Source organism: Alkalinema pantanalense CENA528 (assembly GCF_050753345.1).
Classification (GTDB): Bacteria; Cyanobacteriota; Cyanobacteriia; order Leptolyngbyales; family Leptolyngbyaceae; genus Alkalinema; species Alkalinema pantanalense.
On the sequence record NZ_JBLZFX010000028.1, the window covers coordinates 1 to 57671 of the forward strand.

The following is a 57671-nucleotide window of genomic DNA, read 5'->3' on the forward strand; positions in this document are numbered from 1 at the left end:
GGCAGATTATCAAGTGCGTATCTTGGATGGCAACCATATTGGGGGCACGGAGCATCGGCTGAAAGTTTTACGAGAGGAGTCATCGGGCGCTTTACCGGGACAGACTTTGAATGTACTCGACCCGCAACGATCGCTGGTGGTGGATGTGTTTCCTTGTGAAGATGGCCATGCCCAAGAACGGTCGTTATTGCCGCAGGTACTGGAACGGGTTCAAGCGCAACAAGTCTGGATTGGGGACCGGAATTTCTGCACGAGTGATTTCTTAAACCAAATTGAACAGCGCCAAGCCTATTTCATCTTTCGAGAACATCAAAAGTTAGCTTGGACTGAAGTCACGTCCTTGCAGCAAGTCGGACAGAATGAGAGTGGTTCTGTCTTTGAACAGCAAATTCAACTCAGTAGCGGGTTACAGATACGTCGAGTGGTGATTCAATTAGAACAACCGACCCGTCATGGAGACATGCAAGTGGTTGTATTAACGAACTTACCGATTGTGGATGCAGATGCGTTAACGGTATCTGATCTATATCTGAAACGTTGGCAAATTGAAAACATGTTTCAAACTATCACCGATACCTTTCATTGTGAACTGAATACCTTAGGATACCCCCGTGCCGCCTTGTTTGTCTTTTGTATTGCCTTAGTTTCCTTCAATATTCTCTCAACCGTCAAAGCCGCACTCAAGCAAGTTCATGGTGCCACAGTGATTGACGAACAGCTATCCGATTATTACGTGGTCGAGGATGTCCAAGCCACTTGGCGCGGCTTAGAGGTTGCCATCCTGCCCACCGATTGGCAACCCTTTGGGACGATGCCACCCAATGACTTTGCCCAATATTTGCAAGCCTGGGCGGCACAAGTTAATCTCAAACGATTTCGCAAATCTAAACGCGGTCCGAAGAAGCCCAAGACGAAAAAGCAGTTTGACCCAAAACATCCCCATGTCGCAACGACTCGCTTACTCAACCCAGAATAGTACAAAAGATCACCTTAACAGGGGTAGTGGATATAACCTAAGTTTTATCTCTTGTTCAAAAGCGACTCTGTCTTCCAAATTTTGAAAAGACTCCCACAGATAATCATTAATCTTTATGCTTGGAATATCTCTCTTGACATGAGGTGGATAAATTATTTCATAGTCATCTAAATCAATACCATCTATCGGTTGAGGTATCCAAACCTGAACTGGCTGCTTGTCGTTTTTTAACCGGAGATAGGGATGAGCAAACTGTTGTTCATCAATTTTCCAGTTATTTCTAGAAGCTACAACTTTAGCAGCCTCAAACAACTCTTCATATTGAAAGAAGTTTGGATGTTCAGGGGTCTTGTCTAGTATTTCTAGAACTGAAAGAACCAACAGTGGCTTATATTCGAATTCGCCGCTTTGGCTACGCCTAGAGCGCAACCTACGAACCCAATCTAAAATTTGCGGCTTATATGTAGGCATATGTTAATCCCACCAGTACGAAATGATTACAGCATCTCGATCGCGCTTAAAATCTTCGCTCCACAAAGCCTTGCGAAGACGGAGCGATACGTAGTCTCGAAATCCCCAATCCTCAGTCTCATTAGCATTCGTGCCATCACACACGTCTACACAATCTGCTCGCCACTTCTTTCCCAAGTCCATTAATTGAGCTACCGTCGTGTCTTGATTTTCTGCTAAGACATATAGCGTATCTGCTGGATAAGAAACAAAGTGAATGAGGCTGGATTCTGGCATAGGTCGATAATTTGCCATTGCTAGTATAGCAATCCGATCTGATATGTGAGAATAAAGGTAGAAGGCAGTTGCGAGAGATTTTTTCACAATGGACGATCTGACTAAGATGATTGAATCCAATCCTGACCCGCGAGAATTGAAGCGTGCAGTTGCGGTACAGATGTTTTTGTCAGGGATGAAACATCGTGAAATCCAAGACATTTTGTCAGTCAGTTCTGGCTTCATCAGTAAATGGACCAGCCTATATGAACTAGGCGGCACGGCCTGTCTCAAGTTGGGGTATCGCGGCTCCTGTGGCTATTTGACGGCAGAGCAACGCAGCGAGGTCATCCGTTGGATCCAGGCGAAGCAATACTGGCACCTACCGGAGTTGCAAGCCCATCTGGAAGATGACTATCAAGTGGTCTTTAAGTCGAAGCAGAGCTACTACGATCTATTCACAGAAGCCGGACTGAGCTGGAAGAAGAGCCAGAAACGGAACCCTAAAGCCGACCCTGAATTAGTCAAAAAAAAACGGACGAACTAACGCAATGGTTGGAGGCTCGACGAGCCAAGATTGAATCCGGTCAACTGATTGTCTTATTTCAAGACGAGTGTCACCTGCTGTGGGGGGATGTCTGTGGTTATGTTTGGGGGTCTCAGAATGCCCGGGTGGAAGTACCAATGACCAATGAGCGTGAGCGTCAGACTTATTATGGTGTCGTCAACTTAGCCACAGGTCAGTGCCTAGTGCAACCCCTCAAAGGTGGCAATAGTGCCATGACCATCAATCATCTGACCTCCTTAATGGAGCAATTCCCGCAAAGCCAGATTGCCCTAATTTGGGATGGTGCATCTTATCATCGCAGCACAGAGGTTAAAGACTTTTTAGCTTCGGTCAATCAAGGCTTAGACTCGGAAGATTGGCGCATTACCTGTCTGCGATTTGCACCGAACGACCCGACCCAGAATCCCATGGAGGATGTTTGGTTGCAGGCTAAACGCTGGTTACGCGAGTGTTATCATCAATGTCGAAACTTTGCCGCAGTCAAGGTTTTATTTGAGTTAGTCACCCATTGCCAGACCTTTGATTTTCCCAAACTCCACCGCTTAGGTCAATTCTCATTAATCATTTAGGATTGCTATAGTGTTTCCAGTACTCCATTAAAACTCAGTCCATCTTTATCTGGTGCATAAATAGGCTTAGTAAAAAGAAAACTTTGCCACAGGTGCTGATGGTTAGTGAGGTCTGTAATGACTGCTTGTCCATCAAATTCGTTAAACCGACGCTGCCAAACTAGAGCCGCAAATAGCTCTTGAGGCGAGTAGGACTGAGCAATCCACTGAACTCTCTCTAGCTCAAGCATTATTCTTCCTCATTTTTTCGCCCTGTTTGCTTGGCTCGAATCGTCGATCGTACCAGCTTCACTTTATAGGGATCAGCATCCTTTCGCCATACTACCCGATGTCCTTTCAACTCAGCACAATGCTCCTCCAAGCACCTTTGCCAGCCACGATCGTCATAAATCAAGCGCAAATCATCCAGCAAGCCCCAGCCTTCCTCCTGTCGCGTCAGCTTTGCGAACTTCTCATAGAGCGGATAATCGGCTGTCACCATTAAATCCTTTTGGTGCAATAGTGGTGGATTATCGTTGGGGGCATAATCCCGGTAATGAACGTGCAGATCCTGCAAGTCTATCTCCATACTGGTGTGCAGGGCAGGATGGGGGTCGGTGTCAAAATGGGGATAGAACAGATAGGAAATCTTGGGCTTACGGAAGTGAAACTTAACCACATTGGCTTCCTGAGGACGACCGATCGTGCGAGAAGCACAACCTTCATAGAGTCGTAGCAGCGGATCCAGCGCCTCGATCGCCGACACATGCACCCACAGCGAATTCGGTCGTTTCTGCCCGATCGAGCTATTCTTGCAGCGCTCCTCAACCACCTCCAGATTGCCCAAACTCATCAGCATCAGATCCGCCGCCGCACAGGCTTGCTGGTAGCCTCCAAAAAGACTCTTGATGTCATTCTGAACCACAGGCGTCAAATCCCGTAGCTTAGGACGCCGCCCAAAATGACTCAACGCCAGATAAACCAACAGGTCTTGTCGCCGACGATCGCTAATCGCATCCCATTCCTGTGGATTCGTCGCTTGCAGAACAATCTGAAATGCCCGTCGTAGATTGCCAAATTCGCTGCTGAGTGCTTCCGTCTCAGGTAGCTCCTCAAGGGTCGGCAGCCGTCCCCGCTCCGTAAAGAACGCCATCAGCGGAGTGAGCAATTCCTTGTAGTCTTCAAACCGCTTATTCGCCAGTTGTACTTTAGGAACCGAGACGCGCGATCGAAACCGAGAGGCCCGAAAACTCTGTGCCTGGGACTCATCTCGAAAAACGAAGTAGATCCCTAACGCCGCTGGAACCGCATCGACCCCCAGCACCTGATCGATGTAGATTTTCAGTTCTTCCTGGTCATAGTATTTTTGGAAGGTATTCCGGCTGGTAATCACTCCATCCCCATAGGCAATCTGGCTATTCCCCTGCGCGATGAGCACCTGAGCCGCCACAATCAGCACTTGCCCGGTCAGATCCCAAGCCTTGATCAACGCCTCCCGCCGCTCTGCCTGAGACTCAATCACATTGATGACATATCCCAAGTTCACGATATCCGCCGCCACCAAGGGAAACTCTGGACGATAATAGGGATCCCAGCCAGCACTTTCGTAGCCTATTTTAGTCATCCGTTCCAGATCACCGCCCTGCCCGCACCCGTAGTCAAAGAAACTTGTGTTTGGCTTCAGTAGCCCTGCCTCTAAGGCCAACCGCACCGGTTTGGACAGGTCGTTACGACTAATGGCTGCTTTGTGACGATCGATCTTGACCTGGGTAGGTTGGACATTGAGGAGCGATCGATGGATCAGCGTATGCCCTTGAAACGCAACTTTGAATTGGGCAAGCCGATCTTCCCAGACTAAACGCTTCCCGATCGTCCGTGGATTGTCCAATAGCCCCAACACTTCTTCTTGACGAGTTAGGGCAGCGAATTGCTGATAGTGGGGATAATTGGTTGCGACAAAGGTTTCCTTGCGGTGAAGAATGAAAGGGTTGTCTGCGTCGCCATAATCTCGATGCTTCACCTCACGGCTTTGTAGGTTCACCTGAATGCTGGACTGAAGCGCAGGGTGAGGGTCGCTATCAAACTCGGGGTAGAAGAGATAGGAGAGGCTCGGCTTTGTCAGATTAAATTTAACCAGCGTCATCCCCTCTGTGTGAGCGGCAAGCTCTCTGGCTTCACTCTCGTATCTCTGGAGAAGTGGGTCGAGTGATTCTAAGGCTGAGACGTGGACATACAAGGCGTCCGGCAAAAGCTTACCCACCTTGCTGCGTTGGCAGGTAACGACGATCGTGTCAAATTCATCCAGGCTACAAACCATCCCCAAAAGACTTCATCTGCCTAAGTCGCAATTTGAACCTATTATCCTACTGCTCTTCAACAGTTGAACACTTTGTACATTTGATTATTCCGCGTGGCCCCTCTTGATTAAGGCCAATTAAGCTCTTACCCCCATATATGAAGTAGCATGATAAATGCACGCTACGGCTGGGGCTTTCCAGTACGCTCTAAATCGTAGAAGATAAATACATTTGTTCTGTAAACTTATGCCAGTAGAGCAAGCGAATCGCAATACAGATACCATTGGCACTGCTAAAGCCATCTGATTATTCCGCGTGGCCCCTCTTGATTAAGGCCAATTAAGCTCTTACCCCCATATATGAAGTAGCATGATAAATGCACGCTACGGCTGGGGCTTTCCAGTACGCTCTAAATCGTAGAAGATAAATACATTTGTTCTGTAAACTTATGCCAGTAGAGCAAGCGAATCGCAATACAGATACCATTGGCACTGCTAAAGCCATCGCCTTTGCTCGTCATGAAACGTTTCATCCCCGCTTTGGCTGGTTAAAGAAGGGATTCGATCGTGTCTCTGCCGACTCAGACATTTTTTTGCGCGAGGATGCTCCGGTTCAACTGGGTGTGGGAAAGAACATGGTGCGATCCATTCGGTACTGGTGTTCTGCCTTCAAATTGCTAAAAGATGACCAGCCGACAGATTTCGGTCAGCAACTGCTGGGTCAGGAAGGATGGGATCCCTATCTAGAGGATCCGGCATCCCTTTGGCTACTGCATTGGAAACTGCTGGCGCGGCCTTGTCAAGCAACGGCTTGGGATTTTACGTTTAACGACTTTCGGTCGCTTGAGTTTACGGTGGAGGATTTGTTCTATCAGCTCTGTGACTATCGCGATCGTGAAGCTCCTCGAATCGCGGAATCATCCCTCCGGAAAGATGTGAGTTGCCTACTGCGAATGTACGTCCAGCAATCGACAAAAGCAACTGCAAGCGAGGATTCCTTAGATTGTCCGTTTACCGAATTAGGGCTTATTCAGACGGCAGGAGATTCTCGCCACTACAGCTTTCGAGTTGGAGAAAAACGCAATCTCCCAGCGGAGGTTACGGTATATGCCTGCTTGCACCATGCGATTCGAGTGGGTGGGTCGGCGAGAACGCTTCCTCTTGCGAATCTGCTCTACGACATGGGTAGCCCAGGCTTGGTGTTCAAACTCAACGAAAGTGCAGTCCGTGAAGCGATCGAGCGAGTTGCCCGACGTTGGAAAACCATAAACCTGACTGATGCAGCCGGAAAACTGCAATTTGTGTTTGAAGATGAGCCAACAGCCCTGGCAGAGGATATTCTGAATGGGTATTACCGAAATCGGTAGGGAGTAGCGACGTGGCTGATCATCAAATGTTGTCAACCTATTTCAGGCTGCACCGTCGCTATTACCGTTCCATTAATCTGGAGCGGGATTTAGACAAACCTGATGCTGTACAGGGATATGTGCCCACCGAACGGTCTGTCGATGCTTTAAGGCGGATTTTGTCAACCTTTGGGCAATCTCGTGCTCATCGAGCCTGGACCATGACTGGGGTATACGGCACCGGGAAATCAGCATTTGCCCATTACTTGGCTTCCCTTTGCGCGCCAGAAGCGAGTGAAGTCCGGCAAAAAGCGATCGCGATCGCCCAGCGGGCTTTTGCGTCCGATAGTCCAGAGCTACAAGTAATTCAGGAAAAGCTGCCAAAACAGGGTGTGCTGCGAGCCGTTGCAACTGGACAGCGGGAGCCATTGAGTTGGACGATCGTCCGTGCCTTAGCTAGAGGGGCTCACGTTTTTTGGCAGGATAACCGACATAAGCCAGAAGTGCTGCGGAGCCTGACGGATTGGGAGGTGGAAGCGGAAAGCGGAAACTGTACCATCTCGAACCAACAAGTCCTGACTGCATTACGAGAAGTTGTTCAAGCTGCAAACGCAAACGTCTTCTTTATCATCGATGAGTTGGGGAAAAGTCTGGAGTTTGCCAGTCATCATCGAGGAACGGAAGATCTCTATTTATTACAGCAGATTGCTGAGCTACACCTCACAGGAACGCATCAGGTCTACTTTCTAGGACTGCTACATCAGTCGTTTGCCGGATACAGTGAACGATTGGCGACGGTTGAGCAGAGTGAATGGGTCAAAATTCAGGGTCGCTTTGAGGATATCCCCTTCACGGAATCCCCGAGCCAGATGACACGGTTGATTGGTCAAGCGATCGATCGAACCCATGCTGATGCCGTCCTATACGTCATTCATGATGGTGCTCAAACTTGGTTTGACACATTGCAACCTGTTCTAACTGAGAACGAAATCACTGTCGATATCCTGGCGAATGCCTATCCTTTACATCCCATTACTGCGTTAGTCTTACCCTTACTGTGCAGTCGGTATGCCCAGAACGATCGCTCGTTATTTACCTTCCTCACCAGCGATGAGCCGTATGCCTTTAACCAGTTTCTGACTTCCCACACAATTCAGGGAGATCAGCTCCCAACGCTGAAGGTGCACCAGATTTACGATTACTTTGTTGAATCGGTCACTGGCTTGGCTTCTCGCATGAACTTGCAGCGGTGGGTTGAGATTCAGGGGCTAATTCAGGATGCGCGCGATCGCAGTGAAGATGTTTTGAAAGTCCTGAAGACGATCGGCATACTGAACCTGGTGACTTCAACTGGAGCCCTACGAGCGACTCCCCAGTTAGTTGCCCTAGCACTTTGTGATCGCGCCAATGATGCCAAAGCACAGAAACACTGGCGCAAGGTGATCGAAGACTTAAAGAAAAAGGGATTAATTACCTATCGCAAGCAACTTGATGAACTGCGGATATGGGAAGGCTCTGATTTTAACGTTGAGGCTGCGATCTATGATCATTTGCAAAAACTGCGATCTCCCTTAGCGGAAACCCTCTCAGCCATTCGTCCACAGAAGCCTTTGGTCGCTCAGCGTCATTATGCGACAACCGGGACACTGCGCTACTTTGAGCAACAGTATGTGGACAGTCTGACCCATTTAACTGACCTACGCTGCTCGGAGGAGAGTAGCGATGGGCTGATTGCCTATTGGATGGAACCCACCACTCCCGTACCTCCTACTTGGACTACCGATGGAAAACCCCTGATCGTCGTCACGACTGAACAGTTAGATCTACTTACAATCCGGGCGCAGGAGTTTCAAGCCCTGAGAGCCATTCAAAAGAACGCCCCCGAGCTGCAATCGGATGGGGTTGCACGACGGGAGGTAAAGCAGCGAATTGTAGAAGCTGAAAGGTTACTGGACGAAACCTTCACCCAAGCCTTCGACTGGGCAGGCGGACAAAATTGCTGTTGGATAGCGGGTGAATCGGTTGAAATTTCCCATGTCAGGGCCTTTCGCGCCATGCTCTCGGATGTCTGCGATCTCACCTATGCTCAAGGACTCGCGCTGGATAATGAGCTAATTAACCGCCGAGAACTCACCTCTCAGGGAGCAAAGGCACGGCGCGAGCTGATCGAAGCCATGCTAGAACGAGGCAATCAAGCACGGCTAGGGTGTGAGGGATACGGTCCGGAAGTCGCGATGTATGGTTCGGTGTTGGAAGCAACCAAGATTCATCGTCAGGAAAATGGAGTATGGGGCTTTTATCCACCATCACCGGATACGGGGGTCACGACGGTGTGGGACGCGATCGCGCAGTTTTGCCTGGATGCCACCGAGAAGCCCCGATCGCTCGATCTACTGTATCAACAGCTAGCCCAGCCCCCCTATGGAGTCAAGGCCGGTGTAGTGCCTGTGCTACTGACCGCCGTATTGTTGCACTATGTCGATGAGGTGTCGGTCTACAAAGATGGCACGTTCATTCCGGTTTTAGGCGGAGAACATTTCGAGCTACTGGTGAAAGATCCGGCGCGGTTTTCGGTGAAGCATATTGCCGTGGTGGGGGTACGATCGCAGGTGTTCCGGGAATTGGAGGCCATCCTCAGAAGCAATCCTGCAAAAGGGCAACGGGGCACTCGTAATCTCACCGTTCTGTCTGTCGTCAAGCCGCTGGTGCAATTTGTGCGGAAGCTCCCCGCTTACACGCTGAAAACAAGGCGGATCAGTGTCCCAGCACAGGCGGTGATCCAGACCCTGCGACAAACCCAGGAGCCAGATGAACTCCTCTTTTCTGCCCTGCCGCAAGCCTGTGGTCTGGAGCCAATCCAGATGACGTCTACTCCTGACTCATCGGCAGAGGTTGAAACAGCCCGACTGTTCCGGGAAAAGTTGGTGCAGATCCTACGGGAGATTCATCACGCTTATGATGCCTTGTTCCAGGAATGTGAAGGGATGCTGTATAACGCCTTTGGGCTGAGAAGCGATCGCGACCAACTGCGACTCGATCTGCAATTTCGCGCTAAGTATTTGTTGGGAAATTGCGCTGAACGAACCCTCGATCGCTTTGTCCGGGCTGCGGTGGATGAAACGAAGGAGCAGCAGGCTTGGCTCGAAGCTCTGTTGATGATTGTGGCGGATAAGCCTGCCGAAGTTTGGAGTGATGCGGATTTCACGACTTTTGAGCATAATTTAGGCGATTTAGCCCGCCGTTTTAAGAATTGGGAAGCCTTGCAAAAGGATGTAGCAGCACGCAGCCACGGGGGCTTTGAAGCACGGCGCTTGACGGTGACTTGTCCCGATGGCAGCGAAATTCATCGCATTGTCTGCATGGATCAAGAACAACAAAAACATCTCGATCCTCTGATTGATCGGCTCTTAGCCAAGTGCCCCGATCTCCAGCTTCAGCAAGCCCTGCTTACGCGATTAGCTGAGCGAGTGTTGGGGGAAGCAACTGAAACCCTGAAACCCCAGGGTGCGAAACAGTCATCCACTTCACCCAGGAAGAGTTGATATCACGACTGTAAGCGAGTTTTAGGCTGGAGCGATGAGTACAGAACAGATAACCTGATAGCCACCATTTCTTGAACCATGCGATCTATGGCCGAACTTTGGGACTTTATGCAACTAATACTATGCTGTAGCCCCGTATTTAGTAGGTGAGGTTAGGATAGACCTGACTCTACGAAGAATTATGAAAAACAATCAAGTGTGCGGACACTTTAAAGCTGCCATTTTCCCAAACTAGAAGCATAATAACCAATATGGGAAAAAATAATACTAACAACCAACCCCGCCATGTTTTAGGATTGTCGGGAGGCAAGGACAGCACAGCTCTGGCGATACTGCTACATCAAGAGGTACCTCAGATGGAGTATTTTTTTTGCGATACCCTGCAGGAGTTACCAGAAACCTATGAGTATCTAGAGCGGATTAAAGCCCGCTTGGGCATCAAAATCCAATATCTAAGTGAAGAACGAGGATTTGATCATTGGCTCGATGTTTATGGGGGAGCATTACCGTCACCACAAATGCGATGGTGTACTAAGCAAATGAAGATCAAGCCCCTCGAAGAATTTATCGGCAATGATGCAGCAATTAGTTATGTCGGCATTCGCGCTGATGAACAGCGAGATGGGTATATTTCTACTAAGCCGAATATCAAGGCGGTGTATCCGTTTAAAGAACGGGGACTGGTAAAAGCCGATATTGTGCGTCTGTTGGAGGAAAGTGGCATTGGCTTGCCGAAGTATTACGAGTGGCGATCGCGATCGGGCTGCTATTTCTGCTTTTTCCAACGCAAATATGAATGGGTAATGCTGCACGAAAACCACCCTGATTTGTTTGCCAAGGCGGTAGCTTACGAAAGCCAACACAAGGACGGCAGAACCTACACCTGGACTCAGGGCGAAACTCTATTGGAGCTGCTAGAACGCAAAGATCAGATTATTGCTGACCATGAAAAGTCGATGGCGAAACAAATCAAGCAAAAGCCTGATCAGCCTCTTTTTGATGTACTAGAAAAAGTTTTAGATGACGAAGAAGGTGGTTTACCCTGTTTAGTCTGTCATCTCTAGGGGAATCCTCAGTTAGTCGAATATTAGTAATTTAATGTCCTCAAATCTAGAAAATGACGTAATGCTATGACTTCTCAAATATCATCATGCATGATATCCGACTGGATTAGTTTTTTAAGGCAATATGGACCAATTCCTCGTAATGACAATATGTATGACGAGGTGATTCAACGAACTTTACGACGTAAGAAGCTACAACCGATCACTTTTGAAACTGAGTATCTCGGTGAATTACTTGATAACTTCCATTCAGCCGCGCCCAAGTCGATCATTTTAACGGGTACGGCTGGGGATGGCAAAACCTACTATTGTCGTCAGATTTGGGAAGAGTTTGGGGGGGCTGTTGATGATTGGCAAAAAGATAGCAAAATTCAACGCTTGGGGTTGGGCGATGCTGCAAGCAGCCCTTCAGTACGCCAGCTAATCGTCATCAAGGATTTGAGCGAACTCACTCTAGAGGAGAAGCAGTCGCTCCTGCCGCAAATTGCAACTGCCATCTTGGGTAAGGAAACTTCCAATGTCTATCTGATCGCAGCGAACGATGGACAGCTAGTGGAAGCATGGGCAGAAGTCGCTCAGATTGAAGCACTTGAGCCAGTACGAAAGGCGATCGAAGATCTTTTAGTGGGAGACTTACGTGAATTAGATGGCTTCCAAGTCAAACTCTACAATCTCAGCCGTCAAAGTGCTGCCGTCTTGTTTCCCCGGATTCTGAAAGCAGTTCTGGAACATCCGGGCTGGGTCGATTGCAATCAATGTGCTTACCAAAGCCAAGGATGCCCGATTTGGCAAAACAAACAGCGTCTAGAAGGAACTGACGCGGATCGAATCATACGAGAACGATTGACTGACCTTCTCGAGTTATGCGAACTAAACCAGATGCATCTTCCAGTTCGCCAATTGCTTCTACTGGTTGCCAATGCACTATTAGGTCATCCAGACGCAAGAGAGCGGTTACTTAAGTGTCAGCAAGTTCCTGGTATTATTGCGGCTGAAACGACATCGCGTGCCAGCCTCTACCGCAATCTCTTCGGTGAGAATCTATCTGAGCGACGACGTGAATCAACCGAAGTTTTTAAAGTTCTACGTGGCTTTGGTATTGGTTCGGAAACCAGTAACCAAATCGACAATATTTTAATCTTTGGAGCAGATGATCCAGCACTACAGCCACTTTACACTGACTTAGTTTTAGCTGACTCATTCTACGGAGCCGACCTAACGTACCAAGCTCAACAGCGTTCTTACTTAGAAGGGGATGCCGCTAAGGGACGCGAAGAGTTTCTTGAGGTTCTTCAAGCCCAACGGCAGCGTTTATTTTTTACTATTCCTAGCGATCGCACAGCAGACATGAAGCTTTGGGATCTCACGACCTTTCAGTATGCTGGAGAATATTTAAACGACCTTTATAGAGTATTGCAAGAGGGTAAAAAGGTTTCTAAGTCTATCACTTCACGTCTGATCAGAGGACTAAATCGTATATTCACAGGGTTACTAGTCAGCAATCAAGACGAACTCCTGCTAGCCACCTCTGGAAGCTACTCCCAGGCCCGAATTAGCAAGGTGTATGAAGAATCTATCTCCGTCGCTCGGAAACGGGGTGAAAGTGTGTCATTGGAGTTAGATAAAAGCCGTAAGCCAAGCTTAGTCGTGAATCTCGCTTCAGACGTTGAGCCAATTCGTTTCAAACTAACCCTGACTCGATATGAATACCTGAGCAGAGTAGCCGAAGGTGCTCTTCCAAGTAGCTTTTCGCAAGAGTGCTACGAAGATGTACTCGCCTTTAAAACCCAAGTATTTAAGCAGCTTGCAGTCCGACAGTCGTTGGAAGGTGAGGATAGCGGAGAGGTAATGAATATTCGATTACTGGAAGTAAATAGTGCTGGTATCGCAAGTGAACGAAGGCTGGAGGTTTACTTCTAATGCTTGAAATTCTCCCACGTCCTCAACAGATCGAGCAGTCTCAACTCAATATGTGGGTTGACGAGTCCATCTGGGGTCATCGGCTGTACGATGAGCAAACCCCATGGCTTTGTATTCTGGAAATGCTCTGCATTGCCCAATCAGAAGCAAGCAACGGACGAGCTTTTGTGGAGAGCAAGCTGAACGATTTACGGTACGAAATTTACCCTCGCCTCTATCTCCGTAATATTTTGTTCAACAACCCTCACATTGAGGTAATCGCTACAGAAGGATTGGATGACAACGAGCGGTGGCAGATGTGGATGGACGCGATCGCTAGTAACGTAGGCGGGCTAGCCTCACCTGACTTTAGCTATCTAAAATCCCGATTTGAATCCTTCAAGGATTTTGCAGAAATCGTCAAGTTCCTTCAATCAAGTGCAATTGAAGGCGATAGCAACAAACGATGGAGTTCTAAATTTGTTTTTCCATACGGTCCCGACTGCCTGTATGAAGACCTAAGGGTAACGGGCGAAAAAGTGACCAACGATCGTCGATTCTTTGGAAGAACGGGCGAACTTCTATATCTCATGCTTTGCCGTAGCGGGCGGGGCGAGGAAATTCTTTCCCGTCTAGAAGGCACCGGAATCATTACCCACAACTACTCCAGTGAGTATCGAGGTTCCAAGTGGAATCAGCTAGTCCTTGCCCTTCAATCTCCTGCGGATCGGAGCGCCCCCAGAACTAGTGGCAGCCCACCCTATCTTCCCTACGAGAAGTTGCCTGAGTATGAACAGCTAGCTGACGACTTGCTCAACATTTTAAGTTGTGACCTACCCGACTACGACTCCCTGCCCCACATTGTCACCATTACTGGGTTGCACCTGATTATCTACCTGTTAAGCCGTGCCAAGGCGACATTAGGTGAGTCTACCCCACCACAGTTTGTGTTAGAGATTGTTGCGCCTAAGAAGACAACAGTACGCGAATTGGCTTCTGACGAATTTCAAAAGAACAATAATCTGCCTCAACGGGCGATCGAATACACCATCCGTAGCATCGCTGATTTACCAGAGTGGCAGGCGTGCCTCAACTCCTATACCCCGATTGAAGATGCGATCGATTTATTACAAGAGCGTTTTGCCTGGTCTGCAAAAGACGAGGATTCAGATGGTTCAGGCTCACCAGCAGATCTTTTAAGTTCGTTACGAGAGAGGGCAGTCAAGCGGCATCAGCAACACCTCGGCAAGTTTCATGGAACTTGGTCACGCGAAATTGGATTGTCGTCCAGTCGGAGTAGCCGTCGCACTCGCTACGCTCCGACTGATTCCTTACTGAGGACGTTAGTACTGGCTTCTGTGCCGATCCGTATGGAGTTTCAGGAGTTTTTGGCAAAACTGTACCAAAAATATGGCTTTATTATTGGTGATCGCCAAGCTACAGATTTAATCAACTCCGGTGATGCGGATCGCGAAGATTTTGTAGCCAATGCCGAACGGCTTGAACGTCGCCTTGCCAGTATTGGGCTGCTCAAGCGCCTTTCCGATGCTTGTGCCTACGTTCAAAATCCCTTTGCCTCGGAGGTGAGATGATGCAGACCATTGAACTGATTGGTCAAGTTGCGGCTGACTTCCTGAAACGCTCAATACAAACCGACGAAACTAACGAGGGAGTAGCCCGGTTTCTGCTAAATCGGCTCACCGCTCAACAGGTTGCTGCCGTATCTCAAACCATTCTGAAGGACTCTGAGCTTGCCCCGCTCATCAAAATTCAGGTTCCACGAGATCTCGTGGCAGGCTTCGGTTTACCTGACGAAGTTTTGACCGATGAACGTACAGTTCACCTGCGTCACTCAGCTTGCGATCGCCCTGCACTACTGCTGGCTAACATTAGCGACGACCAAGCCCAATCTCTGAATGACATCACTTCTGTTGGCGCTCAGGAACTGAAGGGGCAGATTGAGTGCTGGATTAACCTGGCTGCAAAAGACCTGGCAATTCCTGCTGAGCAGATTGAATACTGGCGTAAAGCCCTAAACGGACTCCAGAGAGTTGGCACACCCAGCCTGGAACACTTTGCGGAATACATTGTTCAAACGCGATCGCGCATCCTTGAAGAAAGCCTTCCAGTCATTGATGCACTTGGATGGGCATTGCCTGCTCTACGGCTTCCCCGTGATTCTGGCTACTTTCGTGCCATTCCTGAAACCCAGTTAGGACAAACCCAACGCTGGGAAAAGCTATTTCAGCAAGCCTTTGCGAAACGTGCGTGTTTACTACTGAAGCAAACCCCTAGCCGCAAACCCATTGACGAGCAAGACCTTCAGATTGCCTTTGACAAGGTTAAGGATGATATTCCTGCGATTGCCTACCCAGCTATTCAATCTTTTATCGCCAGTTCCGCAGGTTGGATTTCTGAAGCTGAAGCTCTTTCCAAGTTTGAGTGGGAATCGGATAACATCAACACGCTGTTCTCTGGGCTACAGGCTCAAAAGACAGACATTGCTTCTCTCACCCTAGATTTCTTTAATGATGAGTATCCCGATACCCTAACGGAGTCAGAAACCCAGTACATCAACGCCTTAAAAAAGCGCAATAAGCGTGAGGCGCTAGACGAGGATCGGGAGTTTTATGACGCGCATCGTCAGGAACTTGAGGGCGATCGCAAACTCAAAGCAAAGTGGGATAAATTCGTCTATGGACAGCCGATTGAGTGTACAGATTTTCTGATTGGCTTACTACAAGCCTTCGAGCGGCTTTTTGATCAGGCAGAGACGGTTGCTAGCGTCAAGTCTCTCAAAATTGAAACCCAGAAAAAAGCTGCCAAAAGCAAATGGCTGGAACTAAACGCCGATGTGGGTCGGTATTTCTGCACCCGCTACCGAGGCATTGAACAATTGACTGCCCCTCACATCGAGTGGGAGACCCATTGGCTGTTCAAATATGACACGCTACTGGAAGAGACGCAGAAAAAGCAGAAGGCAAAGTACCGTGAGAACACCTCTACAGCGAAAACCGCGACGGAGATCAAATTTTATGTAGAGATGCGGGACAATAACCAAACTCTAATTGCTAAGACACAATTGGTTTGGCGTTGTAATCCAAATTCAATCGGGATGGAATTGGGTAATGACCTTGAAAGGCTGCTCAAAGACTCACCTTTCCAACTCTCCCAGGTATCACGGGAGTTAGTCAGTAAGAAGGGTCGGTTACAGGGGATTGCTCTGTTAGACGTTGGCACTCTGATGGCAGCCTATCGCCAAGATCGAGGTTCTTTAGTCAGTAAATACGATCGCAAGAGCGACCTAGACAAAACCCTTCCCACAAAAATCAAACAAGCTGTTGCAGATGGTCGTCTCTCGCAGAATGCGGGTGAAGCAATCACTGCCGCCTGGAAAACTTTTGCAGAACGATATAGGACAGCGATCGCCAGTTTTACAAATGAAGGACAAGGTATTGCTAGTCCAGAACTGTTGCACCAGTGTGAAGCCTATGGCAACCTACTCAAGACTATCCTAGAATACGTCAAAGGCGATCTCAATCGTATTGACTTCTATCAACCTATCTTGCGCTTAGGCTGCATCCGCGTTGAACGCGGTAAACCTGCTGCCATCATCGCCCCCTGGCATCCACTACGATTAGCTTCCCTAGCGGTAAAAGCCCGCCAATTAGCAGGACTTCTCCGGTACATTATCTCTACCCCAGAGGTCAACTTTGGTGATTCCCGCCTATTTTTTGCTGATTTACGGAACGAACTCGATCATCCTTACTATCCTGAAGTCTGTGTTGGCTATCAGGGGCAGCAGCCCGAATTGCTCTCTGTGTCTGATACGGTCAACGACTACAGCCTAATGGAGCGTCCCACACGGGACGAGAGCGATCGCACGACTAACGAAAATCCGGCTGAAGCAGCCGATCGCTTATTAGGGATCATCCGCCGCTACGTGGAACTATTACCCCACGAGAAAACGAACTTGAGCGTCGTTCTATACCAAACCGACTCAATCAAACTACCTCAAGCGATCGTCAACAAGCTAAGTGAAGAACTGCAAGACGATCGGGAGGAAGTTCGTTGTCAGGTTGTTTTGCGCCATCGAAATGGACAAAAACTCGCTCAACTCTACGAGCAGATGTTGGAAAGCTCTGACGCTGACCCCGATGCCTTCATTGCCAGTGAGGTTTCTCAAGACTTTATGGCAAGACTGAGGATCTCGGTCATGTCTAACGACGTTCCTTCCACAACCCCTACAGAAGGCAAATTTGCCGACATTGTGTTTCTGCAAGATGCAATCTCCCGGCAGGCGAAAGTGGTTTGGCAGCCTTCACCGTTTGACAGCAACACAGCCGAAATCTTAATTCATTCTCCTGCTCGTTGGGCACGTAAACGCCCGTCTGCTAAAGACGAGCTTAAATCCACCGTTTATCTCACCTGTCCTAAGCAGACGGTGGTGGGTCAAGCCTACCTCGATATGGTGTATAGCCTGATTCAAGGCGAAGATTGCTCTCCTGACCAACACTTTTTACCTGCCCGTCAGATCTCCTTCCAAGAAGAAACTACAAAGACAACTTTTGACGAAAGCCACCGTTTAGGGGAGTGGGTAGTCAATTATGATGATTTGCTGGAACGCCGACAACTCGTTAACCAGGGCGTGAAAGTCATTCGCTATCAACAGAATCGTACCGATGAGCGAAACTTCCTCGTCTCCTCGGACGCATCTCTGAATGTCCTTAAAGTGCTAGCCAGAAAACGCTTGGAAGCCTTGAATTTAGGTTTGGAAAGCAACAGAATCGACAAACTGGTAGAACGCCTAATTAACGAAGCCAACGCCGTTTCTGGTGACATCGTGTTACGAGCCGCAAAATGCGGCAGATTCGCCAGCGAGCTAATGGGCGTTGTTCTCAGTAAAGCTTTGATTACAGCAGAAATGGGAGCGCAAAACCCGATCGGCTGGTACTTTTTGGATGACTACGCTTCGTGGTTAGGGCAAAAAGAAGGGCAAATTGCTGACATCATGGCAATTTCACCCCAGTATGTTGATGGCGAACCCATCCTGAAAGTTATTATTTCTGAGGCAAAATATGTTGATGTAGCGGGCTTGGCTGATGCTCGCAAGACCTCACAGAATCAACTCCGGCAGACAGTCGATCGCATTGCCGATGCCCTCTTCATTAGTCCAGGTCGTCTTGACCGTGACCTTTGGCTATCTCGCCTTAGTGATCTTCTACTTGATGGCATTGAATTTAGTTCCGACAATAAACTGAACATTGAGCAATGGCGCGAACAAATTCGCTCAGGGACGCTTCGGATTGACCTATCTGGCTATTCCCAAGTTTTTGTATCGGGTACAAATGACAGTAGTGTGGAAGGGGAGAGATCGCCGATTCCTAAAGTCGAACGCTGCTTCCAAGAAGTGTTCGATCGAGAATCTGTCCGTAAATTGGTTCTAGCCTATGAATCAGGACAACCACTCTTCCCCGTAAGGGAACGGCTTGGCGACGACAAACCCTGGACATTAGCAGAAGCACTACAGCCTGCGGATCGAGTCACATGGGTTTTAGAAATTGGGAAAGTAGACGCAGCAACGCCTCCTCCAGCAACACCTGCAAAAATTAATCCGCCTGAAAATCCTGATACTCCAATCCAGCTAACCCTGCCTAATCAGCCATCTGAAGCTGATACCACTGCCTCTCCAGGTTCCTCACTGACTGAAAACTTAGATAGTTGGGCGATTCCAGCTTTGGTTACCTGGTTGCACCAGGGGCAAGCACAGATCAGTCAAAGCGATGCAGAAGCAGAGCAATGGTTGGAGGAAGCTGCTGGGAAACTACGTACAGCTTTATTGGGGTATAGTTTGCAAGCCAAGATTGAAGGCACACGTCTAACTCCGAACGCTGCGATCTTCCGCTTCAAAGGTTCCGATAAATTGAAGCTTGATGACATTGAGAAGAAGAGATCGCAACTCCTGACCACTCACTCTCTAAACGTTATTAGCGTTTATGGTCAGCCTGGTGAAATCGTTGTCACCGTTGCCCGTCCTCAACGCCAAACGATTTCCCTACGCGAAGTGTGGGCAAAACGAAAGATCAATCGATCGCCTTCTGGCATTAACCTCAGTTTTGTTATTGGGGTTAAAGAACTCGATGGTGAATTGCTTTATCTCAATCTAGGTAGTAGTTTCGAGAATTTAGAACAACACGCCCCACATACATTGATTGCTGGAGCTACGGGCAGCGGCAAGTCGGTTCTGTTGCAAAACCTCCTTCTCGACATTTGTATGACGAACTCTCCAACGCTGGCAAAAATCTATTTAATTGATCCCAAAATGGGTGTGGATTATTCCACCATTGAAGATCTACCGCACTTGCCTCAAGGCATAATTGTTGAGCAAGACCCCGCAATTGAAATTCTGGAATCTTTGGTCGAAGAAATGGATTCCCGGTATCTGAAGTTCAAACAACAGAAGGTTAAGGAGCTGCAAAGCTACAATAGTAAAGTACCCGAAGGCGAAAGGCTGCCTGTCCTTTGGCTGGTTCACGACGAATTTGCTGAATGGATGCTCATCGATGAATATAAAGCGGCTGTATCAGCAGCAGTACAACGATTGGGAGTAAAAGCAAGAGCCGCAGGGATTTATCTTATCTTTGCTGCCCAGCGTCCTGATGCGAATGTCCTTCCGGTACAGCTTCGAGACAACTTAGGAAATCGTTTAATCCTGAGAGTCGAGAGTGTCGGCACTTCAGAAATTTCACTGGGTCAAAAAGGAGCAGAAAACCTTTTAGGTAAAGGACATCTAGCTGCCCGTCTGACCAACCAATCTGATCTCATTTATGCTCAGGTGCCATTTCTAGCAGATGAAGAGATGACCGCGATCGCCGAAATCATTAAACAGCAGTGAGAGAGCCTACGAGGACTTCCTCACCTATAATCTTGGGCATGAATGAACGAACAAGTACCCTCCCAAAACCGATCTATTTGGACTATCACGCGACTACGCCTACAGATCCGCGAGTTGCTAGCTTAATGCTGCAATACATGACAGAAGAGTTTGGCAATGCTAGCAGTGTGGATCATGAGTGGGGCGATCGCGCTGAAACTGCTATCAAACAAGCTGCCAAACAAGTCGCTGAACTCATAGGGGCTTCACCGAGGGAAATCATTTGGACATCTGGTGCGACCGAGAGCATCAATCTGGCAATTCAAGGAAGTCTGGCCCCTAACCCAACGCAACCCCATCGAATTGGCTTAATGCCGATCGAACACAAAGCTGTCCTCGATACCTGTCGCGCTTTAGAGAAGCGAGGTTGGGCTGAACTGATTTACCTGCAAGTAGATTCCAGAGGCAGACTTGACCTGAACCATTTGGAACAAGCCTGCGCTGAGGGGCTGTCCTTGATCTGTGTCATGGCAGCGAACAACGAGATTGGCAACATCTACCCGATTCAGAAGATTGGGCAGATTGCTCAACGCTACGGTATTCCGTTTCTATGTGATGGCTCTCAGGCAGTCGGCAAGATTCCGATTCACTTTGAAGACTGGGGCATCACCTACCTAGCAATCTCTGCCCACAAGTTTTACGGCCCCAAAGGCGTTGGGGCGCTGGTTATCCGTCGAGGCTATCATTTAGAGTCGCTCATTTTTGGGGGAGGTCATCAACGAGGAATGAGATCGGGCACCCTCAATGTTCCTGGGATTGTAGGATTGGGCGAAGCATGTCGATTGCGATCGCTGGAGATGGAGGAAGATGAGCGGGCGATCGCTACCCAGCGGAACAAACTCCAACAACTACTTCTCGAACAAATCCCAAATCTAGTGATTAACGGAGACGAAGAACACCGTCTAGCAGGCAATCTTCATATTTCAACGCCTGGAATTCCCAATAGTGCTGTCATTGCCAGAATTCGTCATCGATTAGCAATTTCAACGGGTTCGGCTTGTTCATCAGGGGTTGAGTCACCTTCTCATGTTCTTCAAGCACTGCGCTTGTTAGAAGATGTCGTTAATGGTGCGCTCCGTATTGGACTCGGAAAATTTACGACTGATGAGGAAATCAATATTGCAGCCGAGATTCTTGGTGATACGATTACTCAGGTTCAAAAATCTCTCTTCAGAATTTCCTAGGGAGAAAGTTAGCAGGATTATAGGTTTTAGTTCGTAGGCTATAGCTATACATAGATTCATGTCCCATGGCTCAGACTCAACGGTTGGTTCTCATTGGGGGTGGCCATAGCCACGCGATCGCCCTGCGGTTGTGGGGAATGCAACCCTTACCCAATGTGCAAGTCACGCTCATTAGTGATGTCACCGAAGCTCCCTATTCCGGCATGTTACCAGGACATCTTGCTGGATTTTATCACCATCAGGATTGCCATATTGATTTACGATCGCTCACCCAATTTGCCAACGCAACATTGATTGTAGACACCGCAATCAGCATTGATAGCAATCAAAAAAGAGTGATCTGTCAGAATCACGATCCCATTTCCTTTAATATTCTCTCCATTGATATTGGCAGCACTCCTTCCATTCCCCAGAAGCCTAATCTGTTTATTATTCCTGCCAAACCCGTTCCGCAGTTTCTTACTTGGTGGCAAACCCTTTGCGATCGCATTCAACAGACTTCTCACCCAACCATCACCCTCAGCATCATCGGCGGCGGTGTGGGCGGTGTAGAACTCGCCTTCAACCTGCAAGCACGACTCCGCCAACTGATGGATCCTACGCAGATTCAGATCCACCTCTTCCATCGCAGCCCCGACCTCCTGCCCCAGCAATCCCCCTGGGTACAACGCTACCTCCAGCAGTTGCTCCAAGCCCGCCAGATCCAACTCCACCTCAACGAAACCGTCACCACCGCGATCGCGCCCCACGTCATTTGTGCCTCCGGTTTAACCGTGACCTGCGATGCCAGCCTATGGGTCACCCAAGCCACCGCCCCAGCCTGGTTAAAAACGACGGGTCTAGAACTCGACGATCGGGGATTTATTGCCGTCAATGCAGCTCTGCAATCCCTTTCCCATCCCGCCATTTTTGCAGCGGGGGATATTGCCTCTTTGGTGGATCAACCCTGTCCAAAGGCAGGGGTCTTCGCCGTGCGCCAAGGCACCCCGCTATTGCGTAACCTGCGCCACGCCCTACAAGGTCAGCCCCTTCAGGAGTATCACCCCCAGACCCGTTACCTCAGTCTGATTGGCACCGGCGATCGCTCGGCGGTGGCCACCTGGGGACGGTTAGGCTGGGCATCGCCATGGTGCTGGCAGTGGAAGGATTGGATCGATCGGCGCTTCATGCAACAATTTCAGACACTGAAAAATCCCCTCTCCGCAGAAATTCCCACACACAGCAAACATCCCTGAGCTCCTGAGCTAGGGTTGAGGCATCGAATTCACGCTAGCAACCATGCAACTGCAACTTTTAGACGATCGCCTGGAAATCCATCTAACGGGCTGGGAACGCCTCTGGGCCTTCCATTTCTCTACCCCGATCACGATTCCCCTCAGCCATATCACCCAAGCCTCCACCAACACCCCCGCCAGCAGTTGGAAGGAACTACGAGCCCCCGGTAGCTTTCTGCCAGGGGTAATCAAAGCCGGAACCTATTACACGCCACGGGGCCGCGAATTTTGGTATGTAACTCGCTCCACAGACTACCTCACCCTGGCATTGCACGGAGAACCCTTTCAACGAATCGTGCTGAATGTCGATCGGAGTGTTCCTTGGGCTGATAGGATTAACCATCAGAGATCGAGATTGCAATCCTAATCCCAATGGCGCAACCGTCTAATCTCCTATTGAAACTGGCTAGACAACTGTTTCCCGATGGTGTAGAACGTGATCAATTTGTCGATGCGTTAGTACATCCCAAAGCGTTTCATCCCTGCATCCTCTGGTGCCAGCCCAAGGCGGAAAGCTTTACCACCCTTCCTCCCCTGGAATGGCAACCCAATTTTGTCGATCGGCTTCAGTTAGGACAACAACCGGGCAAGCACCCTCTGCACGATCAAGGGGCGTTTTACTGTTTAGATTTTTCCTCCGTTTTCGCCGCATCGGTTTTGACGACCCTTGCAACAACTGCAACTCCATGTAAGCTAGTCTTTGACATGTGTGCCTCTCCCGGTGGTAAAAGTGTGTTTGCTTGGCAAGCATTACACCCCGAACTGATTCTCGCCAACGAAGTCATCGGCAAACGCACAGGCGCACTCATTTCCAACTTCCGACGCTGCCACATTAGTCCCTCTGCGGTGATGAGTGTCGATTCGCAAATTCTGGCAGAGGTGATTCCTGCGACCGCCAATGTGGTGTTAGTCGATGCCCCCTGTAGTGGTCAGTCCCTACTAGCGAAGGGCATTCCCAATCCGGGCTGCTTCCATCCGGTGAATGTTAACAAAAATGCCAATCGCCAAAAGCGAGTTCTCGCGAATTCAGCCCATCTTGTCACAGCCCAAGGCTATTTAGTCTATATGACCTGTACCTATGCACCGGAGGAAAATGAACGGGTGGTTGAATGGCTATTAGACCGCTTTCCAGACTTTCAAGCCGTTGAAGTTGAGCATTTACAAGCCTATCGATCGCACCTCACCGATCTCCCTTGTTATCGCATTTTCCCCCACGATCGTCTGGGTGCAGGAGCTTTCACTGTGCTATTGCAAAATACATCTGGCACCTCCACGCGGCCATTACCCGAGGCATTCTTGAATCAACCTCGTATTACAGTCATTTAAGTTGAGATTTGAACATTGCATTAAACATTCGCTCCAATTCGCTGAAGGAATGATATCGAATCAATCCAGAAGGCTACAAAACCAACCTAATCCCAATCCCCTGCCTGCCGATTCAGTTGCATCCAAGCAATACATTTTTGCATTTCAACATTCATCGTTTTCCGATCGGTGTGATACCGCCGACCATGCCCCGGTAGCACCCATTCAAAGGAATAGGTCGCCAACCGTTCCATCGATCGAATCTGTTCTTCCCAGGAATACCAACAGACTTCCCGAAAACCCACCAATTGATTTTGTTTCGCAGACCACGCTAAATGATCACCACTGAAGAGCATCCGATCGTCATAGAGTAAAACCGTGTGCCCTTCTGTGTGGCCGGGAACAGGAATAATGCACACATCCGGGGCTAACTCATAGGGTTCCGATCCCGTCAGTTGCATTTCAACCGTTGCCGTTTTGGGCGTGATTTCATCCCGGTGAAGAATGCGATCGCACTGGAAATGATCATGAAATTTTTGGTGATCGGCTACGTCATCCCGGTGGGTCAGATAGAGATACCGAATACCCCCCAGCTTTTCTAACTGTTTAACCAAAGGTGGGGCAAAGCGAGGTGAGTCTACTAAAATATTGCCCTCCGATCGCACAATTAAATAACTTGCTGCACCAAAGGAACTCTCGGCATGGTAGCCACAATGGTAAACATTATCGACAACAGGAATCGGAATGCTAGCTTGAACGGATTGAATATCCTTGGGTTTCTCCGCCGTTCCAATAGAAGCGGTGGGGCAGGACAGTAGTGCCTGCATGGCAGTTAGTCGATCGCGATCCGACTCTGGTTGATGATAGACCGCCGATTGGCCATTTTCCCGCTGAAACACTGTCGGAGCCATCCATCGACAGGTATCGCAATCAATGCAAGACCGATCGACATAAAATTCACCCTCAACATTTTCCGATCTACGGTGAGTTAAGTGTGCCATCAGTGTAACACTCCGGGAGACGCTCTGAGGTAGCCTCTTCATTCTAACGATTTCAGTTCCAGATGACGGCAAACCCATCTCCCAAGGGTGGCAATCCTCACCCACAATGCTCTATGGCGATCGTGCAGAACCCCATATCATGCTGTTACAGCCGTTTTGTTACAGAGTATTTCGGAGTTCTCGCCATGCCCCAGATCGTTCCGTCTAGCCCTCGGTGGCGCAAGTTTCTCTTGAAAGCGGCTGCCGTAGTCACTACTGAAGTCGTTTTGAATGCTGTGGGGTTAGATACCCTAGCAAATTACGTCGAGTTTCTCGAAAACCATAGTTCAACCGTCAGCACGATCGTAGAAACTGTTTCCAACTGGATCACTTATGTTTAGTTTTTGACCCATTCAAACCATAAATTAGCAACATCAATTAGGAAGATAAAGTTTCGACATTACAGCCCTTCGCCCGACCGATCGATACAGAAACCCACAACAAATATAGATTTCAGGCATTGTAGTTGTGCCTTTTCGTTACGCAATTCACTGGAATTTGAAATTAGAGAATTCAGTCTATTATCCCATTGGATTCTTGGGCCAAATCAACAGAATATTTTTATTTTTTACCCATTTTGAAGCTCTATATCAATTTGTAATCTGAGTTCAATGAGGATTAGCGCCTGAAACTACGCCTCTCCAAACGCACCCCAAACCAATCATGTATCGATCGCTGAAATCAATGCTCTAATAAGCTATCTCACTAGCCAAGGTTAAAGAGGAAGCAGTGAATTTTGAAGCTTTGTAGTCAACTAATTTTGATTAAAGACTGCTCCAAACAAGTCTTAGCCTGACTACAGTGATGATTTTCTGACCTCTTCCAGTACATATTGTGAAATTGCCTGACTGCTGAAGAAACACGTCCTAAGTTTTAAGGAGTGTTAAGGAGTGTAACAACTCCACAATCAGGTGTATTACAGTATGAATTACCCAAGCCTTGGTTGTAACAGCTTAAGATGGTATGACCTCAGCCAATCTCCAATTAGCCCCCACAGAACGAGTTCACCAGCTAGAACGATCGCTGCGACTGTTGCGAGCCTGTAATCGGGCCTTAATTCGGGCCCAAGAAGAGTATGAACTTTTACAAACTCTCTGCCAGTTAATTGTGGACTTGGGGGAATATCGCCTAGCTTGGGTGGGGTATGCCCATCAGGATGCCGAGAAAACGGTTCAACCCGTTGCCTATGCAGGCTACGAAGCAGACTACCTACAAAACATTTCCATTACTTGGGCCGAGACTGCCTGGGGGCTAGGGCCGACGGGCAAAGCCATTCGATCGGGCCAACCCTGTGCCGTCCAAGATTTACAAAACGAGACAGACTATGGCCCATGGCAACTGGCAGCCCAACAACGGGGATACCGAGCCTCGATCGCCCTACCCCTAATCCAAGATCAACAAGTATTTGGAGCCTTAAATATCTATGCTCCAACTATTAACGTTTTCCAAACTGAGGAAATTGAGTTATTAACTGAGTTGGCAGACGATCTTAGCTATGGGATTAGCGTTTTACGGCAAATCAAAAAACATAATCAGGTACAACAAGCTCTAGAATTCCAAGTTACGCTTGATCAATTGATCGCACAGGTTACCCACTCTTTCATTCAAGCTCAGTCCCAGGACATTAATCCCCTGATTAACGCTGCCCTCCAAGAGATTGGTGACTTTACACAAGTTGAAAGTACTTACGTTTTCCGATATTCCGAGGATCACCAAAGTCACAGCATGACCCATGAATGGGTTGCAGTTGGCATTGCCCCTCAAATCCACAGGACGCAAAACTTACCCGTCGCTCAGTTTCCCTGGTCAACCTTGCAGCTCCAGCAGGGAAATGTTGTCTATATTACGAATCTCAATTCCTTGCCCCCAGAAGCTGACCTCGATCGCCAAAACTTTCAGAACTTTGGGCTGCAATCCCTGCTTGCGATTCCCCTCAAGATCCATGGTCAAATCCTAGGTTTTGTTGGCTTTTCTTCATTCCATCACATTCATTTTTGGTCAGAAAATAACATTCGGCTGCTCCAAATATTTACTGATATTCTGGCCAATGTACTTCAACAACAGCAAGCAGAATTGGCTTGGCAAATTAGCGAACGGCGTTATCAATCCTTGGCAGAAGCCGCACCCGTAGGTATTTTTCGCACGGATGCAGAGGGGCATTGTATCTATGTCAACGATCGCTGGAGCCAAATGACCGGCTTACCCCCAGAAGCCGCTTTGGGAAAGGGATGGGTCGCTTGCCTCCACCCCGACGATCGCGATCGGGTTGTCTCTGCGTGGCAACAAATTATTCAAACAAAGTGCACCTATCAACAGGAATATCGATTCCAACATACTAGTGGTGAATTATATTGGGTCTACGGCCAAGCTATCGCTGAATACAATACCAATGGAGACGTAATCGGCTATATTGGTACCATTGTTGATATTACAAATCAAAAACAAACAGAAATCGCCTTGAAAATTCAGCGGGATTTTAATCAGCTCATTACCGAAATTACCGGTCGATTCATTGAGCTAAATCCTACAGCAGTCGATGCCGAAATTAACCGAACCCTGCAACTCATTGGCGAAATCAGTCAATCCGATACTAGTTATCTCTTTCAGTACGACGAGGGTAGCCGCACATCCAGCATGACCCATGAATGGGTGAAATCAGGCTATCCGCCCCAAATGACCATGGCTCAAAACATTGCTTGTTGGGATTTATTTCCCTGGAGTAGTCCGAAGCTGATGCAGCGAGAGACGGTCTATGTTTCCCACATCGCCGAACTTCCGCCGGAAGCCGCGATCGATCAAGCGAATTGGCAGTCCTTGGGTCTAACGTCAGTGGTGATGATTCCTCTGCTCCAGCGATCGGAGGTGATTGGCGTGATCGGGTTTGCCTCCTTTAGTCGTCCCATACGGTGGGAAACAGAAGCCATCCGTCTTCTACAAGTCATGGGACAGATCATCGTTAATAGCCGCATTCGCATCTCCACCGAGCAACAGTTACAGGAGAGCGAAGAACGGCTGAGGTTGGCTCTATCTGCCGCCAATCAAGGATTGTACGATCTCAATCTCCAGACCGGAGAGGCATTGGTTAACCCGGAATATGCCACGATGTTGGGCTACGATCCAGCGACCTTTGTTGAAAACAATACCCAATGGATTGACCGTTTGCACCTCGACGATCGCGCCTCCGTTACCCAGGTTTTCCAAGACTACATCACAGGAACCATTCCAGAATATAAAGTCGAGTTTCGCCAACGCACCCAAGCTGGAGACTGGAAATGGATTCTTTCCCTCGGCAAAATTGTAGCCTGGGATGAAAACGGCACGCCCCTACGCATGCTAGGAACCCATACCGACATTACCGATCGTAAACGGACCGAAGAAGAACGTCTGCGATCGACCCACCTTCAAAATGAATTAAAGCTCCTAGAAAACCTCCTGGACACCGTCCTAGCAGGCTATTGGGACTGGGATATTGCCAATCATACGGAATACATGAGTCCTGGGTTAAAGAAAATGTTGGGTTATGAAAATGACGAACTAGCCAACGTTCCAGAAACTTGGCAGACGCTCATTTTTCAGGAAGACCTGGCTAAGGTATTTGAAAATTTTGATCAGCATGTCCAGAGCCATGGAGCCATTCCTTACTGCAACGAAGTGCGCTATCACCATAAAGACGGCTCCACCGTTTGGGTGATCTGTGCAGGGCGGGTGATTGAGTGGGATGCGGTGGGCAAGCCCTTACGAATGATCGGTTCCCATGTAGATATTACCGATAGTAAGCGAGCACAAGAAATTCTCCGAACGAATGAAGAGCGATTGCAGCTCGCGCTAGAAGGCTCTGGAGATGGGTTGTGGGATTGGAATATTATCACAGACGCTGTTTATTTGAGTCCTCGATGGTTAGAAATGCTCGGCTACAGCGTTGGTGAACTCCCCGGCCATGTCAATACTTGGCAGCATCTCATTCATCCAGATGATGCCGCCCATGTCTTAGCTACGCTGCAAGCCCATCTCAAAGATAGTTCGATTCCCTATGCCTTTGAGTACCGCATGCAACATCGATCGGGCGAATGGCGCTGGATTGCCAACTATGGCAAAGTCGTGAGTCGCGATGCTGCAGGTACCCCCTCACGGATGGTCGGCATCCACCGTGACATTACCGATCGAAAACAAGCCGAAGCGGCCCTCAAAGAGAGTGAAGCCCGCTTTCGCTATCTCGCAGACCATGCACCAGTTCTCATGCTGATGACCGATGCCAACCAACATTGCATCCATTTCAATCAGCGCTGGCTAAAGTTCACAGGTCGCACCTTAGATCAGGAAGTTAACCATGGGTGGACAGACGGCATTCACCCCTCTGATCGAGCCTTATGCTTACAAACCTACGCCAACGCCTTTAAAACCCATCAGCCCTTTGAACTGGAATACCGTCTAAGACAATTCGATGGTCAATATCGTTGGTTACTGTTCACAGGCGTTCCCCGCTTTGATCCGAACCATGTTTTCTTGGGCTACATTCTCTCAGGAACAGACATCACTGCCCGCAAACAGGCAGAAACTCAAGTGCTACGCCTCAACACCACCTTGGAAAACGCCCTAGAAGGCATCTCTCAGTTAACTTTGGAAGGTCACTATGTCCAAGTCAATCAAGCCTACGCAGAAATCTGTGGATATACACCGGAGCAACTCATCGGCCAACCTTGGCAAAGAACCGTTCATCCCGACGATTTGCCCTCCTTAGAATTGGCCTACCAAACCATGCTGGAACAAGGTAAGGCCACCGTAGAGGCTAGAGGCATTCGGCAAAATGGCTCACAGTTTTATAAGGAAGTTGCCCTCGTCTTAGCCCACAACGAAAAGGGGCAACTGATCGGTCATTATTGCTTTATGAAGGATATTACAGCTCGCAAACAAGCGGAAGAACAGTTACAGCAAGTCAATCGAGAACTCCAGCGATCGAACCAAGAGCTAGAGCAGTTTGCCTACATTGCCTCCCACGATTTGCAGGAGCCCTTGCGAGCCATTATTGGGTATACCCAATTACTGGAGGAAGCCTATACCCGTCCCCCCACCCCTGATCTCGATCCGCGTACGCAGGAATACATGACATTCATCATCCAAGGCGCGAAACGAATGCGATCGTTGATTCAGGATTTGCTCACCTATTCACGAGTAGGCAGCCGTCCCCTCACCCCTGTCCCTACAGACTGCAATGAGATTCTGGTAGAGGTCTGCAATAGCTTACAAGTCGCCATCTCAGAGCATAAAGCTAGCATTATTTGTGATCCCTTACCAACCCTATGGATTGATCGCACCCAAGTGATGCAACTGTTCCAAAATCTGATTGGCAACGCGATTAAGTTTAATCAAGCAAACAATCCTCAGGTGCACATTCGGGTCAGTGAATTTCCTGCCGATCCCACCCGATGCGATCCCCGGTCTCCACCAGAGCACCATTGGCGCTTTTCAGTCCAGGATAATGGGATTGGGATTCAACCTAAGTACCTCGATCGCATCTTTGAAATCTTTCGCCGACTCCACAGCCAACAGAAATTTCCGGGTACAGGAATTGGGTTAGCCATTTGCAGAAAAATTATTGAGCGCCATGGAGGAGAAATTTGGGTGGAATCCGAGCCAGGAAACGGAACCACCTTTTACTTTACGCTGTCAGATTTAGACACCACAGTTTAAATCTGACATTCATTTGCAAGGGTTCAGCCCGGTTACCCATAATCGTCACATTCAGCTCTGCTACACTAATGCCCCTGAGATATTTCTACGAAAGATATGATATTAGCCCCCTCAACCTGCGCCAGATCCCCCACCTGAAACAACTCAAAGGTGCAATCTCCCAGGTATCCTAAAGCCTGCCCCTATTCCCATTAGCAGTTCAGAAATCTGGTGATATTCCAAACATCTTCCTCAAAAATCTTGCGGTAGAAATAATAACCATTGGCTGGGATGTTCCCTAGTTGGCCCAATCTTTCTATATCCCTAATTCTCAGGTTTCCACCATGTCTTCTCCTATGCAGGATAGTTCCTTTGCCCGCCCGATCGAGATTTTGCTGGTGGAAGATTCGCCCAGTGACGCAACCCTAACGATACGTAATCTGGAAAATAGCAAATTAACCAATCGCGTCCATTGGGTCGAAGATGGAGATACCGCGATGGCCTATCTACGTCAAGAGGGTGAGTACAGCAATCAAGGTCGCCCAGATATTATCTTGCTAGATTTAAACTTACCCGGCATGGATGGGCGAGAAGTCCTAGAAGCCGTTAAAACTGATCCTCAACTCCATACCATTCCTGTCGTGATCTTGACCACGTCTGAGAACGAAACCGACATTTGGGCCGCTTATCAAATGAGCGCAAATTGTTACATCACCAAACCCGTTGATATTCATCAATTTATTCAAGTCATCCAGTTAATTAATGATTTCTGGCTCACGATCGTCAAGCTCCCAAACCCATAGTTAATACACCTATCAACCTTCCTATCCCCCCCGGATTCCATAAATGCGATGACTAACAGAAAATTTTAATGATAGGTAAAGGAAATTATGGGGCACAATAGTAAATAGTTGTAATACCTAGTCTGCGCCCAATCATCTAAGTATATATAGCTACTCACTACGGTGTCCTGTGATCCGCACTCTAATCCGCACTCTGATAAGTTATCCTCGCTGACAAGCAAATTAGATACATTACCCCTAGTTTGTGACCTGTCTATCCTTTTGACTCGATTTTGCAGTGGACTACAAAAATCGAAGTTTGTACCCATGAGAAATCTTGATGCATCCAATACACTTAAGGGATTCCTTGTTGCAATCCTGATTGCAATCAGTGATAGGTAATTCTCACACCTACAGTCTGCCATCTACAGGCTGGGGAGTGGGAATAGGGAGAGTAATCTTACTTAACGTAAATACTCTTCATCCCTTAACTAAACGAACTAGGTGATGCAAGGATGCGAAGGTTGAAGGAGTTTTTATCACTCTTTTGAGTGACAAGTTACTCTTTGGAGTGAAAAACCATTGGTTCAGGCCCTGTAATGATACAATCACGCTCTATCAATATTCTGCTCGTTGAAGATAATCCAGCAGATACCAGCCTTTTTCGTCGCGTGTTTTGGAGATTAGAGCAAGACACTTGGAATCTTGTCGAAGTACAAACCCTACAAGACGCCATCTCCACTTACAACGACTACCTCAGTTTATCCCAAGGGCAACAAACCTTTGATGTGGTGTTACTAGATTTAGGACTGCCCGATGCCACTGGGTTGGATACTCTGAAGCAATTTCGAGCGGCGCTGCCCAATGCAGTGGTGATTGTACTAACAGGGCTTGATGATGAAAATCTTGCATTACAAGCCGTGGGAGAAGGCGCACAGGATTACTTAGTCAAAGACCAAGTCACAACACAATGGTTATTGCGAACGATTCGGTTTGCGATCGAACGTCAGAACCTGTTCAATCAATTAAAGTACAGCGAAGAATGTGCCCGCAATTCCCTAGAGCGTGAACAAGAGTTAAATCACCTGAAATCCAGTTTTGTGGCCATGGTGTCCCATGAGTTTCGCAATCCCCTAGGAACCATTCGAAACGGGATGGAAATTATTAGACAACTGTTGCCAGAGACTTTATTAGAAGCCAATACTGAGAAATGGTTCAACCAAATTGAATCCGCTACAGATCAACTCGTTTATTTAGTTAACGATGTTCTGCTATTAAGCCAAATGCAAGCTACCAACTTACGATGTAATCCAATCTCCGTAGACCTAGAAGATTTTTGCAGCGAGATTATCGAAACCATTTCCTACAGCTTAGACGATCGACTCCATTCTATCTGGTTTGACAAGGTGGGGGATTCAGTCACTGTCTTTACCGACACAAATCTACTCTGGCATATCTGTACAAATCTTTTATCTAACGCAATTAAATATTCTCCTCAGGGAGGGGTCATTCAATTTGGCTTGACCTACCAAAGGGATCACGTCATCCTTCAAGTACAAGATCCAGGTATTGGAATTTCTGAAGAAACTCAACGTCATCTATTTGAAAGTTTTTATCGTGGCAACAATGCTAAGGGAATTGCAGGCACAGGACTGGGACTTGTGATTGTTAAACGCTGTGTGGATGTGCTTCAGGGAAACATTCAGATCACTAGTCAACTGAATGTTGGCACAACTGTTACCGTTACTCTGCCCCTAACTTACCAGCCCACCCCAGCCTCTGAACGTAGTGAATTGAATGGGGTTCATGAAGTCTCGTGAGGTGAAAGGATAGCAAGCCATTTTAGACCTCCCCATACACTTACCTCAACAACCACTAACCTCAACGACTTCACCTCCCATCAGCACCTCAGGCATCTAATCAGAAGGTGAATTCGACAGGTACAATTTTCCTTCACAAATCCTCTGTACTGGAACCGAGCATTGACTTTCGGGGGGTATCGAGGGAGTAGAATCCCCTGAAAGAACAAAGATCGAGGAGAAGTTCCCCGATCTTTGCTGCGGAGCAGCCCTGACGATCGATCCGCACCCCGAATTCATCAAACTCACATTAATCAGAACTTTCGCTAGCTTGCATCGGCACCCGCTCGCCGCCGAGTGCTTTGAGTAAGCGATCGCAGTCTAGATGAGCCGCAGCCATTTCGTAAACGCATTCCACCTTGATCGGCTCATGCAACCGTACCTGCCCAAAGGCATGATCGATAATTTCCACAGTCGTTAAGGTATCTAAGTCCACTGAGAGAATGGGAATCTCCATTTCCTCCGCCCGAGCCAAAATTGTCTTACTGGGGGCAATATGTCCCGTTAAGATCAGACATTGGGTTGAGGTTTCCAACGCAGCCAGTTGAAGATCTGTGCGATCGCCGCCAGTGACCACCGCCATATTATGCCCCTGACGAAAATACTTCAACGCAGAATTAACATTCATGGCCCCGATCGTTAAGCTTTCCACCAGTAAATCCAGCCGATCAGTACGGCACAAGACTTCTGCTTTGAGTTGGTGCACTAACTCTGCCACACTGACACTCCGAAGCAAAGTACTGCTCGGCAGCACACCAAAGACTGCGATACCTTGCTCCTCTAAGAAGGAACGCATCTGCTGGGTTGCAGTGGTCCAATGCTTACTGGGCACATCATTGATCACAACGCCTAAGAACCGATCGCCCAGTTGCTGCTTCGCTGCCAATAAACTATCTAAGAGCAAAATCGAGTGATAGCGAGCGACTAAGAGAATCGCCCCTCCCACCGCATCCGCCATTTGCCCTAAGGACAAATCAAACAACCGCCCCTCATGCAGCGTCCCAGGGCCCTCTAAGATCACCAGATCACCTTGCTGATTGGCGGACTGTTGCTGCAATTGAGCTAGGTAGGTAGGCCATTCATTGGAGCACAGACGATTTGCAATCCGCTCCGCACTAAGATTTAGAACCGTGGGTTGCACTCGATCGCCCACTAGTTTAAGCGTTTCCGGGATAAAGGGGACATCCTCATCTTCATCCTCACTATTTCCGATATCTCCGCTCAGAGGCTTGCCATAGGCGATATCTAGCCCTTGGGCTTGTAACTGATGGGATATCCCTAAAATGACAGCCGATTTACCACTGTAGGCTTCCAGAGAACCCACAACTAGATATTTTGCGGACTTTGCCCCGTCCTCGCTTCCCATGCAGATTCCGATCCTATGCGTCTAAGCTATGCATTTTAAGTAGTATAGAGGACGATGATTCCCTTCGGGTTGCTCCAAAACCAGGGAACTAAAAAAGGGCCGTGATCAACACCTGCCCTTGAAATAAACTGTTCTAAAATTAAATCTTCACAGCTTCTTCATCACTAATCTTCGATGCGTAGGAGCTTACGATAGAACCCCTGGGAAAAATCTGCAAGACGACTGCGTTTGAAGTTCATAATGACTTCAATCAAAAAGTCAACAAACTCAAAATTAGCCATCATTACTTCGTAGCTCAGTTCTGCATTGCCATCAAACTGGATGCGACAGCGACAGAGGTCAGCGGGAAGAGAAGAGACATTCCAAGTTGCAATAAACGGAATACTATCAGCACCTTCAATGTTCCGCTGACCTTCCAAACTACCTCGTTGGTACAAGCTAATTGCAAAGGGCAGTACTTGCTTTTTGCTGGTTTGGGGATAGTAGGGAACATACACCCCACATTGAGGAGCTGGCGCTGGTTGAAGTTTCTCGATGGACATGGATCTATTGATTCAGGCGATGAACTCAAGCGTAACGCAGGATAGATGAAGGGAAAATAAATTTTGAAAAAAGATTAAATTCCCCTAATTCCATCTGAATTTAATTCACCTTATTTTGCCCAAGGGATCGCTAGTGATACCTTATTTTTTCAGATTTTTTGCTGATGAGAGGCGAATGTCAGCCTCAGGGAATAGAACACCGTTGTTTTAGCTTGATCACTGGTGAAATTGATGGCAGACGACATCCCATACCCAATTGATTGATCGGTGCTACAGGTTCCTAGCCTCCTTTTTTAAGGGATTTTAAGGGAGAATTCGTCTCAATTTTTTGAAAGTCTCCTTTTTTCTTGGCCTAGCCTCTTCGCAGGAGATAGGGCAATTTAGGGGTATCATCATGGGTTGCAATCACAAATTGCTTGGATAGTTAGGTTGCCAGATGGCATTTTGGCGGTTAGGCGTCTTGTCAAGTAGCTGGTGCATCTTGCCAAGGGGAAAGGGCAGGCGGCAATATCAGAGTTCTTCAAGACATTGATTGAGACATTGATTGAGACGTTTATTGAGACATTGATCGATCGAGAAATTGCACAAAGCGATCGCCTAATTGATCCACCGGAAGCATTCCTGTCCAATATTCCACAACAGTCTGTCCAAAGGCCCAGGCATTGCGATCGGCGGTGCCTGCGGGATTCGTTAGCACCGGCCACAGGGCTAACAGGTCAAACGCGGGTGCTGGGGCACGATCGGCCAATAGGTTGTATAGCTCGTAGGCCATTTGCAATTTACCAATCACCAGCGGTAATTGCTCTACTGGAATTTTTTCAGCGAGCAGAATGGCGAGGGCTGGCGATCCGGTCGTCAGCGTTGAGAGAAAGTTGAGCACGGGACTTTTCAGGAAAGCCGCTAAGCCTTGGGTGGTAGCCATTTGGAAGCTGTATTGGTCAATGATTTTGGCCGCCGCCAGACTTCGACTATCCAGATCATTCAGGAAGCGGGCCAGACGCAGTTGCTTGGCAGGCTCCAGTACATTGACGATCGCCTGGGACAGATCGGCTAGTCCCCAAGGGGCGCGATTGACGCCAGGATCCACACTTTGGGTTACGAGGGGAAAAATATCACGCAGCAGGGGGAAGGTCTCTCGGCGGTAGGCGATCGCCTCTCGAATCGCGATTTCCTTGGGTTGGGTACCCGTGCGCCAGTTGTAGGACGGTTGCCATTCCCGCAGAGGCCGCAGGCGATCGACTTGGGTGACAACTCCGAACAGGGGGAGATCCGGCGCAACACCTTGCAAATCCCGTAGAAATTCCAGATCCATTTGCAAGGCCGGATCCAAAGCTGGCATCACAAGCAGCAGCACATCACAATCCTGAGCATGATCCAAGACCTGATCCCGCAGATCCGATCGATTGACCTGTTCATAGCCGGGAGTATCCCACAAAGTCAAGGCTTCCCCTGTGGGAGCTTGCCAGCGGTAGTCGCGAATCGTATCTGTACTGGGCAGGGCATCTACCTCCGCCTGGGGTGCCACAAACAGGGTGTTAATTAAGCTGCTTTTACCTGCGCCCGTGCGCCCCACCAGCAATAGATTGACGGGCTTTTGGGCAACAACTTCCGGGGGACTCGCCTGGGTCAGAATTTCCTTCAGGGTTCGAGTTTCAGCCTTGGGTAGCGCAGGTGGAAGGGCATCGGGTAGCGCGGGTACAAGTTGTCCACTTTGCTGACTTTGCCCACTTTGCTTATTTTGCCCACTGTAGAGGGCGATCGCCTGCTGGGAGAGGTTGCGGAGGATAGCTTCCCGGAGCAGTTGGCTGAGGTTACCAATTAATTCCTGGGTGGCGCGGTTGTTCGTGCCTTGGGTGAGGGTGCGGGTGGCAGCAGTGGCGGGATTGAGGATCCATTGAGCCCATTGCCACAGTTGCCAGACCTTGCGGGCGGAAGGGGCCAACTTTTGATAAATTTCGTAGGCTTCGTAGGCTTGCCCAATCGTCAGTTGATTGAGAACGGGGGACAGCTTTTGCATCCACTGATCCAGGTCATCTACCGTTCCCCGCAGCAGGGTATAGGCTTGGGGCACATAGATGTTGAGCAACGGCTGCTTGGCTTGGGGTGCGTAGAGGTGGGCGATCGTACTAATCAAGCTCAGGCAGCGCTGCCAAAACAGATTCCAGTCCTGCCAAACGGGGGGATCGCTGCGGGACTCGTCCAAAAGGCGCTGGAGTTCGGCCTCCGCTTGGCTAGCAAGCGTATCGCCCGTCGGCGTAGGGGCGGAATCACTCACCGGGGGCAATTGGCTAGACAGTTCCGCGATCGCTTCTTCTACCTGGATTAGTGCGGGTTTGGTCCATTTCACCAGCAGCCATCGCCAACCAACAAAGAGCAGCCCAATGACCGCCCAAATCCAACTGAGGCCCCAGGCGTGGATTTGGGTACCTGCGGCAATCAGCAGGAAGGTCACAACCAGGGCGATCGGCGCAGCGAGAACCACCCACTGCCAAGTTTGCAAACGAACCATAGACAACGCTCAGAAGAAAAGGTCAATTGGTCGATCGTTGGGCAAGTCCATCAGAAACACCCATGCGATCCAATCAGCCCTGGGGCCTGTCTTTCAGTCTAATCAAGGAATTTGAATCCCGATCAAGAGGTGCTGGATTGCCTGCTCCCACTGGATTGTGGGCACTTTTATCCGTCATTGAGGGCGGAATACCCCTCTAGAAATTTCGGATGTCTTTACAAATCGAAATATCTTTATTAAGATAAGTTAAGAATATGAAGCACTTCGAAAACAAATCTTGAGGAAACCCCATGAGAAGCGGCGAAATTATTGACGATCAAGGCAAAATGAACAACTTCGCGATCGAGCCGAAGATGTCCTACGTTGAGAATGGTCAATCTCAGTTTGGTTTTAATCCCTATGCTGAGAAGTTGAACGGTCGGCTGGCGATGATTGGTTTTGTTTCTGCGATCGTCCTAGAAATCGTTACGGGGCACGGTGTCGTCGGATTTTTGACTGGGCTGTAGTTTGAGTGGTCATCGGAATCGATCGCGCATTGCTACACCGTAAAATAAGCAATAGAGAACTCGAGGCTTGGGTATCACTACGATGAAAGCCTCGGTTTTTTTATACTTTTTTACACAATCAGTTTAGGAACGTAGCCTAAATTGTCTCGTCACCGATTTTTTCCAACCTATTCCTATCTAAAGTCACCAATCACCAATCACAAATCCTAACAAGCTAGCTGATGGGTTTACTTCGTTTCCATCCAGTTTTCTCCTGCATGAATTTCCACGACGAGCGGTACTGTTAACTCAACTGCCTGTTCCATCGTATTTTTAATTACAGGCTGCAATTCTGGCCAAGCCGTGGGATCAACTTCCAGAACCAATTCATCATGCACTTGCAATAATAAATTCGCCTCATACTGCTGCAACTGTTCAGACAATCGAATCATGGCCAATTTGATAATATCTGCACTGGAACCCTGAATCGGTGCATTGGCCGCAGCCCGCAATAGCTGGGCATCGTACTGATCCCGCAATTTAATCTGGCTGAGATCGATCATGTTGGGATCTTCCCCTCGCAGCCGTTTCAACACATCACTGCCAAAGGAAAAATAACGCCGCCGCCCACAAATTGTTTCTACGTAGCCCTGGGCGATCGCATCCCGTTGCATTTGCTGTAGGTAGGCAAACACACGGGGATAACGTTCGTTAAAGCGATCGATAAACCGTTTTGCCTCCGTTGCTTTCACCCCAGCTTCCCGCGCAAACCGCTGGGCCCCCATGCCATAGATCACACCAAAGTTAATAATTTTCGCCAGTCGTCGCTCTTCCGACGAAATTTCTTCCTTTTCAAACAGCAAAGTCGCCGTTAAACGGTGGACATCCTGGTTATTGCGATAGGCATCCAAGAGCGTCGGTTCCTGACTCAGGTGGGCTAAAATCCGCAGTTCAATCTGGGAATAATCCGCCCCCACCAGTAACCAACCTTGTTTAGGCAGAAACGCCTTACGAATTTGCCGACTGAAGGCTGTGCGAATGGGAATATTCTGCAAATTCGGTTCCGAGGACGACAAGCGTCCCGTCGCCGTCACCGCTTGATTAAAATCGGTATGTACCCGCTGGGTATCTGGACGAACTAGGGTCGGTAATTTATCAATGTAAGTCGATTTTAATTTCGATAATGTGCGATGCTCAATAATTGCATCAATCACTGGGTGATCCCCTTGGAGTTTTTCCAGCGTTGACGCATCTGTTGAGTAACCTGTTTTTGTTTTTTTAGATTTCTTCCGATCGAGCCCTAGTTGATCAAAAAATAGCTCACTTAGTTGCTTCGGCGATCCTAAATTAAATTCCCGCCCTGCATCTTGGTGCGCTTGTTCCTCTAGCTTTTGTAAATCCTGTTCCAGGGTTTTGGAGAATTCATTCAGGTAGCCACTATCGATGCGAATCCCGATCGTTTCCATTTCAGCTAATACAGGTTCTAGCGGCAGTTCCACCGTTGTAAACAGCTTCCACAGGCTGGGAGATTGCTGTAACTCCTGCTGTAGCGTTTCCCGCAGCAAAAATGTCGTGTAAACGTCCGCCCCGCAGTAATGAGCCGCCGCCGCGATCGACACATCCGCGATCGTTTTCCCCTTAGGCACCAGTTGCTCGTAACTTTGCTGAGTGATTCTCAAATACGCTTCACTCAGATCCTTTAATCCATGCTTTTGTTCTGGATTAATCACATAACTGGCCAGCATCGTATCAAAAAACACGCCCGATAAGTGCACACCCTGAAATTGCAACACTAAGCGATCGTACTTGGCATTTTGCAGCACTTTGGGATAATCGGCACTTTCCAAAATCGGGCGCAACGCTTCCAGCACCTGTTGTTTCGGTAAATTCTGTCCTGTGGTGTGGTGTAGGGGAATATAGGCCATGCCATCAGCAGTTCCAGCCCAGCAGCAACCGATTCCCACTAATTCGGCATCACGGGGTTCCAACGATGTCGTTTCCGTATCCCACGCCACCGGAGAATTTATATCCTTTTGCTGTTTCAACCGTTCTACTAACTGATTAAGCTGTTCGATCGTATCGACAATCCAGGGCGTAATCTTCATCGTTGGCGGGGGAGTTGCCGCTTCCGTTTCCTCTGGACTGAAGAACCAGGTATCTTCCGCACTATCATCGATCGCACTCGCGCGATTAGCTTCAGCCTTCCCAGGCTCTGTTCCCGTAGACTCAACCACCTCTCCAGATAGGCGCTGCCGCAGCTTTTCCATCTTGGATTTAAACGTGCGGAATTCCAACCGTTCCAGTTCTTGGCCCACCGCTTGACCATCAAAGGCACGCAACTGGCAATCTTCCAAGGGCACAGGCAACGGAGCATCCAAATGAATCTGAGCCATCCATTGGGAATGGAGCGCAGAATCCTTGCCCTCTTCTAGCTTTTTCTTAACGGCTCCCTTGAGTTGATCGATCGCGTCATAAATTCCATGCAAAGACCCATAGGTATTAATCAACTGGGCCGCCGTTTTTTCGCCAATGCCCCGCACCCCAGGAATATTGTCTGATGGATCGCCGCAGAGGGCTTTAAAATCAACAATTTGGGACGGCAGCACACCCATTTTCGTTTTGACTTCCTCCACGCCAAACTCCTTAGGCGGCGGCGTGGCTTTGCCAAAGGTAGTGCTCATGTAGAGAATTTTGATGCGTCCCGCTTCGTCCACCAACTGAAATAAATCCCGATCGCCGCTTAATACCTTGACTTGAAATCCCTCCGCACTGGCTTTGCGGGCCATCGTTCCAATCACATCATCCGCTTCATACCCCGGAGACACCACAATTTGCAAATTCATCGCCTTGAGGATTTCCTGTAAATTATTGAGATCAGGAATAAAATCCTCAGGAGTCTCAGCACGGTTGGCTTTGTAGGTTTCATCCGCCTCGTGGCGATAGGTGGCTCCACCGAGATCAAAGGCGATCGCGATGTAATCTGGATTTTCTGCCTCGATCGTTTCTAGCAACGCTTTAATGAACCCGTAGGAAACGCTAGTGGGAATCCCGGTGGAAGTCCGAAGCCCGCCATCGCGACCTTTGGCAAAGGCATAATAGGATCGGAACGCGAGTGAGTGTCCGTCTACAAGGAGCAGTTTTGGAGAGGCAGTCATCGGCGCGACCCAGAAAAATTACCATCCCCCATTGTATAAGGCTAGGGGAAGATCAGGCTATGCCCTTGCGGGGGAGAATGGATTGCTAGGGACGACGGCACTGTAGCATGGTAGATAGGAAGCCAATGTAGCAGGGCAAACCATGATCACCGGTGAGTTAAAGTCCAAAGTTGATAAATTATGGACCACCTTCTGGAATAACGGTATTAGCAATCCCCTCTCCATCATTGAACAAATTTCCTATTTGTTATTTCTGAAGCGATTAGATGATTTAGAACTTGCCAAAGAACGTAACGTCCACCCTTTGCACCCCACCCTGGGCGATCGGGTCTTTATGCCCGAGCAACAGCATTTACGCTGGTCTCACTTTCAGCACTTAGCCAATGCAGAGGAAATGCTGCGCATTGTCCGAGACGAAGCATTTCCGTGGATGAAAACAATGGGACAGGGAACACATCCCACAACCTATGCCCAGCACATGAAGGATGCTGTCTTTTTGATGACCTCTCCAGCACTCCTAGCAACCGTGGTGGAACAAATTGGGCAAATTCCTCTGCAAGATCGAGATACCAAGGGCGATCTGTATGAATATATGCTCTCCAAACTGAGTACAGCAGGAACGAATGGTCAGTTTCGGACACCGCGTCATATCATCAAGATGATTGTGGAATTGATGGCTCCGGGAACGCAGGAGGTAATTTGTGATCCAGCCTGTGGAACTGGTGGCTTTTTAGTTGCAGCAGCAGAATACGTGCGGAATCTCAAAAACCGTCAGGGGAATGGATTACTCAACCCCCCTGAGAATTGGGTACATTTGAACCGTGAAATGTTCCACGGCTTTGATTTTGATGGAACGATGCTAAGAATTAGTAGCATGAACTTGATGCTACACGGCATTACCAATCCCCTCATCGAGGCGCGGGATTCATTGTCAGAGGAGCATGCAGCGGTGGAGGAAGCCTTTACACTGATTTTAGCCAATCCTCCGTTTAAAGGGTCGATCGAAAAAGCTACGATTGCCAAGAACCTCACCCAAACGGTCCCCACAACGAAGACAGAATTACTATTTCTAGCATTGTTTTTACGGTTACTAAAGCCGGGGGGACGGGCAGCCGTAATTGTGCCCGACGGAGTGCTATTTGGCTCATCTAAGGCCCACCGAACCATTCGTAGGATTTTAGTCGAGGAGCACCGAGTTGATGGCATCATTTCCCTGCCTGCGGGCGTGTTTAAGCCCTATACGGGTGTCTCAACGGCGATCGTGATATTTACCAAACTGGGGATACAGCAGGGAGGCACGGAGCAGGTTTGGTTCTACGATATGCAGGCGGATGGATTTTCGCTGGATGATAGGCGGCAACCTGTGGCGGAGAGTGACATTGCAGATGTCCTACACCGTTGGCAAACCCGTAATCCAGAACAACAGACAGATCGAAGCCACAAAGCATTTTTTGTCTCATCTCGGGAAATTGCAGCCAATGGCTACGACCTATCCCTGAATCGCTACAAGCAGGCAGCCCATGAGGCGGTTCAGTATGAGGCCCCCCAGGTCATTTTGCAAAGATTACGGGCCTTGGAGGAGGAGATTCAGGTGGATCTCGATGCGATCGAAAAAATGTTGGGATAATAGGAGTACCGTAGCCCGTTCTTTTGGAGGTGTGGCTTCTATGACAGTTGCAGTGACTGCGATGGGGTTAGCAGATTTCCTAGCCTACGAGGATGGCACTGACACCCTGTATGAGTTGGAAGATGGAGCGTTAATTGCTATGCCGCCAGAAAGTGAGGTGAATCGACGCATCGCCACGTTTTTGCTGATTTATTTTGCTCAATGCGGTGTTTTGCCTCAGCATTTAACCATGAAAACAGAATTGGTGGTGCTGGGGGCACGGGTTGGGGTACGGGTACCGGATTTGATGGTGTTATCTGAGGCGTTAGCAGAGGCACTAGCTGGAGCAACTCGATCGACCGTCACCATGGAAATGCCGCCACCTCGCTTAGTGGTGGAAATTGTTTCTCCAGGGAAGCAAAATATAGATCGGGATTATCGCTACAAGCGATCGCAGTATGAAGCGCGGGGAATTGCAGAGTATTGGATTGTTGATCCGATCGTGGAGCGAGTCACGATCCTGACGCGGGTGGAGGGGTTGTATGAAACAGAAACATTTGAGGGGGAAATGGCAATTCGATCGGCGTTATTGACAGAGTTAGCTCCTAACCAGAACTTGACAGCAGCCCAGGTTTTAGTATCTGGAACATCAGTAAGCAGTTAGAGGAGAGATGAAATGGGCGTTGAGAATAAACAGCAAGTCATTCGCTTAGTTGCGGATCATCACCAAGTCTTACAGCAATTTGGGGTCAATCGTTTTGGGTTGTGTGGGTCGTTTCGACGCGGTGAGATGAACGAAGCAAGTGATGTGGATGTATTGGTGGTATTTCAGCCAGGAATGAAGACGTTTGCTGACTTTATGGATCTATGTTTCTTCTTAGAGGATCTATTTGGGCGGAAGGTAGATCTTTTGACACCAGAGTCATTGAGCCCCTATTTAAAAGATAAAATTCTTGCCGAGGTAGAATATGTCTCGTTCACTTAGGGTGTATTGACTGCATATTCTAGAGGAAACAACGTATCTACTGGAAACCTGTGAAGGTCTCAGTAAACAGGATGTTCTCAATAACGCAACATTTCAAAGATCTTTTATAAGAAGTTTAGAAGTAATCGGCGAAGCTACGAAAAACTTACCAGAAGATTTTAGGCAAAGGCATCCACACATTCCCTGGAGACGAATGGCCGGTATGCGAGACAAGTTAATTCATGACTATTTTGGGGTGGATTATGATATCGTTTGGGATGTGGTTATCCATCAAATTCCAGAGCTACACGAACAGATCGAAGCACTGATTCAGAGAATTCAGATCAACGAATAAATGAATTGGTATCAGTTGAACCTAGTAGACAAATTCAGCAATGAATTGGCAATCTGTTTCTCTTCGATCGATCGCCAAGGTTATCACCAAAGGAACTACACCAACTTCGATCGGTCATAGTTTTTCCCAAACAGGCATTCCCTTTTTACGAGTTAATAATATTGATAACCATTACATCACCTTGGATGACGTTCTTTTCATTGATGGACAAACCGATGCAGCCCTGGCTCGCTCCCGCATTCACCCCAGAGATATACTAGTTTCGATCGCGGGAACTGTGGGAAGAACCGCCGTCGTGGCCCCCAGTCACCCTGCGATGAACTGTAATCAAGCTGTGGCAATTATTAGGCTGCAGGATTGGGTTGACCCCGATTATTTAGCCTATTGGTTTAGCAGTGAAGAAGCTATTCAACAGATCACAGCGTTACAGGTCACTGGCACGATCGCGAATCTGAGCTTGAACAGCATCAAAAACCTGCAAATTTCCCTACCCTCTCTGGAAGAACAACAGCGCATTGTCACCCTTTTAAATCGAGCCAACGCCGTACGACACAAGCGCAAGCAGACCATTCAGTTAACCGAAGAACTCCTACGATCGATCTTTCTCGATCTCTTTGGCGATCCAGTGACCAATCCTAAAAATTGGGATAGGCTCGCTTTAGGCCAAATTGCCACCATTCAAAAGGGCCTACACGTCACTCCTAAACGGCAGGCGTTCCCCCTAGAATTGCCCTATCTGCGCGTCGCCAATGTATACCGAGATCAACTGCGCTTAGATGCCATCAAAACCATCCGGGTCACCCCCCAAGAACTCCAGAAAATTAGACTTGAACCAGGCGATCTCCTACTGGTAGAAGGCCATGGCAACCCTGAAGAAATTGGCAGATCGGCGGTGTGGGAGGGGGCCATACCCAATTGTGTTTACCAAAATCACCTCATTCGGGTCAGAGTCGATCGCGCCCTCGCCAATCCAACCTACATCAGCGCCTACCTCAACTCCCCAGGCGGACGACGCCAATTTGCACAATTCGGCAAAACCACATCTGGGCTAAAAACCATTACTGCATCTAATGTAAAAGCAATCACGATCGCCTGTCCACCGCTGAAATTTCAACAACATTATTGCGAATACCAACGGCAACTGACCCACACCCTACAGATAGCGCATCGCCATTTCCAGGAAGCTGACAATCTCTTCAACACCCTTCTCCAAACCGCTTTTCGGCGTGAAGCGCATTCTGTTCAGCCCCGTTAAACTTATTCTTGCAATTGCATCTGTCTTACAATTGCATTTATCTTGCTATTGCACTGACTTGATCTACATTCAAGTTTAGCGTGCATTTAATCTATCTGATAATCTGTCTGATCCGCGATCGCGAATTGGCTTTTCCCAGCTTGTTTAGCGCGATACATAGCCGCATCCGCCTGCTGTAACAACGTCTCTATATCTTCCGCATGGTTGGGATATAAGCTAATCCCAATACTGGTTGTCACTCTGACCGTGTGCCCCTCTAGGACAAAGGGCTGCGCTAGGGTATGGAGAATCTTGTCCGCCACTCGAATCACTTCCTGAATCCCAGGCACCGCTGGCAAAATTACCGTAAACTCATCCCCTCCCAACCGAGCCACCGTATCACTCACCCGCAGGCAGCAAGTTAACCGTTTTGAGACAGATTTCAATAACTGATCTCCAATGCCATGGCCCAACGTATCATTCACCTGCTTAAAACCATCCAAGTCTAGAAATAACAACGCCACCTGACGTCGGTTTGCCTGGGCCCATTCGATCGCCTGTTGCAATTTTTCATGGAAATGCTGACGGTTGGGGAGTCCCGTTAATGGATCATGATGGGCCAGATAGCTCAAGCGATTTTGAGATTGCCGCAACTCTTCATTGGATTTCGACAGTTCCGCCGTCGTCCGACGCAGTTCTTCTTCCACACTCTTGCGCTGAGTAATATCCCGAATCACCCCCACTAATAACAAATTGCCCGCCGCATCCTTATGGAGCGATCGCTTCGTGGCAATGTAGTAGGTTGTGCCGTAGATATTCGTCAATTGTTCTTCGTTTTCCTGCTCGGTTTCCCGCCGAAACACTTGAGCATCCTGCTGCCAGAAAACATCCGCCTCATGCTTGGGAAACACGTCGTAAACCGTGCGTCCCACCAAATCCACCACGGGAACCCCCACAAATCGGGCATAGGCCTCGTTCAGCACAATCCAACGATGCTGTTTATCTTTCACGAAAACCGGATCAGGAATCGTATCAATCACCCGCCGGAGAAATTCCGTCGATCGCTTCAGTTCTTCTTCAGAATGGGCCACATAGCTAGTAATCACCGCCGCTGCACCCACCAGCCCAAGAATAGGAGGAACCACAGGAATGATCCAACTAAAACGAAACGCGGCATAGCCCACTCCCACGACAATGATGCAGGCAACGGCGATCGCCGCCAACGATCTCCGAGGGGTTCGCAATCGCCAACACATCACCGTGCCCAACCAAGTCCACAGCCCAATCCAGACCCACTCCAGCACCTCTGAGCCATTGTGCAACAGCGGACGGCGATCCAGCGCCGCACTGATAATTTGACTAATAAATTGGGCCTGCAACTCCACACCGCTCATCAGTTGAGTCCGTTGCTTTTTGTCCAATAGATGGAGTTCGGAGTTGTAGGGCGTGGCGGAAAAATCTTTGAGGCTAATAGCCGTTGAGCCAATCAGCACAATCCGATCGCGGATCAAATCCTGAGGAACGTCACCATTCAACACCTGACTCAAGGAAACCATGCGGAATGACCCCGTGCTTCCTCGAAAATTAACCCAAATTTGGTAAGCTCCAACATCGGCACGGATGTAGTTACCATCATCCGCCTTAAGTTGATGAAAAACAGCGGAACCTAACTTCAGATCGCGGGAATTGGGCTTGGCTCCCTTGGGTAAGACCCCGTAGGGTTTTAGGTAAAGTTGCGCAAGCTTCAGAGCAAAACTTTCTTGATAGAGGGGACGATTGTCAGCTTGCCAGTAGAGGATCGATCGCCGTACAGTTTGATCTGGATCCGAAATAATGTTATTAAATCCTACCTGACCCAGTTCATCCAACGGAGCGGCTGGTTTCACCCCAGATGCATTGCTTTGATCCGGCAGTTGCTCAATGCCGATTAAATTGGGCATGGACTTCATGACTTCAACCAGCTCAAGATACTGATTGTCGTTGGGTAAATCTCGATAGAGATCAAGACCGATCGCCCGAGGATTAGCAGCCTTAAGGGTTTGTAGTAGCTGGGTCAACGTTTTGTTGCTAATCGGCCAGCCTCCCACCCACTGCAGATCTGCTTCATCAATGCCGACAATTAAAATTCGTTCATCGCGTGGTTCGGGGGGACGTAAGCGAAAAAACTGATCACTAACGCTGAATTCCCATCCCTGCAAAATTCCCGTTGACCGCAATGCAATAATGCCAGTAGTAATCCCCAGGGCCGTGAGAAAAGTGCCACTCCGCATCCAAGCTGTCCGGAGGCGATCGAGGAGCCACGCCGATCGCGACCGGGCATTGATCGGGGAACTAGATTTACGGGGATGCGGAAGTCTAAGAGTCACTGCTAGCAAGACGTAGGCGAGGAGCAAGCAAAGGTAAGCGATCGATGCGTTCACGCCTTGGAACCCAATGTCAAAGGCCAAGGTATGTAACAACCATTCTGCAAACGAGCGTTATGCAAATCGGTATCGTGTAGATCAGTGCCAGGGAAGACATTCCTCAGCGATCAAAACCTAGGAAATTTGTCTCAAACGGGATCAAGAGAACTCTTGATCTGAATCGTACATTCCAGCAGGAACCTTAGCATAAACAGCAATAGGATTCGCTATGCCATTCCTCCAGATATGATCATCAGCAATGGCTGCTTGAGTGGACGCCCTGGGAGACAGTGGCTAACGGATTTCCATTAGGCAACAACTTAGACCATTCAGTCAGGCCATCCAGTCAGCCCCTCAAACGTGATTGAGTCCTACAAATGTACGGTGGAATCGTCGTTGGGAAAATCATACTTGGGAGATAAAAATCATTCAATTAAATTTTTTGTCGAGTTTGAGTCACCCACTCAATCACTTGGTGGCCAAGACGGACATGGCTAAGCCGATCGATCTCGCGAATCCCCGTGGGACTGGTGACATTCACTTCCGTTAGGTAACCGCCAATGATGTCAATGCCGACAAAAACGAGGCCATCGCGTCGCAGGCTAGGGGCCAGTTGAGCACAAATTTCCCGATCGCGATCGGTGATATCAATCTGGTCAGCCCGTCCCCCCACAGCCATATTGCCCCGGAACTCTTCTCCGGTAGGAACGCGATTCACCGCCCCGATCGGCTCCCCATCCAGCAAAATTACACGCTTATCTCCCTGCTTAGCATCGGGTAGATAGGTCTGCACCATAATGGGCAAGCGGCCTTGGTGGGTGCTGATTTCGACGAGGGAGTTGAAATTACGATCGCCCGGTTCCAGAAACAAAATCCCTTCTCCTGCCTTGCCCCCCAAGGGTTTGAGTACCGCTGCGCCTTGGTCTTCCAAAAACTTGCGGATGACTTGTTTATCTTGGGTGACGATCGTCGTGGGTACGGCCTCGGTAAATTGCAGGGCATACATTTTTTCGTTGGCGGCTCGCAACCCACTGGGCGCATTGAGCACCAAGGTTTTGTGGCGATCGATGTAGTCCAGAATGTACGTCGTATAGAGATACAGGGTATCCACAGGCGGATCGACCCGCATAAAGACCGCATCCATGGATTCCAACGGTTGCAGCGACGGATCACCCAAGGTATACCAGTGGGCCACCGCAACCCAGCGATTGGCCCCCGGCGTCACGGGAATCAATTGCACAGGCTGAAGGGTGGCCCAAGCTTTACCATCGATGACGCTGAGTTGACTGGCATAGGTAATCCAGACTTCATGGCCCAGTTCCTGCGCAGCCTCCATCATGGCAACACTGGAATCATGGGTTGGATCAAGCCGCTCGATCGGGTCAATGATGAATGTCAGTCTCACGGAAGGGTTCCTCGGATTCAGCAAACGCAACGTCTCTCACCATAGCGCAATCGCGATCTGACTGGCTCCCTGCGCTCTTCTAGGCGGCCCCCAAGCGCTTCCCGGTCTCACTACTGGGATTGGTCACTACTGGGATTGGTATTCTTCTAGCAGGCGGAGGGTTTGCTCATAGGGTTCTGGGCCTAGGACACGGATCAGATCAGCCTTTTCCTGCTCCAGCAATAGGAGAAACTGTTCCCCCAATTTCCCCTGAAGGACGGTCAGCAGTCCTGCCGCCTGTCGCCATTCCGACGCCTCCAGGAAATGCAGGTAATGGATTGCCAACAGCCCTGCATACACCACCTGATCCATCTCACCCAGTTGGTAACAAGCCTCCGCCATGGCAATCAAATTAATCCCATAGAGATAAATATCCCCCGATCGCCGTAGAGAACTGAGTCCCGTCTTGATGTGGGCTAGGGCTTGCTCCGGTTGACTCAAGGCAATGTAGGCAAGCCCTAGGCTCGTGGCACAGAGTCCTTCACAGACAGGATCCTCCAACACCTGGGCGACTTGGAGTCCTTGGGTCAGATAGGCCATGGCCGCTTCATAGACCTCTGGCGGCAGTTCTAGGGCTTGGGCGCGGCAAACTTCGCTGTAGCCCAAGTTGGCTAAGGCATGGGCTTCCCCGAGCCGATCGCCGTATTGCCGACTCAGGATTAAGGCCCGCTGACTGTAGTCGATCGCAGCCTCATATTGCTTCAGGGCCACGGACGTTTGCCCCATCATGTTGAGGGCAGCCACTTCGCAAAGACTATCGGACGCCGCTTGGGCAATTTCGCGGGCGGAGGTGTAGATTTCCAAGGCATCGCGATGCAGACCGCGATTGCGCAGGAAGGAGCCTAGCAGGGTTAACAACCGGGCCTTTTCCTGGGTGCCCTCCACCTGTCGCAGGGGGGCACTGAGATAATCCATGGCAGATCGAAAATTGTTGGTACCGATGATGCCAAAGCTGCTGTTGTAGAAGGGAAAGTACGATCGCTGCGCTAAGGATCGCAACACCTGGAGGGCCGCACGAAAGGCAGCGGTGGCATACTGCTCACGGTGGTGGGAATTCAGCAACGTGGCATGGTTCAGACCATTGGCCAAACCAACCCACACGGCGGAAAAGCCCACAAAAATCGCTGCACTGAGCTTTGCCCCCAGTTTGGAATCATAAACCCGTTGATCGGCCCAGACGCCCAATCCTTGCTGGAGCCGTTGCAAAACTAAGGTGAGTTCCACCCAATCCTGCATTTTTACAGCGGTTTGCTGGGACGCCCAGACATCGATCGCCTGATCGAGTTCGATCGCGTGAAAGAGCGATCGCGGCAGACTCCCGATCGGTTGCTTGGCCCAATAGCCCCAGGGACTCAGCCGCTGACTACTTTCCGCAAACCCCATGCCCTGCCGCTCATAAATCCAGGCCACCAGATGTTCCCGCAGCGCTTGCCACGAATTCAATCCTTGCAAAATCCCTTCCGCCAGTTGTTGCAAATCCTGTTTGGTATCGGGATCAGTGAAGGCTTGGCGCAGGGCGATCGCTAATTGGTTCAATTGCTCAGTGGTCAGGGGGTTCGCTTGGTTGGGATCGATAACCGTCAAAAAGGCCAATAACCGCTGCTGTGGCTCTGCGGTAGTGATTTGGTGAATGGCAGTGGCGACCGTGCCTCGGGCATGGTTATCCTGCTGGTAGCGACCCCAAGCACTTTGCAAAGTTTTCAGCGCCCGCAAAGCCCGTTGCGCCTTGGCCTGCTTCATTTCATCGCGGGAATCCTCCGCCTGCTGTTGGGTGGTGGTACTGCGATCGATCAAGCAGGTGGCAAATTCTTCATCACTACCCGGTTCCAGCTCCTCCACCAACATCTCATACACCTGCTCCTTCGATCGAATTTGACCTTTCAGGGTCATTTGCACAATGTTTTCGATCAAGGTGGTGTAACGGGCTTGGAGATCGGCCATGGAGGGTGCTATCAGGAAAAAACAGCTTGTACTTCCAGGGTAAAGGACAAACCTCAAAGGTGGAAGGATCGATCGAGAATCTCTCAGTGAAGCCATCTACCAGGTGAACTGCAATTCGATCGCTTCATAAAACCACGCGATCTTCAAAAACTTGCCAAGAAATAATATCCCCTACCCCTCTACCCCTTTACCCCTCTAACTCTACCCCCTACCCTAATTCCGGTGGTGGTTACTATAACGAATTCGCGCACCAGCCCACTGCAACTTCTCCTCCAAAGTGCGGTAGTAGGAATAATTTTCCCGCAGGATAATAAATTGCGCTTCGCAGTCCGCTATGCGAATGTCCACCCGCTGTCCCGGCCAAATGGCAGTGGCCAACACCCCATCCATCCACAACTTAGTATTCACATCAGGATCCATCAATGGCCAAATACTCACCACGCAGCCGGGGGGAAGCACGATCGGACGACTGGACAAACTGAGGGGACAAATGGGCGTCACGACGATCGCTTCCATGCCGGGATGGACGATCGGGCCGTTGGCCGCCACTGTGTAGCAGGTAGACCCCGTTGGAGTGGCGACGATCAACCCATCCCCCTGGTATTGATCCACCACCTCGCCATCGATTTCCATTTCCAAAATCGAAGTCAGCATGCGATCGGCAGCGGCGGGTTTAATGCACATTTCATTCAGCGCGAGAAATGTATCGCTCTGCGGCTCGAGATCGCGGTGACCTTCGTAAATAGCCGCTTGCAGCATCATCCGCCGCTGAATGGCATAGCGATCCTCCAGCAGCCGATCCCAGACCGTTTCGCTATCAAAATCATCGGGGGATTCGGCCAGAAACCCTAAATGGCCGCCAATATTCACCGCCAAAATGGGAATCTGGGCCACCGCCAGGTTCCGGGCTGCGCTCAAGGCTGCTCCATCCCCCCCCAACACTAATGCAAGATCGATCAATTCCCGCACCGAGCCCAGAAAGACAGGATAGGGATTGTCGTGGGGGCCACTGGGGCCAAGGAGGACGTTAATCCCGCGCTGTTCTAGGATTTGGGCGCACCGTTCCGCCGATCGCTTCGCCAGCGCATCCCCCGATTTGTACGCCACAATGACCTGTTCCAGCTTCATCTAAGCAAGCTCGTTGGCTTTTTTCGCCCATTCAATGTCCTTCAGCGTAATGCCACCAGCATCATGGGTTGTCAGTTCGACCGTAACGCGGTTGTACACGTTAAACCATTCCGGGTGGTGCCCCATGGCTTCCGACACCAGCGCCATACTCGCCATAAAGCCAAAGGCTTTCACAAAATCGGTGAACTGGAACTGGCGGGAAAGTTTGCCGTCCTGAACCGACCATCCTTCTAGCTGGCTCAGTTGGCTGTCTAGATCTTGCGGCGATAACACAGTTGCCATAGGCACTCCTGATTGTTTAGGTAGATGGATTAAACTGCCATTTTGAGCGGAATTTCGCAGCGATCGCCCGGTTTAGGTTCCAGAACTTGGGTCGCCAAGCCTTTCGCCTTTAACTGTTTTTGCAAATCTGCGGGGCCACCATCGGCGGACAAGAGTTTGATTAACATCCCATCAAATTCAATATCTCCCCCGGCAGCGGTGGGCAGCATCACCTGGGGCTTGACCCATTGCGCCAGTTGCAGCGCACTGGAGGTACCTTTAATAAAAGATCCCAGCAACGGTAATTTTAGATCCACCATCGGCGTCAGCACCACATCGATCGTGCCTTGCTTCTTCAGTTCGGGGGAATGGTAACCGTGGGGTTCGTAGTACAGCGTTGTGCCCTGGGTCAAATCCTTGAGCAGATAAGCATTTTCCTTCGTGGTCGGGCCAATGGGCGAGCCTTCCAACGCTTGGATTTTAACCGTCTTATCCAAGGTGAACACGTGGTGATGGGGCAGGGCCGTCACTTGGGTGAATCCCAAGGATTCCGCCACTTTGGCCGCATTGGGCGAACCCACCACGGGAATGGACTTGTCCATTGCTTTCAAGGTGGCAGGATGGGCATGGTCTTCCAACCCTTGGGATAGCAAAATCAGATCAATGTTTTCGGGAATGGCCCGATCGTGGCTCCGAAACCCTCGGAAAAACCATTTCGCATTGCCAAACATCAGATCATCGACCAGCCAAGGGTCAAGCAGGATCCGCTTACCAGCAAGTTCAATCAGCCAAGAGTTACTATCAAGCCAAGTCAGGTACATTGGAAAACTGGAAAGTGAAGGATGGGATCTCTTTCAGGGTAACACCCTCGATTCTGTCCTGGTTTATCCCCTGGCCGTTTTAGTTGGCAATTTAAACGAGCGATCTCCAGGCTCTAAGCCCAAGCATCCTGATCACCCACCAACTCCACTTCAAAGGTTTCACCCATTGCGGTGACCCGATCGCCATTGACTAACTTGCGACCGCGCCGCAGTTCCAGCTTGCCATTCACCCGCACCTGCCCATCCTGGATCAACAGTTTGGCTTGGCCACCCGTATCCACAACACCGACTAATTTCAGAAATTGATCCAGCTTGATAAAGTCAGTCATGGTAATCGTGCGACATTAAGTCGAGCAATAGTTGAACTCAAAGTTGACTCGAGCGTTAACTCAAACAATCCGTGTAAGCAAGCCATAGTTCGATCGAAAGTTAGATCGGACGGACTATGGATTGTACTACGATCGTTGGTCTAGTTTTGAACTAGTGTTGAGCTAGGAGTTGCCCCAGGATTTGCCTGCACGATGCCCACACAGCCCAATCTTCTCTTCCGTTTGCAATCCCTCGATGGAGCCAGCTACAAAGCCTATCGAGACATTCAAGGTTGCCATGAATTTCCTGGCTTTACCCTCTGGATCGATCGGGTACAGGGGGATCCCTTCGCCACCCCCAGCCAAGTCCGGGTCATCGTACCGCAGGCGATCGCGCAATTTCCGCCCCACCTCTTCCACAACAGAATTCGCGAAATTGCGTTGCGGGATTGGCTGACGCGGCAATTCGATCGGGTCGTACGATCGATGCAGCAGCAACTTCCCCGCGCTGGTAGCGGCCACAGTGGTTCGATTCAGATCGTCCAGCCAGGACAGGCTATTTTGGAACGCACATCGGTATTGATTTCAACCGATGCAGTAGAAGTGCGATTCAGGGTGGGATTACCTGCCTTCGGTCGCAGAATCGCTGGTCGAGAAGCGATCGAATTGCTGTGCAAAGTTCTGCCTAATATTGTTGAAAAAACACTGATTTATGCAAATTTAAATGCCGAAGATATTCAAACCCATGTTGAACAAGCAGAAGATACTAATCACATTCGCCAACAGTTAGTCGAGAAAAACTTAATCGCATTTATTGCAGATCAAGCAATTCTGCCCCGCCGGAATGGGGTAGACGATCGACCGTTACTAGAAGCCGCCATCCCCTTCCAAACACCAGAAACCCTACGGGTAGAATTGACCTGTCCCAATCGCGGCACCGTTGCGGGGATGGGCATTCCCGCTGGAGTCACCTTAATCGTAGGTGGGGGCTACCATGGCAAGTCAACCTTACTACGGGCGATCGAACGGGGCATTTACAATCACATTCCTGGAGATGGCCGTGAATGGGTCGTAACAAATCCGACAGCCATGAAAATCCGGGCAGAGGATGGGCGCAGAATTCCTCCGATCGATCTCTCCCCCTTTATTAACCATTTACCCCAAGGACGATCGGTTCAGCAATTCACAACCGACAACGCCAGCGGCAGCACCTCCCAAGCCGCCAATATTTTGGAAGCGCTGGAAGTCGGCACGCAAGTCCTCCTGCTCGATGAAGATACCTGCGCCACGAACTTTATGATTCGCGATCGACGGATGCAGGCTTTGATTGCCAAGGAACAGGAACCAATCACCCCCTTCATCGATCGCATTCGGCAATTGTACGAAGCGCACGGAGTCTCCACGGTATTGGTCATGGGCGGCTGCGGGGATTATTTAGAAGTGGCTGACACGGTCATTGCCATGCAAGAATTTCAGCCGCAGGATGTAACGACTCAAGCCCAGAACGTGGTAAAGACCTTCGGAGGCGATCGGTTACGAGAAGTGACAACTCCATTTCCACCGAGGGTAGCGCGATCGTTTCCCAAGGTTCTACCAGTGTGGCAGGATCATCAATTGCCCAAAATAAAAGTTCGAGGACTACAGCAGCTAGAGCTTGGGGCATATACCGGAGGATACACCATTGATCTGTCTTTGGTAGAGCAACTGATCGAACCGGGACAATTACGGGCGATCGCGGTTGCGATTCTCGCCCTACATCAGTCACCCCCACCCTGCAACTTCGACGATCGCCAAGGCCCTCTGTTTTGCGTACAAGCGTTAGATTCTTTACATTCCTTTCCTCAGGGAGATCTGGTTGAATTTCGGCCTCAAGAATTTGCAGCAGCCCTGAATCGCTTACGGCAAAAGGGTTCACATTCCCTCGATGATGAGCCTTCTATGAAGTCTTTCTAAGGGATACAGCCCTTCCCTCGAAAAATGTGTTCGAAAGGATACACTAGATCATGCATCAGGGCTACTGTAGATTCTTCTAAATCGATCGAAGTCTCTTCAATTACTCTACATTCCGGAGTTATGGCGGGGAAATAACAAGGATACTGAATGGATCTTCATCTGCTGGCCTAAGAGACCAGTGGAGCTTTGCTATGGGATCTTGCATAGTGACAGCACGTCCCGGTATCTAGTGACCACACTTCTCCGCAATAAATTTTCCGCAATAAATTTCTGTAATGACAATTTGCTGTGACAACAATTCTGTGTCTACAATTCTGTGCCTACAATGCTAGATCATCCTCCTGATAGCCCTGTGTTTTCCGAACGGACGGAATACTTCGAGATGCGCATCTTTCGGGAGAGTGAGCTTCTGGAAAATCCTTGGCGCAATGCACCTAGTCTTCTTCGGCCTCGGCAACAGCCAAGTGCACTGTTAGAGCATGCTGAGCCCCTATTCGTTTTACGCGATCGGGATTGGAACGAACTGATCAATTTCTTCGATCGGCCTGAAATGCCCGAGATTGAACAGGAACTGGATCAGTGCCTACACATGATGTTCCCAGCCCCTTACTGGGAAGATGAGGAGAAATGGCAATTTATTCGAGACTGGCTAGAATAGCCGCAATACCATCCTGAAACTGCAGAATATCAGGAATATAGCCCTTTGCTTCACTCATTTGACACAGCCGTTTCCGCCCATCATCATTGCTGGAATACCATTACAAAGTATCAACATTCAGATAATGGTGTCAATTGGAACACCCCCTAGAATCATGCTTGCTGGCTAGATCGCACAAAGGAGAGCCCCACCGTTTATTGCACTCACAGATGACTGGGCACTCGTGATTAAGTGTCGATGATTAGGCGTTGAAGATTAAACACTCGTGCTTAGACAATCGTGATTAGATACTCATACGGAGTAATGGGCTACTAAGTCATCCCCCCTTACAGGTATCTAGCTTGAGTAATCTACTAGTAATCGACCTTTTCGATAAATCCACGAATTCCGTTTAAATCAATATAGCGATCGGTTGCATTACGGAGTTCACGGGCAATCATGCCTTCGGTGGAAACCACTGTAATGTGGGTGTTCTTACAACGTAGGAGTTCAATTGCCCGCTCAAAATCGCCATCACCACTGAACAAAACGACGCGATCGTATAATTCCACGGTATTGAACATATCGACGACAATTTCAATATCGAGGTTTGCTTTTTGAGAATAGCGCCCCGACGAGTCATCGTAGTACTCCTTCAGAATCTTCGTACGGACGGTGTAACCCAGACTAATCAAGGCATCCCGAAATCCTCGCTGATCCTGTGGATCCTTTAATCCAGTGTACCAAAAGGCATTGACTAGCTCGATGCCCTTATCGCTTGCAAAATACTCGAGAACCCGTTTGGGGTCGAAAAACCAGCCATTTTTCTGCTGTGCATAGAACATATTGTTGCCGTCCACAAAAATGGACAGCCGACTGAGTGGATAAGGCATAGGGACTTACAGACCTAGAATTTTTGTATGCAAAACGAGCGATCGCTGATCACAAATAAGCATGGGCTGTTCAACATAAACGCTCACTGAGTGGGGGCAAAGATAATGATTGGCAGGTGTCCAAGCATACTCAGTGAAACAAATAGTTAGGATAAAAGTTCTCCAAATGGAGCCAGCTTTCTTTCCTTAGAGAACTTAGGGAATTAATTTAACTAGTCTCTCAGCTTACCTGGTATGGATAGTTCAGTTGATTCTGTCCTAGGACAGAATTTCTACGAGAACTTTGAATAGAGCATATTCGGTGTATTCAATTACTGACATCACGAAGAACACGGAGTCTCACCCGTTTCATCGATCAAGTCAGTGTATCTATCTACGTTAACTTACGACTGGAAAAGTTTACCAGCCATGGCAATAGAGCTTGCACATTTGGCCGATACATTGTCAATAATTTTGCAGATGAACTTTTTCATAAAGCAGTGTACCGGAAAAGTTTTCAAAGAATAGATGCATGGAAAATGGATTAATTGTTGCAAATTGTCAAACAACGTCTTACCCAATGGGCTAAGGGATTGGCTAAGAAATCCAATCTCCTATCCATCCACCCTTTTACCCTTCTACCCTTTCACTCCCTTTCACTTGAGATTTTATTTGTAC

The 57671-nt window shown here is 49.0% G+C and carries 42 protein-coding genes; 25 read left to right on the forward strand and 17 right to left on the reverse strand.

Going from position 1 to position 57671, the window contains the following annotated elements; genetic code table 11:
* Positions 1-976: transposase (locus tag ACN4EG_RS11350; RefSeq protein WP_431629538.1), on the forward strand; the 976-nt coding region annotated here is incomplete at its 5' end.
* 9 nt (positions 977-985) lie between these two features.
* On the opposite strand, the gene ACN4EG_RS11355 is transcribed toward ACN4EG_RS11350, so the two are convergent.
* Together ACN4EG_RS11355 and ACN4EG_RS11360 are read right to left on the reverse strand one after the other, a co-directional pair.
* Positions 986-1447 carry a hypothetical protein gene (locus ACN4EG_RS11355; RefSeq protein WP_431629539.1) on the reverse strand — a complete coding sequence of 154 codons (462 nt, stop codon included), beginning with the start codon at positions 1445-1447 and terminating at the stop codon, positions 986-988.
* A gap of 3 nt (positions 1448-1450) precedes the next feature.
* Positions 1451-1741: a hypothetical protein gene (locus ACN4EG_RS11360; RefSeq protein WP_431629540.1), complete on the reverse strand. Its 291-nt coding sequence runs from the start codon at positions 1739-1741 to the stop codon at positions 1451-1453.
* A gap of 70 nt (positions 1742-1811) precedes the next feature.
* Between ACN4EG_RS11360 and ACN4EG_RS11365 the strand changes: the two genes are divergently transcribed.
* Positions 1812-2249 carry a helix-turn-helix domain-containing protein gene (locus tag ACN4EG_RS11365; protein ID WP_431629541.1) on the forward strand — a complete coding sequence of 146 codons (438 nt, stop codon included), beginning with the start codon at positions 1812-1814 and terminating at the stop codon, positions 2247-2249.
* An 8-nt stretch (positions 2250-2257) separates the two neighbouring features.
* Positions 2258-2839: an IS630 family transposase gene (locus tag ACN4EG_RS11370; RefSeq protein WP_431629542.1), complete on the forward strand. Its 582-nt coding sequence runs from the start codon at positions 2258-2260 to the stop codon at positions 2837-2839.
* 5 nt (positions 2840-2844) lie between these two features.
* On the opposite strand, the gene ACN4EG_RS11375 is transcribed toward ACN4EG_RS11370, so the two are convergent.
* Together ACN4EG_RS11375 and ACN4EG_RS11380 are read right to left on the reverse strand one after the other, a co-directional pair.
* Positions 2845-3069 carry a hypothetical protein gene (locus tag ACN4EG_RS11375; RefSeq protein ID WP_431629543.1) on the reverse strand — a complete coding sequence of 75 codons (225 nt, stop codon included), beginning with the start codon at positions 3067-3069 and terminating at the stop codon, positions 2845-2847.
* On the reverse strand, positions 3069-5135 hold the full coding sequence (locus tag ACN4EG_RS11380) for a DNA phosphorothioation-associated putative methyltransferase (protein WP_431629544.1): 2067 nt from the start codon (positions 5133-5135) through the stop codon (positions 3069-3071). Before ACN4EG_RS11380 ends, ACN4EG_RS11375 begins: the two co-directional genes overlap by 1 nt.
* A gap of 428 nt (positions 5136-5563) precedes the next feature.
* Between ACN4EG_RS11380 and ACN4EG_RS11385 the strand changes: the two genes are divergently transcribed.
* From ACN4EG_RS11385 to ACN4EG_RS11430, 10 genes are all read left to right on the forward strand, one after another.
* On the forward strand, positions 5564-6481 hold the full coding sequence (locus ACN4EG_RS11385; RefSeq protein WP_431629545.1) for a DUF4007 family protein: 918 nt from the start codon (positions 5564-5566) through the stop codon (positions 6479-6481).
* A gap of 11 nt (positions 6482-6492) precedes the next feature.
* The gene (locus ACN4EG_RS11390; RefSeq protein WP_431629547.1) at positions 6493-10002 is read left to right on the forward strand and encodes a hypothetical protein; all 3510 of its coding nucleotides are present in this window, start codon (positions 6493-6495) and stop codon (positions 10000-10002) included.
* 251 nt (positions 10003-10253) lie between these two features.
* Positions 10254-11066, forward strand: coding sequence for a phosphoadenosine phosphosulfate reductase family protein (locus tag ACN4EG_RS11395; protein ID WP_431629548.1), 813 nt, complete (start codon positions 10254-10256; stop codon positions 11064-11066).
* 66 nt (positions 11067-11132) lie between these two features.
* On the forward strand, positions 11133-12986 hold the full coding sequence (locus ACN4EG_RS11400; RefSeq protein WP_431629549.1) for a hypothetical protein: 1854 nt from the start codon (positions 11133-11135) through the stop codon (positions 12984-12986).
* Positions 12986-14557 (forward strand): hypothetical protein, encoded by a 1572-nt coding sequence (locus ACN4EG_RS11405; protein ID WP_431629550.1) that lies wholly within the window; start codon positions 12986-12988, stop codon positions 14555-14557. The genes ACN4EG_RS11400 and ACN4EG_RS11405 overlap by 1 nt, the downstream gene beginning before the upstream one ends.
* A complete protein-coding gene (locus tag ACN4EG_RS11410) occupies positions 14554-19860 on the forward strand; it encodes an FtsK/SpoIIIE domain-containing protein (RefSeq protein ID WP_431629551.1) in 5307 nt (1768 codons plus the stop codon). The genes ACN4EG_RS11405 and ACN4EG_RS11410 overlap by 4 nt, the downstream gene beginning before the upstream one ends.
* A gap of 38 nt (positions 19861-19898) precedes the next feature.
* Positions 19899-21083: a cysteine desulfurase family protein gene (locus ACN4EG_RS11415; protein WP_431629552.1), complete on the forward strand. Its 1185-nt coding sequence runs from the start codon at positions 19899-19901 to the stop codon at positions 21081-21083.
* Positions 21084-21148: 65 nt separating this feature from the next.
* Positions 21149-22318, forward strand: coding sequence for an FAD-dependent oxidoreductase (locus ACN4EG_RS11420; protein ID WP_431629553.1), 1170 nt, complete (start codon positions 21149-21151; stop codon positions 22316-22318).
* Positions 22319-22361: 43 nt separating this feature from the next.
* Complete coding sequence (locus tag ACN4EG_RS11425) at positions 22362-22724, forward strand: hypothetical protein (RefSeq protein ID WP_431629554.1); 363 nt, start codon at positions 22362-22364, stop codon at positions 22722-22724.
* Between the two features lie 5 nt (positions 22725-22729).
* Positions 22730-23683 (forward strand): RsmB/NOP family class I SAM-dependent RNA methyltransferase, encoded by a 954-nt coding sequence (locus ACN4EG_RS11430; RefSeq protein WP_431629555.1) that lies wholly within the window; start codon positions 22730-22732, stop codon positions 23681-23683.
* Between the two features lie 86 nt (positions 23684-23769).
* Here the strand turns inward: ACN4EG_RS11430 and ACN4EG_RS11435 are convergent, their stop codons facing one another.
* Complete coding sequence (locus ACN4EG_RS11435) at positions 23770-24663, reverse strand: MBL fold metallo-hydrolase (protein ID WP_431629556.1); 894 nt, start codon at positions 24661-24663, stop codon at positions 23770-23772.
* A 185-nt stretch (positions 24664-24848) separates the two neighbouring features.
* Here ACN4EG_RS11435 and ACN4EG_RS11440 point away from each other — a divergent pair, with 185 nt between their 5' ends.
* The 4 genes from ACN4EG_RS11440 to ACN4EG_RS11455 all read left to right on the forward strand — a co-directional run bounded on the left by ACN4EG_RS11440 (position 24849) and on the right by ACN4EG_RS11455 (position 32971).
* The gene (locus ACN4EG_RS11440) at positions 24849-25043 is read left to right on the forward strand and encodes a hypothetical protein (RefSeq protein WP_431629557.1); all 195 of its coding nucleotides are present in this window, start codon (positions 24849-24851) and stop codon (positions 25041-25043) included.
* 622 nt (positions 25044-25665) lie between these two features.
* Positions 25666-30390: a PAS domain-containing protein gene (locus tag ACN4EG_RS11445; RefSeq protein ID WP_431629558.1), complete on the forward strand. Its 4725-nt coding sequence runs from the start codon at positions 25666-25668 to the stop codon at positions 30388-30390.
* A 323-nt stretch (positions 30391-30713) separates the two neighbouring features.
* Positions 30714-31172: a response regulator gene (locus ACN4EG_RS11450; RefSeq protein ID WP_431629559.1), complete on the forward strand. Its 459-nt coding sequence runs from the start codon at positions 30714-30716 to the stop codon at positions 31170-31172.
* A 578-nt stretch (positions 31173-31750) separates the two neighbouring features.
* Positions 31751-32971 carry a sensor histidine kinase gene (locus tag ACN4EG_RS11455; RefSeq protein ID WP_431629560.1) on the forward strand — a complete coding sequence of 407 codons (1221 nt, stop codon included), beginning with the start codon at positions 31751-31753 and terminating at the stop codon, positions 32969-32971.
* A gap of 289 nt (positions 32972-33260) precedes the next feature.
* Here ACN4EG_RS11455 and ACN4EG_RS11460 read toward each other — a convergent pair whose 3' ends face one another.
* The 3 genes from ACN4EG_RS11460 to ACN4EG_RS11470 form a co-directional block, all read right to left on the reverse strand.
* Positions 33261-34376, reverse strand: coding sequence for a phosphotransacetylase family protein (locus tag ACN4EG_RS11460; RefSeq protein WP_431629561.1), 1116 nt, complete (start codon positions 34374-34376; stop codon positions 33261-33263).
* Between the two features lie 164 nt (positions 34377-34540).
* Positions 34541-34918 carry a type IV pilus biogenesis protein EbsA gene (gene ebsA, locus ACN4EG_RS11465; RefSeq protein WP_431629562.1) on the reverse strand — a complete coding sequence of 126 codons (378 nt, stop codon included), beginning with the start codon at positions 34916-34918 and terminating at the stop codon, positions 34541-34543.
* A 553-nt stretch (positions 34919-35471) separates the two neighbouring features.
* Positions 35472-37427, reverse strand: coding sequence for a GTPase family protein (locus ACN4EG_RS11470; RefSeq protein WP_431629563.1), 1956 nt, complete (start codon positions 37425-37427; stop codon positions 35472-35474).
* A 290-nt stretch (positions 37428-37717) separates the two neighbouring features.
* Here ACN4EG_RS11470 and ACN4EG_RS11475 point away from each other — a divergent pair, with 290 nt between their 5' ends.
* Entirely contained in the window at positions 37718-37933 is a 216-nt protein-coding gene (locus ACN4EG_RS11475) for a chlorophyll a/b-binding protein (RefSeq protein WP_431629564.1), read from the forward strand.
* A 227-nt stretch (positions 37934-38160) separates the two neighbouring features.
* Here ACN4EG_RS11475 and polA read toward each other — a convergent pair whose 3' ends face one another.
* Positions 38161-41067 (reverse strand): DNA polymerase I, encoded by a 2907-nt coding sequence (gene polA / locus ACN4EG_RS11480; RefSeq protein ID WP_431629566.1) that lies wholly within the window; start codon positions 41065-41067, stop codon positions 38161-38163.
* Between the two features lie 142 nt (positions 41068-41209).
* Here polA and ACN4EG_RS11485 point away from each other — a divergent pair, with 142 nt between their 5' ends.
* Genes ACN4EG_RS11485 through ACN4EG_RS11505 form a run of 5 tightly spaced genes read left to right on the forward strand, consistent with a single transcriptional unit; the run spans position 41210 to position 45247 of the window.
* Entirely contained in the window at positions 41210-42694 is a 1485-nt protein-coding gene (locus ACN4EG_RS11485) for a type I restriction-modification system subunit M (protein ID WP_431629567.1), read from the forward strand.
* A 40-nt stretch (positions 42695-42734) separates the two neighbouring features.
* Complete coding sequence (locus ACN4EG_RS11490) at positions 42735-43337, forward strand: Uma2 family endonuclease (RefSeq protein ID WP_431629568.1); 603 nt, start codon at positions 42735-42737, stop codon at positions 43335-43337.
* A 12-nt stretch (positions 43338-43349) separates the two neighbouring features.
* Complete coding sequence (locus ACN4EG_RS11495) at positions 43350-43658, forward strand: nucleotidyltransferase family protein (RefSeq protein WP_431629569.1); 309 nt, start codon at positions 43350-43352, stop codon at positions 43656-43658.
* Between the two features lie 16 nt (positions 43659-43674).
* Positions 43675-43992 (forward strand): HepT-like ribonuclease domain-containing protein, encoded by a 318-nt coding sequence (locus tag ACN4EG_RS11500; protein ID WP_431629592.1) that lies wholly within the window; start codon positions 43675-43677, stop codon positions 43990-43992.
* A gap of 40 nt (positions 43993-44032) precedes the next feature.
* Positions 44033-45247 (forward strand): restriction endonuclease subunit S, encoded by a 1215-nt coding sequence (locus tag ACN4EG_RS11505; RefSeq protein WP_431629570.1) that lies wholly within the window; start codon positions 44033-44035, stop codon positions 45245-45247.
* 86 nt (positions 45248-45333) lie between these two features.
* Here ACN4EG_RS11505 and ACN4EG_RS11510 read toward each other — a convergent pair whose 3' ends face one another.
* The 7 genes from ACN4EG_RS11510 to ACN4EG_RS11540 all read right to left on the reverse strand — a co-directional run bounded on the left by ACN4EG_RS11510 (position 45334) and on the right by ACN4EG_RS11540 (position 53552).
* Positions 45334-47673: a CHASE2 domain-containing protein gene (locus ACN4EG_RS11510; RefSeq protein WP_431629571.1), complete on the reverse strand. Its 2340-nt coding sequence runs from the start codon at positions 47671-47673 to the stop codon at positions 45334-45336.
* 388 nt (positions 47674-48061) lie between these two features.
* Positions 48062-49033: a glutathione synthase gene (gene gshB / locus ACN4EG_RS11515; RefSeq protein WP_431629572.1), complete on the reverse strand. Its 972-nt coding sequence runs from the start codon at positions 49031-49033 to the stop codon at positions 48062-48064.
* 126 nt (positions 49034-49159) lie between these two features.
* Positions 49160-51013, reverse strand: a complete 1854-nt coding sequence (locus tag ACN4EG_RS11520; RefSeq protein ID WP_431629573.1) for a tetratricopeptide repeat protein — start codon at positions 51011-51013, stop codon at positions 49160-49162.
* 213 nt (positions 51014-51226) lie between these two features.
* On the reverse strand, positions 51227-52141 hold the full coding sequence (locus tag ACN4EG_RS11525; protein ID WP_431629575.1) for an NAD(+) kinase: 915 nt from the start codon (positions 52139-52141) through the stop codon (positions 51227-51229).
* Complete coding sequence (locus ACN4EG_RS11530) at positions 52142-52423, reverse strand: 4a-hydroxytetrahydrobiopterin dehydratase (RefSeq protein WP_431629576.1); 282 nt, start codon at positions 52421-52423, stop codon at positions 52142-52144.
* Between the two features lie 29 nt (positions 52424-52452).
* Complete coding sequence (locus ACN4EG_RS11535; protein ID WP_431629578.1) at positions 52453-53223, reverse strand: MBL fold metallo-hydrolase; 771 nt, start codon at positions 53221-53223, stop codon at positions 52453-52455.
* A gap of 113 nt (positions 53224-53336) precedes the next feature.
* A complete protein-coding gene (locus ACN4EG_RS11540; RefSeq protein ID WP_431629580.1) occupies positions 53337-53552 on the reverse strand; it encodes an RNA-binding S4 domain-containing protein in 216 nt (71 codons plus the stop codon).
* Between the two features lie 192 nt (positions 53553-53744).
* Here ACN4EG_RS11540 and ACN4EG_RS11545 point away from each other — a divergent pair, with 192 nt between their 5' ends.
* Together ACN4EG_RS11545 and ACN4EG_RS11550 are read left to right on the forward strand one after the other, a co-directional pair.
* Positions 53745-55484, forward strand: a complete 1740-nt coding sequence (locus ACN4EG_RS11545) for an ABC-ATPase domain-containing protein (RefSeq protein ID WP_431629581.1) — start codon at positions 53745-53747, stop codon at positions 55482-55484.
* 325 nt (positions 55485-55809) lie between these two features.
* Positions 55810-56142 carry a hypothetical protein gene (locus tag ACN4EG_RS11550; RefSeq protein WP_431629583.1) on the forward strand — a complete coding sequence of 111 codons (333 nt, stop codon included), beginning with the start codon at positions 55810-55812 and terminating at the stop codon, positions 56140-56142.
* A 353-nt stretch (positions 56143-56495) separates the two neighbouring features.
* On the opposite strand, the gene labA is transcribed toward ACN4EG_RS11550, so the two are convergent.
* Positions 56496-57014, reverse strand: a complete 519-nt coding sequence (labA, locus tag ACN4EG_RS11555; RefSeq protein ID WP_431629585.1) for a low amplitude/bright protein LabA — start codon at positions 57012-57014, stop codon at positions 56496-56498.
* Positions 57015-57671: the final 657 nt, after the last annotated feature.

What these genes read in the sequence shown, in the direction of transcription:
- ACN4EG_RS11355 (WP_431629539.1), bottom strand. Translation starts at nt 1,447, where the DNA reads ATGCCTACATATAAGCCGCAAATTTTAGATTGGGTTCGTAGGTTGCGC.
- ACN4EG_RS11360 (WP_431629540.1), bottom strand. Translation starts at nt 1,741, where the DNA reads ATGGCAAATTATCGACCTATGCCAGAATCCAGCCTCATTCACTTTGTT.
- ACN4EG_RS11365 (WP_431629541.1), top strand. Translation starts at nt 1,812, where the DNA reads ATGGACGATCTGACTAAGATGATTGAATCCAATCCTGACCCGCGAGAA.
- ACN4EG_RS11375 (WP_431629543.1), bottom strand. Translation starts at nt 3,069, where the DNA reads ATGCTTGAGCTAGAGAGAGTTCAGTGGATTGCTCAGTCCTACTCGCCT.
- ACN4EG_RS11380 (WP_431629544.1), bottom strand. Translation starts at nt 5,135, where the DNA reads ATGGTTTGTAGCCTGGATGAATTTGACACGATCGTCGTTACCTGCCAA.
- ACN4EG_RS11385 (WP_431629545.1), top strand. Translation starts at nt 5,564, where the DNA reads ATGCCAGTAGAGCAAGCGAATCGCAATACAGATACCATTGGCACTGCT.
- ACN4EG_RS11395 (WP_431629548.1), top strand. Translation starts at nt 10,254, where the DNA reads ATGGGAAAAAATAATACTAACAACCAACCCCGCCATGTTTTAGGATTG.
- ACN4EG_RS11400 (WP_431629549.1), top strand. Translation starts at nt 11,133, where the DNA reads ATGACTTCTCAAATATCATCATGCATGATATCCGACTGGATTAGTTTT.
- ACN4EG_RS11405 (WP_431629550.1), top strand. Translation starts at nt 12,986, where the DNA reads ATGCTTGAAATTCTCCCACGTCCTCAACAGATCGAGCAGTCTCAACTC.
- ACN4EG_RS11410 (WP_431629551.1), top strand. Translation starts at nt 14,554, where the DNA reads ATGATGCAGACCATTGAACTGATTGGTCAAGTTGCGGCTGACTTCCTG.
- ACN4EG_RS11415 (WP_431629552.1), top strand. Translation starts at nt 19,899, where the DNA reads ATGAATGAACGAACAAGTACCCTCCCAAAACCGATCTATTTGGACTAT.
- ACN4EG_RS11420 (WP_431629553.1), top strand. Translation starts at nt 21,149, where the DNA reads ATGGCTCAGACTCAACGGTTGGTTCTCATTGGGGGTGGCCATAGCCAC.
- ACN4EG_RS11425 (WP_431629554.1), top strand. Translation starts at nt 22,362, where the DNA reads ATGCAACTGCAACTTTTAGACGATCGCCTGGAAATCCATCTAACGGGC.
- ACN4EG_RS11430 (WP_431629555.1), top strand. Translation starts at nt 22,730, where the DNA reads ATGGCGCAACCGTCTAATCTCCTATTGAAACTGGCTAGACAACTGTTT.
- ACN4EG_RS11435 (WP_431629556.1), bottom strand. Translation starts at nt 24,663, where the DNA reads ATGGCACACTTAACTCACCGTAGATCGGAAAATGTTGAGGGTGAATTT.
- ACN4EG_RS11440 (WP_431629557.1), top strand. Translation starts at nt 24,849, where the DNA reads ATGCCCCAGATCGTTCCGTCTAGCCCTCGGTGGCGCAAGTTTCTCTTG.
- ACN4EG_RS11445 (WP_431629558.1), top strand. Translation starts at nt 25,666, where the DNA reads ATGACCTCAGCCAATCTCCAATTAGCCCCCACAGAACGAGTTCACCAG.
- ACN4EG_RS11450 (WP_431629559.1), top strand. Translation starts at nt 30,714, where the DNA reads ATGTCTTCTCCTATGCAGGATAGTTCCTTTGCCCGCCCGATCGAGATT.
- ACN4EG_RS11455 (WP_431629560.1), top strand. Translation starts at nt 31,751, where the DNA reads ATGATACAATCACGCTCTATCAATATTCTGCTCGTTGAAGATAATCCA.
- ACN4EG_RS11460 (WP_431629561.1), bottom strand. Translation starts at nt 34,376, where the DNA reads ATGGGAAGCGAGGACGGGGCAAAGTCCGCAAAATATCTAGTTGTGGGT.
- ebsA (WP_431629562.1), bottom strand. Translation starts at nt 34,918, where the DNA reads ATGTCCATCGAGAAACTTCAACCAGCGCCAGCTCCTCAATGTGGGGTG.
- ACN4EG_RS11470 (WP_431629563.1), bottom strand. Translation starts at nt 37,427, where the DNA reads ATGGTTCGTTTGCAAACTTGGCAGTGGGTGGTTCTCGCTGCGCCGATC.
- ACN4EG_RS11475 (WP_431629564.1), top strand. Translation starts at nt 37,718, where the DNA reads ATGAGAAGCGGCGAAATTATTGACGATCAAGGCAAAATGAACAACTTC.
- polA (WP_431629566.1), bottom strand. Translation starts at nt 41,067, where the DNA reads ATGACTGCCTCTCCAAAACTGCTCCTTGTAGACGGACACTCACTCGCG.
- ACN4EG_RS11485 (WP_431629567.1), top strand. Translation starts at nt 41,210, where the DNA reads ATGATCACCGGTGAGTTAAAGTCCAAAGTTGATAAATTATGGACCACC.
- ACN4EG_RS11490 (WP_431629568.1), top strand. Translation starts at nt 42,735, where the DNA reads ATGACAGTTGCAGTGACTGCGATGGGGTTAGCAGATTTCCTAGCCTAC.
- ACN4EG_RS11495 (WP_431629569.1), top strand. Translation starts at nt 43,350, where the DNA reads ATGGGCGTTGAGAATAAACAGCAAGTCATTCGCTTAGTTGCGGATCAT.
- ACN4EG_RS11505 (WP_431629570.1), top strand. Translation starts at nt 44,033, where the DNA reads ATGAATTGGCAATCTGTTTCTCTTCGATCGATCGCCAAGGTTATCACC.
- ACN4EG_RS11520 (WP_431629573.1), bottom strand. Translation starts at nt 51,013, where the DNA reads ATGGCCGATCTCCAAGCCCGTTACACCACCTTGATCGAAAACATTGTG.
- ACN4EG_RS11525 (WP_431629575.1), bottom strand. Translation starts at nt 52,141, where the DNA reads ATGAAGCTGGAACAGGTCATTGTGGCGTACAAATCGGGGGATGCGCTG.
- ACN4EG_RS11530 (WP_431629576.1), bottom strand. Translation starts at nt 52,423, where the DNA reads ATGGCAACTGTGTTATCGCCGCAAGATCTAGACAGCCAACTGAGCCAG.
- ACN4EG_RS11535 (WP_431629578.1), bottom strand. Translation starts at nt 53,223, where the DNA reads ATGTACCTGACTTGGCTTGATAGTAACTCTTGGCTGATTGAACTTGCT.
- ACN4EG_RS11540 (WP_431629580.1), bottom strand. Translation starts at nt 53,552, where the DNA reads ATGACTGACTTTATCAAGCTGGATCAATTTCTGAAATTAGTCGGTGTT.
- ACN4EG_RS11545 (WP_431629581.1), top strand. Translation starts at nt 53,745, where the DNA reads ATGCCCACACAGCCCAATCTTCTCTTCCGTTTGCAATCCCTCGATGGA.
- ACN4EG_RS11550 (WP_431629583.1), top strand. Translation starts at nt 55,810, where the DNA reads ATGCTAGATCATCCTCCTGATAGCCCTGTGTTTTCCGAACGGACGGAA.
- labA (WP_431629585.1), bottom strand. Translation starts at nt 57,014, where the DNA reads ATGCCTTATCCACTCAGTCGGCTGTCCATTTTTGTGGACGGCAACAAT.